At 57.3% G+C, this 56,293-nt stretch carries 58 protein-coding genes and 1 tRNA gene (2 of these 59 only partly in view); 23 read left to right on the top strand and 36 right to left on the bottom strand.

Annotated elements, in window-relative coordinates:
- The 10 genes from VWZ87_RS04300 to VWZ87_RS04255 form a co-directional block, all read left to right on the top strand.
- On the top strand, positions 1-30 hold the 3' end of the coding sequence (locus tag VWZ87_RS04300) for a UPF0262 family protein (RefSeq protein ID WP_340546470.1). The gene continues 450 nt to the left of window position 1, outside the view; the window shows 30 of its 480 coding nt (coding positions 451-480); its start codon lies off the left edge, out of view; it ends in the stop codon at positions 28-30.
- A gap of 3 nt (positions 31-33) precedes the next feature.
- Entirely contained in the window at positions 34-492 is a 459-nt protein-coding gene (locus VWZ87_RS04295; RefSeq protein ID WP_340546471.1) for a low molecular weight phosphatase family protein, read from the top strand.
- Entirely contained in the window at positions 489-884 is a 396-nt protein-coding gene (locus VWZ87_RS04290; protein WP_340546472.1) for a ketosteroid isomerase-related protein, read from the top strand. Before VWZ87_RS04295 ends, VWZ87_RS04290 begins: the two co-directional genes overlap by 4 nt.
- Positions 884-1,474: a GNAT family N-acetyltransferase gene (locus VWZ87_RS04285; RefSeq protein ID WP_416534526.1), complete on the top strand. Its 591-nt coding sequence runs from the start codon at positions 884-886 to the stop codon at positions 1,472-1,474. Before VWZ87_RS04290 ends, VWZ87_RS04285 begins: the two co-directional genes overlap by 1 nt.
- An 89-nt stretch (positions 1,475-1,563) precedes the next feature.
- Positions 1,564-2,442, top strand: a complete 879-nt coding sequence (locus VWZ87_RS04280; RefSeq protein WP_416534525.1) for a carbon-nitrogen hydrolase family protein — start codon at positions 1,564-1,566, stop codon at positions 2,440-2,442.
- 84 nt (positions 2,443-2,526) lie between these two features.
- Entirely contained in the window at positions 2,527-2,745 is a 219-nt protein-coding gene (gene infA, locus VWZ87_RS04275; protein WP_005978431.1) for a translation initiation factor IF-1, read from the top strand.
- A 175-nt stretch (positions 2,746-2,920) separates the two neighbouring features.
- Positions 2,921-3,502, top strand: coding sequence for a Maf family protein (locus VWZ87_RS04270; protein WP_340546475.1), 582 nt, complete (start codon positions 2,921-2,923; stop codon positions 3,500-3,502).
- Positions 3,499-4,521 carry a ribonuclease E/G gene (locus VWZ87_RS04265; RefSeq protein ID WP_416534524.1) on the top strand — a complete coding sequence of 341 codons (1,023 nt, stop codon included), beginning with the start codon at positions 3,499-3,501 and terminating at the stop codon, positions 4,519-4,521. The genes VWZ87_RS04270 and VWZ87_RS04265 overlap by 4 nt, the downstream gene beginning before the upstream one ends.
- Positions 4,518-4,700 carry a DNA gyrase inhibitor YacG gene (locus tag VWZ87_RS04260; RefSeq protein WP_340546477.1) on the top strand — a complete coding sequence of 61 codons (183 nt, stop codon included), beginning with the start codon at positions 4,518-4,520 and terminating at the stop codon, positions 4,698-4,700. Before VWZ87_RS04265 ends, VWZ87_RS04260 begins: the two co-directional genes overlap by 4 nt.
- Positions 4,701-4,781: 81 nt before the next feature.
- Positions 4,782-4,856: transfer RNA gene (locus tag VWZ87_RS04255), tRNA-Phe, on the top strand.
- A 150-nt stretch (positions 4,857-5,006) separates the two neighbouring features.
- Here VWZ87_RS04255 and VWZ87_RS04250 read toward each other — a convergent pair.
- The 4 genes from VWZ87_RS04250 to VWZ87_RS04235 form a co-directional block, all read right to left on the bottom strand.
- On the bottom strand, positions 5,007-7,064 hold the full coding sequence (locus VWZ87_RS04250) for an AAA family ATPase (RefSeq protein WP_416534523.1): 2,058 nt from the start codon (positions 7,062-7,064) through the stop codon (positions 5,007-5,009).
- Positions 7,061-7,546, bottom strand: a complete 486-nt coding sequence (locus VWZ87_RS04245) for a hypothetical protein (RefSeq protein WP_416534522.1) — start codon at positions 7,544-7,546, stop codon at positions 7,061-7,063. Before VWZ87_RS04245 ends, VWZ87_RS04250 begins: the two co-directional genes overlap by 4 nt.
- Complete coding sequence (locus VWZ87_RS04240) at positions 7,543-8,460, bottom strand: hypothetical protein (protein WP_416534521.1); 918 nt, start codon at positions 8,458-8,460, stop codon at positions 7,543-7,545. The genes VWZ87_RS04245 and VWZ87_RS04240 overlap by 4 nt, the downstream gene beginning before the upstream one ends.
- A 91-nt stretch (positions 8,461-8,551) precedes the next feature.
- Positions 8,552-8,767 carry a hypothetical protein gene (locus VWZ87_RS04235; protein WP_416534520.1) on the bottom strand — a complete coding sequence of 72 codons (216 nt, stop codon included), beginning with the start codon at positions 8,765-8,767 and terminating at the stop codon, positions 8,552-8,554.
- Between the two features lie 313 nt (positions 8,768-9,080).
- Here VWZ87_RS04235 and VWZ87_RS04230 point away from each other — a divergent pair, with 313 nt between their 5' ends.
- Together VWZ87_RS04230 and VWZ87_RS04225 are read left to right on the top strand one after the other, a co-directional pair.
- A complete protein-coding gene (locus VWZ87_RS04230) occupies positions 9,081-9,461 on the top strand; it encodes a hypothetical protein (RefSeq protein ID WP_416534519.1) in 381 nt (126 codons plus the stop codon).
- 267 nt (positions 9,462-9,728) lie between these two features.
- Complete coding sequence (locus VWZ87_RS04225; protein ID WP_416534518.1) at positions 9,729-9,959, top strand: hypothetical protein; 231 nt, start codon at positions 9,729-9,731, stop codon at positions 9,957-9,959.
- Positions 9,960-10,473: 514 nt separating this feature from the next.
- On the opposite strand, the gene VWZ87_RS04220 is transcribed toward VWZ87_RS04225, so the two are convergent.
- The 5 genes from VWZ87_RS04220 to VWZ87_RS04200 all read right to left on the bottom strand — a co-directional run bounded on the left by VWZ87_RS04220 (position 10,474) and on the right by VWZ87_RS04200 (position 14,616).
- Entirely contained in the window at positions 10,474-11,448 is a 975-nt protein-coding gene (locus VWZ87_RS04220) for an AAA family ATPase (protein ID WP_416534517.1), read from the bottom strand.
- Positions 11,445-12,401: a DNA-primase RepB domain-containing protein gene (locus VWZ87_RS04215; protein WP_416534516.1), complete on the bottom strand. Its 957-nt coding sequence runs from the start codon at positions 12,399-12,401 to the stop codon at positions 11,445-11,447. The genes VWZ87_RS04220 and VWZ87_RS04215 overlap by 4 nt, the downstream gene beginning before the upstream one ends.
- 90 nt (positions 12,402-12,491) lie before the next feature.
- Positions 12,492-12,716: a helix-turn-helix transcriptional regulator gene (locus VWZ87_RS04210; RefSeq protein WP_293712254.1), complete on the bottom strand. Its 225-nt coding sequence runs from the start codon at positions 12,714-12,716 to the stop codon at positions 12,492-12,494.
- A gap of 125 nt (positions 12,717-12,841) precedes the next feature.
- Complete coding sequence (locus VWZ87_RS04205; protein ID WP_416534515.1) at positions 12,842-13,492, bottom strand: hypothetical protein; 651 nt, start codon at positions 13,490-13,492, stop codon at positions 12,842-12,844.
- The gene (locus VWZ87_RS04200) at positions 13,423-14,616 is read right to left on the bottom strand and encodes a tyrosine-type recombinase/integrase (protein ID WP_416534514.1); all 1,194 of its coding nucleotides are present in this window, start codon (positions 14,614-14,616) and stop codon (positions 13,423-13,425) included. Before VWZ87_RS04200 ends, VWZ87_RS04205 begins: the two co-directional genes overlap by 70 nt.
- A 124-nt stretch (positions 14,617-14,740) precedes the next feature.
- On the opposite strand from VWZ87_RS04200, the gene VWZ87_RS04195 reads away from it, so the two are divergent.
- Together VWZ87_RS04195 and VWZ87_RS04190 are read left to right on the top strand one after the other, a co-directional pair.
- Positions 14,741-16,018 (top strand): RES domain-containing protein, encoded by a 1,278-nt coding sequence (locus VWZ87_RS04195; RefSeq protein ID WP_416534513.1) that lies wholly within the window; start codon positions 14,741-14,743, stop codon positions 16,016-16,018.
- A gap of 118 nt (positions 16,019-16,136) precedes the next feature.
- The gene (locus VWZ87_RS04190) at positions 16,137-19,817 is read left to right on the top strand and encodes a hypothetical protein (RefSeq protein WP_416536871.1); all 3,681 of its coding nucleotides are present in this window, start codon (positions 16,137-16,139) and stop codon (positions 19,815-19,817) included.
- Positions 19,818-20,473: 656 nt separating this feature from the next.
- Here VWZ87_RS04190 and VWZ87_RS04185 read toward each other — a convergent pair.
- The 13 genes from VWZ87_RS04185 to hmgA form a co-directional block, all read right to left on the bottom strand.
- On the bottom strand, positions 20,474-23,857 hold the full coding sequence (locus VWZ87_RS04185; RefSeq protein WP_416534681.1) for an error-prone DNA polymerase: 3,384 nt from the start codon (positions 23,855-23,857) through the stop codon (positions 20,474-20,476).
- Entirely contained in the window at positions 23,854-25,332 is a 1,479-nt protein-coding gene (locus tag VWZ87_RS04180; RefSeq protein WP_416534680.1) for a Y-family DNA polymerase, read from the bottom strand. Before VWZ87_RS04180 ends, VWZ87_RS04185 begins: the two co-directional genes overlap by 4 nt.
- Positions 25,274-25,828, bottom strand: coding sequence for an ImuA family protein (locus VWZ87_RS04175; RefSeq protein ID WP_416534679.1), 555 nt, complete (start codon positions 25,826-25,828; stop codon positions 25,274-25,276). The genes VWZ87_RS04180 and VWZ87_RS04175 overlap by 59 nt, the downstream gene beginning before the upstream one ends.
- 172 nt (positions 25,829-26,000) lie before the next feature.
- Positions 26,001-27,551 carry a cryptochrome/photolyase family protein gene (locus VWZ87_RS04170; RefSeq protein ID WP_416534678.1) on the bottom strand — a complete coding sequence of 517 codons (1,551 nt, stop codon included), beginning with the start codon at positions 27,549-27,551 and terminating at the stop codon, positions 26,001-26,003.
- A 146-nt stretch (positions 27,552-27,697) separates the two neighbouring features.
- Positions 27,698-29,053, bottom strand: a complete 1,356-nt coding sequence (hemN, locus tag VWZ87_RS04165) for an oxygen-independent coproporphyrinogen III oxidase (protein ID WP_416534677.1) — start codon at positions 29,051-29,053, stop codon at positions 27,698-27,700.
- Positions 29,054-29,105: 52 nt separating this feature from the next.
- On the bottom strand, positions 29,106-29,801 hold the full coding sequence (locus VWZ87_RS04160) for an NnrU family protein (protein ID WP_416534676.1): 696 nt from the start codon (positions 29,799-29,801) through the stop codon (positions 29,106-29,108).
- Positions 29,802-29,845: 44 nt separating this feature from the next.
- Positions 29,846-30,532, bottom strand: coding sequence for a maleylacetoacetate isomerase (gene maiA / locus VWZ87_RS04155; protein WP_416534675.1), 687 nt, complete (start codon positions 30,530-30,532; stop codon positions 29,846-29,848).
- Positions 30,533-30,587: 55 nt separating this feature from the next.
- Positions 30,588-31,133 (bottom strand): VOC family protein, encoded by a 546-nt coding sequence (locus VWZ87_RS04150; protein ID WP_416534674.1) that lies wholly within the window; start codon positions 31,131-31,133, stop codon positions 30,588-30,590.
- Entirely contained in the window at positions 31,130-31,345 is a 216-nt protein-coding gene (locus VWZ87_RS04145; protein WP_271907643.1) for a DUF2783 domain-containing protein, read from the bottom strand. The genes VWZ87_RS04150 and VWZ87_RS04145 overlap by 4 nt, the downstream gene beginning before the upstream one ends.
- A 5-nt stretch (positions 31,346-31,350) precedes the next feature.
- The gene (locus VWZ87_RS04140; RefSeq protein ID WP_416534673.1) at positions 31,351-32,961 is read right to left on the bottom strand and encodes an FAD-dependent oxidoreductase; all 1,611 of its coding nucleotides are present in this window, start codon (positions 32,959-32,961) and stop codon (positions 31,351-31,353) included.
- A gap of 150 nt (positions 32,962-33,111) precedes the next feature.
- Positions 33,112-34,062: an MBL fold metallo-hydrolase gene (locus VWZ87_RS04135; RefSeq protein WP_416534672.1), complete on the bottom strand. Its 951-nt coding sequence runs from the start codon at positions 34,060-34,062 to the stop codon at positions 33,112-33,114.
- 11 nt (positions 34,063-34,073) lie between these two features.
- On the bottom strand, positions 34,074-35,330 hold the full coding sequence (gene fahA, locus VWZ87_RS04130; protein ID WP_416534671.1) for a fumarylacetoacetase: 1,257 nt from the start codon (positions 35,328-35,330) through the stop codon (positions 34,074-34,076).
- 106 nt (positions 35,331-35,436) lie between these two features.
- Positions 35,437-36,792: a homogentisate 1,2-dioxygenase gene (hmgA, locus tag VWZ87_RS04125; protein ID WP_416534670.1), complete on the bottom strand. Its 1,356-nt coding sequence runs from the start codon at positions 36,790-36,792 to the stop codon at positions 35,437-35,439.
- A gap of 73 nt (positions 36,793-36,865) precedes the next feature.
- Between hmgA and VWZ87_RS04120 the strand changes: the two genes are divergently transcribed.
- From VWZ87_RS04120 to VWZ87_RS04110, 3 genes are all read left to right on the top strand, one after another.
- On the top strand, positions 36,866-37,306 hold the full coding sequence (locus tag VWZ87_RS04120; RefSeq protein ID WP_340546491.1) for a MarR family winged helix-turn-helix transcriptional regulator: 441 nt from the start codon (positions 36,866-36,868) through the stop codon (positions 37,304-37,306).
- Between the two features lie 57 nt (positions 37,307-37,363).
- A complete protein-coding gene (locus tag VWZ87_RS04115; protein ID WP_416536869.1) occupies positions 37,364-38,623 on the top strand; it encodes an adenylate/guanylate cyclase domain-containing protein in 1,260 nt (419 codons plus the stop codon).
- A gap of 139 nt (positions 38,624-38,762) precedes the next feature.
- Positions 38,763-39,056: a VPEID-CTERM sorting domain-containing protein gene (locus VWZ87_RS04110; protein WP_340546493.1), complete on the top strand. Its 294-nt coding sequence runs from the start codon at positions 38,763-38,765 to the stop codon at positions 39,054-39,056.
- Between the two features lie 44 nt (positions 39,057-39,100).
- On the opposite strand, the gene xrtE is transcribed toward VWZ87_RS04110, so the two are convergent.
- The 5 genes from xrtE to trmD all read right to left on the bottom strand — a co-directional run bounded on the left by xrtE (position 39,101) and on the right by trmD (position 43,456).
- On the bottom strand, positions 39,101-40,732 hold the full coding sequence (xrtE, locus tag VWZ87_RS04105) for an exosortase E/protease, VPEID-CTERM system (RefSeq protein ID WP_416536868.1): 1,632 nt from the start codon (positions 40,730-40,732) through the stop codon (positions 39,101-39,103).
- On the bottom strand, positions 40,719-41,528 hold the full coding sequence (locus tag VWZ87_RS04100; RefSeq protein ID WP_340546495.1) for a division plane positioning ATPase MipZ: 810 nt from the start codon (positions 41,526-41,528) through the stop codon (positions 40,719-40,721). Before VWZ87_RS04100 ends, xrtE begins: the two co-directional genes overlap by 14 nt.
- A gap of 224 nt (positions 41,529-41,752) precedes the next feature.
- On the bottom strand, positions 41,753-41,974 hold the full coding sequence (gene rpmE, locus VWZ87_RS04095) for a 50S ribosomal protein L31 (RefSeq protein WP_340546496.1): 222 nt from the start codon (positions 41,972-41,974) through the stop codon (positions 41,753-41,755).
- 11 nt (positions 41,975-41,985) lie between these two features.
- Positions 41,986-42,357: a 50S ribosomal protein L19 gene (gene rplS / locus VWZ87_RS04090; protein ID WP_014876109.1), complete on the bottom strand. Its 372-nt coding sequence runs from the start codon at positions 42,355-42,357 to the stop codon at positions 41,986-41,988.
- A gap of 298 nt (positions 42,358-42,655) precedes the next feature.
- On the bottom strand, positions 42,656-43,456 hold the full coding sequence (gene trmD, locus VWZ87_RS04085) for a tRNA (guanosine(37)-N1)-methyltransferase TrmD (RefSeq protein WP_416534667.1): 801 nt from the start codon (positions 43,454-43,456) through the stop codon (positions 42,656-42,658).
- Between trmD and VWZ87_RS04080 the strand changes: the two genes are divergently transcribed.
- Complete coding sequence (locus VWZ87_RS04080) at positions 43,440-44,552, top strand: phosphotransferase (protein WP_416534666.1); 1,113 nt, start codon at positions 43,440-43,442, stop codon at positions 44,550-44,552. The genes trmD and VWZ87_RS04080 overlap by 17 nt on opposite strands.
- A gap of 5 nt (positions 44,553-44,557) precedes the next feature.
- Here the strand turns inward: VWZ87_RS04080 and rimM are convergent, their stop codons facing one another.
- The 8 genes from rimM to ffh form a co-directional block, all read right to left on the bottom strand.
- Complete coding sequence (rimM, locus tag VWZ87_RS04075; RefSeq protein ID WP_416534665.1) at positions 44,558-45,061, bottom strand: ribosome maturation factor RimM; 504 nt, start codon at positions 45,059-45,061, stop codon at positions 44,558-44,560.
- Positions 45,062-45,211: 150 nt separating this feature from the next.
- Positions 45,212-45,853: a 5,6-dimethylbenzimidazole synthase gene (bluB, locus tag VWZ87_RS04070; protein WP_416534664.1), complete on the bottom strand. Its 642-nt coding sequence runs from the start codon at positions 45,851-45,853 to the stop codon at positions 45,212-45,214.
- 4 nt (positions 45,854-45,857) lie between these two features.
- Complete coding sequence (gene rpsP / locus VWZ87_RS04065) at positions 45,858-46,217, bottom strand: 30S ribosomal protein S16 (RefSeq protein ID WP_340546501.1); 360 nt, start codon at positions 46,215-46,217, stop codon at positions 45,858-45,860.
- A 41-nt stretch (positions 46,218-46,258) separates the two neighbouring features.
- Positions 46,259-46,567: a chorismate mutase gene (locus VWZ87_RS04060; protein WP_416534663.1), complete on the bottom strand. Its 309-nt coding sequence runs from the start codon at positions 46,565-46,567 to the stop codon at positions 46,259-46,261.
- A gap of 57 nt (positions 46,568-46,624) precedes the next feature.
- A complete protein-coding gene (locus VWZ87_RS04055; protein ID WP_340546503.1) occupies positions 46,625-47,227 on the bottom strand; it encodes a GNAT family N-acetyltransferase in 603 nt (200 codons plus the stop codon).
- A gap of 37 nt (positions 47,228-47,264) precedes the next feature.
- Complete coding sequence (locus VWZ87_RS04050) at positions 47,265-48,011, bottom strand: GNAT family N-acetyltransferase (protein ID WP_340546504.1); 747 nt, start codon at positions 48,009-48,011, stop codon at positions 47,265-47,267.
- 67 nt (positions 48,012-48,078) lie between these two features.
- A complete protein-coding gene (locus VWZ87_RS04045) occupies positions 48,079-48,594 on the bottom strand; it encodes a GNAT family N-acetyltransferase (RefSeq protein WP_340546505.1) in 516 nt (171 codons plus the stop codon).
- 5 nt (positions 48,595-48,599) lie between these two features.
- Entirely contained in the window at positions 48,600-50,129 is a 1,530-nt protein-coding gene (gene ffh / locus VWZ87_RS04040) for a signal recognition particle protein (protein WP_416534662.1), read from the bottom strand.
- 464 nt (positions 50,130-50,593) lie between these two features.
- Here ffh and VWZ87_RS04035 point away from each other — a divergent pair, with 464 nt between their 5' ends.
- The 4 genes from VWZ87_RS04035 (at position 50,594) to VWZ87_RS04020 (ending at position 55,136) form a co-directional block, all read left to right on the top strand.
- Entirely contained in the window at positions 50,594-52,564 is a 1,971-nt protein-coding gene (locus VWZ87_RS04035) for an elongation factor G (RefSeq protein WP_340546507.1), read from the top strand.
- A 135-nt stretch (positions 52,565-52,699) separates the two neighbouring features.
- Positions 52,700-53,227 (top strand): prolyl-tRNA synthetase associated domain-containing protein, encoded by a 528-nt coding sequence (locus tag VWZ87_RS04030; RefSeq protein ID WP_416534661.1) that lies wholly within the window; start codon positions 52,700-52,702, stop codon positions 53,225-53,227.
- 107 nt (positions 53,228-53,334) lie between these two features.
- Positions 53,335-54,213, top strand: a complete 879-nt coding sequence (locus tag VWZ87_RS04025; protein ID WP_340546509.1) for a LysR family transcriptional regulator — start codon at positions 53,335-53,337, stop codon at positions 54,211-54,213.
- A complete protein-coding gene (locus VWZ87_RS04020; RefSeq protein WP_416534660.1) occupies positions 54,210-55,136 on the top strand; it encodes a DMT family transporter in 927 nt (308 codons plus the stop codon). The genes VWZ87_RS04025 and VWZ87_RS04020 overlap by 4 nt, the downstream gene beginning before the upstream one ends.
- Here VWZ87_RS04020 and VWZ87_RS04015 read toward each other — a convergent pair.
- Positions 55,125-55,472 carry an ArsR/SmtB family transcription factor gene (locus VWZ87_RS04015; RefSeq protein WP_340546511.1) on the bottom strand — a complete coding sequence of 116 codons (348 nt, stop codon included), beginning with the start codon at positions 55,470-55,472 and terminating at the stop codon, positions 55,125-55,127. The genes VWZ87_RS04020 and VWZ87_RS04015 overlap by 12 nt on opposite strands.
- Positions 55,473-55,568: 96 nt before the next feature.
- Between VWZ87_RS04015 and VWZ87_RS04010 the strand changes: the two genes are divergently transcribed.
- On the top strand, positions 55,569-56,293 hold the 5' portion of the coding sequence (locus VWZ87_RS04010) for a DMT family transporter (RefSeq protein ID WP_340546512.1). Its footprint extends 169 nt past the window's final position; 725 of the gene's 894 nt are visible here — the first part of the coding sequence; it begins with the start codon at positions 55,569-55,571; its stop codon lies beyond the right edge, outside the window.

Genomic DNA, 56,293 nt, shown 5'->3' with positions numbered 1-56,293 from the left:
CTGATTTGCGTTCTGCATTTTGGGGGCTGAAGCGTGAGCGAGTTGCCACAGTCGATTTTGTTCTGCTGTGACCACAACGCGGTCCGTTCCCCTATGGCCGAGGGGATCATGAAGCAATTTTATGGCTCTGGCACCTATGTGCAGTCGGTCGGTGTCAAGAATGATATGGAAATCGACGGTTTCTGCATCGCGGTCTGCCAGGAGATCGGCGTTGAATTGTCGCGTCATCGCTCGCGGTCGTTTGACGAAATGGAGCAATGGGGCGACGACCTGTCGTCTTTTGATCTAGTCGTGGCTTTGTCGCCTGCCAGCCAGAGACGGGCCCTGGAACTCACCCGGTTTTTTCACCTCGATGTCGAATATTGGCCAATTATGGACCCAACTGGACTGGGGGAAACCCGGGATGCCAAGCTAGACAGCTACAGGCAAACCCGATCCCAGATCATCCAGCGCCTGACTGAGCGCTGGGGCAACCCGTTGGAGACAAAATGAACCGCACCGTCACCCGATATTTTGAAGCATTCAACGCCAAAGATACCGAAGCCATGCTGTCGTGTCTTTCCGATGACGTGGCCCACCACGTGAACGAAGGCAAAATCCGCACCGGTAAGGCGTTGTTTGCCGAGTTTTGCGCCCATATGAGCCGCTGCTACGACGAAAACCTCACCGATATGGTGATTTTCGATAATGAAGACGGTACCCGGGCGGCTGCCGAATACATCGTGAACGGCGTCTACCTCGAAACCGATGCAGGTCTGCCCGAAGCGCATCGGCAAAGCTACCGCCTTCCCGCCGGGTCGTTCTTCGATCTGAAGGACGGCAAGATCATCCGCGTGACGACATATTACAACCTGGCGGATTGGACGGCGCAGGTCTCTGGCTGATGGACCTTCAATTGGAGGTTTTGCGTGGCGCGGCCTTGGCTGAAGCGATTGATGACATCGCCCGCCTTCGCATAGCTGTCTTTCGCGATTGGCCTTATCTCTATGATGGCGATTTGGCCTACGAACGCAGTTATCTGCAAAGCTATCTGGACAGCGACCGGTCTATCGTAATTGGGGCATGGGATGGCGAGGCGCTTGTTGGTGCTTCGACCGGCGCACCTCTCGCGGATCACGCCGAGGATTTTGCCGCTGCGTTCGACGGAACCGGCTTGGCGCTGACGGATGTTTTCTACTGCGCCGAATCCGTGCTGTTGCCACAGTATCGCGGGCGCGGGCTTGGGCACAGTTTCTTTGATGTGCGGGAGGCCCATGCCCGAAATCTCGGCTTTTGCGTATCCGCGTTTTGCAGCGTTCAACGTCCGGGCGACCATCCCGCCAGGCCCGAGATGTACAATGATCTACACAGTTTCTGGCACAAACGGGGTTACTCCCCCATGCCGGGTGTGATGGCTCGTTTTTCGTGGCGTGACGTGGGAGATGTGGAGGAAACCCGAAAACCGCTTCAATTCTGGTCACGCAGCTTGACCTGAGCGGTCTCGTGCAGCTCAGCTCTTCTCAGCTCTTCTCAGCTCTTCTCAGCTCTTCTCAGCCGTTCGATGTCAAACGACAGGAAAATCTCATGAAAATCGCCACTGCTGCCTATCCGCTCGATTGGTTTGATGACTGGTCCGAATATGATGCCAAAATCACCCATTGGGTAAAAGAAGCGGCTGAACAGGGAGCAGAGCTGCTGGTGTTTCCCGAATATGGCGCGATGGAGCTGTCCACGCTCGATGGTGCCGAGGTTGCCGGAAATCTGGAACAATCCCTACATGCGGTTTCCAGCCGGATGCCTGAAGTCGATGCCTTGCACCTGCGTCTCGCCGCGCAATTCGGAGTGCATATTCTTGGGGCATCGGCGCCCGTATTTGATGGCCGGGATCGTCCGGTTAATCGTGCGACCCTATATGCCCCGAACGGCAGGAAGGGCGTTCAAGACAAGCAGATCATGACCATGTTTGAGCGTGATCCATGGGAGGTGGTCGGTGGCGGCCCACTCAAAGTGTTTGACACCGAACTGGGCAAGATCGGCATCCTCATCTGCTACGATAGTGAATTTCCGCTTTTGGGACGGGCGCTTGCAGATGTGGATCTATTGTTGGTGCCGTCCTGCACGGAGGCACTGGCGGGCTATTGGCGAGTCCGCATCGGGGCCATGGCCCGCGCTCTCGAAAATCAGTGCGTCTCGGTGATGTCGTCTATCGTAGGCCCTGCGGAATGGTCAGAGGCCGTGGATCAGAATACCGGAACGGGTGGCATATTTGGACCGCCTGATACCGGCTTCCCCGCGACTGGTGTCTTGGCCGAGGGGATATTGAACAAGCCGGGCTGGACCTATGCCGACATTGATCTTGAGGCGATTGCCCATGTGCGCCGCGATGGCGTTGTACGCAACCGCACGCATTGGGACGAAAGGGCCGAACCTGAGAAATCGGTCACAATATGTCAGCTGCGGTGATTGCGCCCTTGAAAATCTGGGAAAAAGCGCTCATTTAAGCGCACGTCCCGCAGACTCGCGGGAAACCGCAATTATGGAGATAACATGGCCAAGGAAGATACGCTCGAATTTCCCGGTGTCGTGAAGGAACTCCTGCCCAATGCGACGTTTCGGGTCGAGCTGGAAAACGGCCATGAGATCATCGCACATACGGCAGGCAAGATGCGCAAGAACCGCATCCGTGTTCTGGCTGGCGACAAGGTACAGGTTGAAATGACCCCATACGACCTGACCAAGGGACGGATCAACTACCGCTTCAAGTAAGCGTGGCGATCCCTCATATGAACAAAGCCCGGCCTTCGAGCCGGGCTTTTGTTTTGGGTGCAGCTCGCAGCGTGCTGGGTTGGGCTTTCCCCGGTCCGGCAGAGCCAGTAAGACAAGTCTGAAATGCCTGGCGGCTTTCGCCCGCGGGTGACAAACACGAACAAGAGGTCCGGACATGGCATTCATTCTGGGATCAGGCAGCCCGCGTCGATTGGAACTGCTGGCTCAGCTGGGAATCACCCCGGATGCGGTCTGCCCACCCGATATTGATGAGACTCCCAAGAAGGGAGAATTGCCGCGTCTTTATTGCGCGCGTATTGCCCGGCAGAAAGCCGAGGCGATCGTTGCCAATCCAGAGGATGTGGTTCTCTGTGCGGACACCACAGTAGCGTTGGGGCGCAGGATCATGGGAAAACCGTCCGACGCCGGGGAAGCTGCGGAATTTCTTCTGGCGCTTTCTGGACGCCGTCATCAGGTGATTACCTCGGTTGCGGTGCGCCGCGGCGATCGCATTTGGGCGCGTGATGTTGTCAGTGCCGTGAAGATGAAACGCCTCTCGGATGAGGATCTGAATGCCTATCTTGCGACCGGTGATTGGCAGGGCAAGGCGGGCGCCTATGCAATTCAAGGCCCAGCAGGAGCGTTGATCCCTTGGATCAACGGATCCTTCACTGGAATCGTCGGTCTGCCATTGGCCGAAACCGCCGCCCTGTTGCGCGGCGCAGGCTGGACACAGAGTAAGGAGACAGCAGCATGAAGGGACGGACAATTGTGCTCGACCATATCGATGGTCGCGAGGCCGCGGCGCTCATGGTGGATGGCCAGCTTGAGGATCTGCTGATTGACAGCGACGCACCGACACCGGGCACGATTTACCGGGCCCGAGCAGATCGCCCCGTCAAGGGGCAGGGCGGAATGTTCCTGACCACACCGGACGGGCCTGCTTTTTTGCGTCAGGTCAAGGGGTTGGCGCCCGGTCAGGAGTTGCTGGTGCAGCTGACAGGATACGCCGAAGCTGGCAAGGCCTTGCCAGTCTCCCAAAAGCTCCTGTTCAAGAGCCGCTACGCGATCGTCACGCCTGAGGCTCCTGGCCTTAATATTTCCCGCTCGATCCGCGACGAGGATGAGCGGGACCGCCTTTTGGAAATCGCCCACGATGCAATGGGGGATCACGGCTATGGCCTGATCCTGCGTTCCGCCTGTCATGGCGCTGACGGGGAGGAGATTGAAGAAGATGTCCTCGCCATGGTGGCGCTGGCCTCCCAGGTCATGGAGGATTCCGGTAGCGGACCAGAAGTATTGGCGGAGGGGGACACCCCGCATCTTCTTGCATGGCGTGACTGGACCGATCCGGCAGATATCGAGCGCGATCCCGGTGGATTTGAACGTCTTGGCGTATTGGATGCACTGGAAACGGTTCAGGGCATTCGCGAACCTCTCAGCGGGGGTGCCTTTCTTTTTATCGAACAGACCCGCGCGCTAATCGCTGTCGACGTAAACACTGGCAGCGACACATCGCTTGCAGCTGGCGTGAAAGCCAATATGGCCTGCGCAAAATCCCTGGCCCGGGCGCTGCGGTTGCGCGGTCTCGGCGGGCAGATCGTTATTGATCCGGCTCCTATGCCCAAGAAAGATCGTCGCGCTTTTGAAACCGCGTTGCGGGCCAGTTTTCGCAATGACAGCGAAGACACCGTTCTGGTTGGCTGGACCACGCTTGGCCACTTTGAACTGCAACGTAAGCGAGGCCGTATTCCGCTGGCGGAGGTGCTTGCATGAGCTGTCCGATCTGTGACGGAGAAACCTCCAGCGATTATCGTCCCTTCTGTTCACGCCGCTGCGCGGATATTGACCTTGCGAAGTGGTTCAACGGCGCCTATGCGACCCCCAGCGCGGACCCGGAAGATATTGAAAACGCTTTGGAAGAAGTCGAAAAACACCGAGAAACCAAACATTAGCGATTTTCTTTGAAAAAGCCTCTGGACACGGTCACGCCCACGTCATAGAAGGCCCACACCCAAGGCGATAAGCCTTCCCGTGCCCGGGTAGCTCAGGGGTAGAGCAGTGGATTGAAAATCCTCGTGTCGGTGGTTCGATTCCGCCCCCGGGCACCATTCAAATACCTGAAAAGAAATGTAAATTCCTGTTATCAACACAGGGCGCGATGGGGCGTATCTTTGCTTGGGTGCCGATTGGGTGCTGACGAGCCACTTGGCGTCCCAATGACTCGACAACAGAAGCTAAAGCGGCTCGGCTAGTCTGGATCAGTTCAGCGGTTTCAAGATGTAGCCGTTAAACGAGATAAGATTGTATGGACGATCGCCAAGTCCCGCTTTGATGGCGTGTTCCTTTTCCGAGGTTGCGATCAAGATCTGATGTCGATCCGGTCTGCCCTTGGCTGACACTTGAAACAAGCTTGTTAGGTTTACTGGGTCGGCAGCTTGTTGCCCGGGTTCATCGAACACCACCAGCCCAGCGTGGTTGGTGGTGTAGTTTTCATCCAACTCTAGAAGAGAAAGATAGTACGACCACTTCAGGCGAATGCCATCGCTGGCAGACGCTTCAAAGCCGATGTCTTTTTCAATTTCCCCACCAGAATCCTTATCAAACACCAACACCTGTGGTCTGAAGTTGTCCCTAGCCAAGGAGATTTCAGAGGGTGGGAAGGAATGGAAATCAAAAGTTTTCAGATGCCCCTGTACGAGGGACTGAAGGCGAGAAATCTTGTTCTTGTCCTCCAAGGAAAAGTCGTCTCCGGTTCGCAATTCCTTGAGCCGGGATGAAAGTCGAGCCCATACTTTTGCGACTACGACCAGCTCGTCAACGAGGCTGTCCGCGCGCTCTTGCATTACCTCCCACTGCGCCAAGCGTGCCTGCAACCGAACCGATTTTTCAATTGTCGTCCTGTTGACGCTCGACGCCGGGCGCACGAGCGCACGTTTCAAGCTACGCAACTCACTTTGCGCTTCTTTATAGTCCTGTTCTATGGACCGGCCCCGCAGACGAAGCTCTCCAAGCCTCTCTTCGGTGGATGCCAACGCCGACTTGTACATGAGTTGCTGCGATTTTATGAAAGCTATGTTTTCCTCAAGGGCCATCGCCCCTGAGGAACTTGGTGGTAGCAACTCTTGAGACAAATGTTGATGGCAGGTCGGGCAACTTTCAAATGCCACGGCATCAGTAACCTCCGAACCAAGCGCCATTAGTTTTTTGGTGTCCTGATGACGCTTGAGATCAATATCAAGCACGTCTAGGCGTTTCCGTAATGCCCTGTTTTCTTCGAGAACCGAACGAAATTCAGTTCTCGCGACTTCAAACATTGCTCCGAGTTCATCATAGCGCAACTGAGCCGCTTCAAGGGCTTTTTGTGTACTCGCCTCGGCCTCTTCCGTAGAAACAAGTTCAATGCTGTTTAGATCTTCGATTTCTTCGTGAAGCTCCTTGGCGGCGACTTCTAAAGGCAGCCACTCGCCGTCCATGAAAACTTCCAGCGAAATATTTGCTTGATGTGAGAATTCGGCGGTAGGTGCCTTGGGTACGCCAATAAACCGGATGAGGTCGACACTACCTCGCTCCAGCGCACGTCGTTTTTCGGCCCACTCACTTTCAAGGAAACTTATGCGCTTGTTTAGCTCAGCCCTTTCCCGACGCACCTTTCCGGCGTCGAGGTTTAGAACGAATTCAAGAACACGTCTGTTGATGTCCTGTATCCGGAAATGCGTCGGCAACGGTCCTTGAACTGTGGACCAACCACGCTTCTGTTCCACAAAGAACATGGGGAATAGGGTTTCGACGTACAGCGGACACTCAGTCCCATCGAACCTAGGAACAAGCGGCAACTCCCATCCCAAGAAATCAGCTAGGAAGTGATGGAATCCACTTTCTCTTGTGGCCGATCCCGGATCATGAACAAAGAAGTCTCGCTGTCTTTCCCTGACCTGATCAGTCTTCTCGGCTTCCGGTGTCGACCATGTGGAGATGAGTTTTGGATCTGCATCCCCAACTATGCTTCGCCGGATGCGAAGCGTCTCACCTTTGTGGTTGCAAACTTCAATTTCGACATAGGACTGAAGCACCTCCTCATATGGGTCATCCTTGGATTCATGAATTCGTTCCCTCATTGCGAATGGCAATGGGACCGACAAATTTGCACTCAAGGAACGCTCCAAACCCAGAACGTAGATAATGGCTTGCAGGCAGGTTGACTTGCCAGACGTGTTGTCTGCTTGGACAATGTTAAGACCGGAAGTGAAATCAAGATCGACCCCATACACAGTTCTTGCTGTGATCGATCTCAGCTTCAGAGAACAAACTTGGATCATGACGGGGCCTTATTGGCTAGCAAGATTTGGGTCACAAAGCCTTCTGTGATCTTGCTCGAGAACTCCCTGAGAAACGCCTTTTCAGTCACAAAACTCTCTTCGTCGTCGTCAAGCTTCTTTGCAATTTTCTTCCCCTTGTCAGTAAGACAAATCGCCGCTTTGCCGTTTGCCACCATCCATTCGGCCAGTTGCCCGCCCGTTAGCAGGTCTACATTTCGAGAAAACGCAGGTTCAACACGCATTCGCCACTCTATGAGAGCTGTTTCACCACTTATGATTTGGCCCAATTTCTTCCGCGACCGTTCTGAACGCAGCGCGTCGTTTAATAGATTTAACTTCGCTAGGGACGCTTTCTTCCCGCGTGAATAGTTCAGCATCAAAAGTGTCAGCGGGATACGCCAGCCGATACGAAGATCGCCTGGTACAGGCGAAGGCTTGCGTTCGAAGGAAAATTTTCGGTCCGTGTGAATTTCAAAGTTCATTTTCCGTTCGGCTCCTGAAAATCCAATGGGCATTCAATGAGCCAAGTTCCTACTTGACCTTGCGAAATTGAGGCAATCTGCTTCTCGGAAAGCCCCGGCACCTGGCTTCTCAGGGAATTCGCGACGCGATCTATCGAAGAATTTATCTGCTGGGAAGCGGTATCCCCTTCGGCTCCAGCCATCTCAAGACGGCGCTCTTCGGAGTCGATGCACTCAGTTGATGCTTCCCAAAAATCGGGAAACTCGTCTCGCAAGTCTGAAAGAATATTCTCCCGCTCAACGTGGGCATAAACGTAGGTTTTCTTTTTCTTCTCGGTTCTCCCATCATCATCAAGAGGAAACGCACGCTTGAGCTTATCCTCGACGCGCTTATCGAGTTTACTGTGCACAGCTTCAAGCTGACCCGGGCTAGGCTTCTTGATGGATAAGGGTGCCCCCACAGCCTTTGTGCGAAGTTGTTGATACTCAGTCTCGAAATCCTCTTGGCTTTGCACAAGAGCGCAAAAATCAGGTGCCAAGAAATCCAATCCGGCTTCCTTCACTTCCTTGGCGACCGCTTGGACATGAGAAATAACATCTTTGTTGTCCAGAAAGGGGCAAAGCAAAATCCAATTAGATATTTTGCGATCCCCAAGTATTTTGGAAATGACGCCTTTGTTCTTCACCAGTTTTCGAAGATCACGGGCACCTTTTGCTTTCATTGCACTGGCGGCTTTTGCAACGTCCGACGTTTCTTCAGGCGCATAGCTCTGGTAGCAGCATCCATCGGTGGTGATGAATTCGAGACCTGCGTCACCCTGAACCCTATCAGGAATGTCTTGCACATTTTGGGGAAGGTGCCGCACTTGCACAAGCTGCTTGGAATAGCGCTGCCATTCCTTGCCATCCCAATCTCTTCTATACTTAAATGCCAATAGCCTATCCCAACTCACTTTAGAGTTGAGGTAGACTCGGAACAATTCCCCAGTAAGTCAAGCGTCTAGCTGAGGGCTTTCGCCCGCCGGATCATGTTGACGCGGTTGAGGACGAAAGAACCTTGCGAGCTTCCTTTTCGGCAACCGAACCCTTCACCCATTGCCATGGGCTGCGCGGCTTCCGGGCCTTGGACAGCTCCGGGTTCGCCTTGGCATCACTGGCGGCTGCGCGCAGGCGTTCTCGGGCCTCGCGCGGGTCGAGCTTGAGTTCGTCGCAGAGCGTTTTCAGAGTGATGATGTCAGCCATATTCGATCTCCTAGGTTGCTGATGCAGATCGATAAGACGCGCGCCCTGTGTGTGTCAGGGATAACCCCAGAACATCTTTAGCTTTTCCCGATTTGCTGCTACCACTGATCTCGACATGGCAGACGCGGCCATGTTGGGGCGTGGAAACCCCTCTCTGACTAGGCCGTGAAACCGGCTGAACACCTTTGACCTATGGTCGGGGTGCCTGTGTTATACAACAGGCTCCGGCTAAAGGCACAGGGTCCGTGTCAGAGCGGATTTCCAACACCCCGATCACCAGTCAACCGCGAGGGCGCTCGCAGATCGGGGTGGGATGGGACTGACGCTCACCGAGCCAATTGAATGGGAAGAACGCGCAAGTCTGCCAGACTGTGCGGGCGTGTATGTGATTGCACGCAGTGAGCCGACCAACACCGTCTACATCGGCCGAACGTGGGGCGCGAAGGGCGTCAGAAACCGGATACGCCAGTTTCACAGATCGGCCTCGACTGGGATGAAGGGCCACGCGGGCGGCGTCACCTTCCATGGTATGTTTGATGGCGACATGACCGATCTTTGGGTCTCGACACATCTCCCCGAGGGCATCCCTTTATCTCCCGAAATTTTGCATCCCTACATAGCCTACGCAGAAAGGCGCTTGATCTGGGAGCATGTTGAAGCAAACGGGTGCTTGCCGGTTTGCAACTCCGAGTGACCCGAAACCAAGCCCCAGCAGCCGGAGACAAACGCGCGCGCGGCGGCGTTGCATTGAGCCAGGAGCGCCAGTTTGCCGTTTTCGTGCACATGACCTCCGGCAGGTACGCAACGGCGCTGAGCGGGCCGCTCAGAGCCTTGTCGCGTTTCGACTCGCGCAGCAGTTCCTACGCCCACTGCATGAACAACGGGGTTACGCCTGACGGACGGCCCCAATTTTCTTATCGCATTTGCACCAATCACCTTTGACCACAGGAGACATATGGACATGGCAATCGAAGCAACTTGGAACTTCAACGGGGAAAAGAAGGTAATCCTTGGGAGGCTGCACAGGTTATGGTGCTTCCTGTTCGGCCCGTTCTACTACCTGTTCAAGGGCATGTTCCTGTGGGCGATCCTGTCGGTGATCACTGCAAACGGCCTGTGGATCGGCCTCCCCCTTTTCAATCGCGCCATCGTGCTGCGCCATTTCCACCGCAAGGGCTGGGTGCAAGAATGATGCGCCGGATGCCCCAGCCCATGAGTAAAGCCACCCACACAGCACCCAAATCAGCGCCTGCTAGTGGCCCTGTTTGCGGACCAATTGAAAAGACTCAGATATCTGGCTCCGTCTCACCTCTAACAGCCTGATCAATAGTCCGCGTGTCGGTCTCGGGCGCATCTGACCGCACCTACGGAGGCGAAGACAACAGGTGACCACATGGGGATGGGGGGTGGCGTTTTTTAACGGTGCACGCCTTGCGGGCAGACAAGGGGTCATACCCGCTGCCGAGGTTTTCGGTCCCTAGCCGCTGTCCCTGCTTGTCGCCTAATGACACCGATGCCTGGTCCACAATTCTGGGGCTGAGCATCAGTCGTGGCAAATTTGTGACCCACCGCCAGCATGCCTTCTCGAGTTCGCGAACTTGGTCAGTGTGCCAGATTGCCACTATGTCATGACGCGCGGTGGCAATCTGCCAGAACGCCAGTGTCGGTATGAGATATACTGGCATTCTGGCACGCTGACATCTTCGTCACGCTTCGGGCAGAGACCACACCCAGCCTGACTTCTTCTGGGCTGATTTCACGCCGATGCGCGACCGCGCACGGTCTAGTGTCCGCTTGCTGATGCCCTGCTCGGTTGCGAGCGCCTCCATCTCCTTTGCCTTTCGTGGACCTTTGCGAAGTTCGCGTTTGAGGAACTCCTCGGCGGCATCCTTCGGGCGCGGCCTGTCGGCACCGGAGTTCAGGTCCTCGACTGAAACGTCGTCCGTTCCGACGAACCGAAGGCGCGGGATGTCATCCTCAGTCTCGCCTAGCGCCAGCTCATAGACCCAAGTCGGCCCTCGCGGCCCGACATTGTGTTTGAGGTGCACCATCACCCTGTGGTCGTCCCGCTCCGGGTGCCTTCCGATACGCAACGCCGAGCGCGCGGCTGCGATCATGTCGATGGTCCCACCTCCCTGATAGAGCGCGTTGTCGTGCTTCATCTTGGTCAGGTGCCGGATCAAGATGATGGCGCAACCATAGTCCTTGGCGACGGACTCGACCTTGTCGAGTAGCGAACGAACCGCTGGCGAGTCCTTGATCGGTGTGTCTGTAGGTACGAAAGAAACCCAAGGGTCAATGATGATGACCTCTGGCTCATACTCGTCCAATTCCGCCCGAAGGGTATCGAGGCCGTCTTCGTCAAGCGCAATGCGCCCGTTCAAGACCCTTATCCGCTCCGAGTCGCCGCCCAAGGCATCAATGCGTGGACCGGTCGTATATGACGGGTCATCCTCTGCGCTGATGTAGAGAACGTTCCCTTGGGTGACCTCCTGCCCATCCGGTAACCTGCCGCCGGTCGAAATGGTGGCGGCGAGATACATGGAGAGGAACGACTTGCCCAGACCGGGGTCGCCTTCGAGGATAGTCAGCATGCCGAAAGGGATGTAGGGACGCCAGAGCCACTGGACCTTCCGGCGCTTCACGGTCGAGAGGGTAACGAACGTTTCTTTGCTCCTCATTGCCCCGCCTCCAGCTTTGCGATGATACGAGATACCTCGGTCTCAAGTGCGTTCAGGTCTTCGCCGTATTTGTCGAGAAAGTACGGACTCGTCCAAACCACTCCAGCGATTTCAGCGACGGATGCACCCACCTCATGAAGACCCGCCACGATCAAGAAAATGCTGCGGGAACGGTCGGGGGCTACAGCATGGTCGTGCCTGAGAAGCTGGCCTGTCGGCACCTTCAGCTTGGCGCGATATTTGCGCCATACGGAAAGACGATCATGGCCTCCCGGGTGGATTTTCGTTGCTTGCGACCGGGCAGCATTGCTCCGACCTTGATCGGGCAATAGCTGCGGTCTCTTGAAGATCAGTCGTGTGTCATAGTGCCGGAGAGGGATGAAGGGCTTCGCATATGCTGGCTTGTGGTTGAACGAACCGGGTACACGCAGCAGCTTATTTGGCGCACTTCCACCCTTGTCGCCCCCATGACGATAGGTCAGCGCCTTTGAAAAGGCCGAAGCCCGTTTCGGTGTGTGGGGACGGTCCCAGAACCACAAAGCCTGAGTATTGCCCGGAGACGTTTCCCAGACGACCGAAGGCAGAGGGTCGAAGCTGCTGGGGTTGCCCTTGTCGATGTCACACCAGCCCAGACGGCACAGGTGAACACAGTTCACGAGCCGCTTGGGGCGCGTGTACACATTGGGGCTGAAAAATTGATCCCATTTATGGCGGTCGTACTTGCGAAGTAGACGCCCGATTTTCACGTCTTCGTTCAGCCATTCGAATTCTTGCACCATCTTGGTTGACCCGCGACGTTTGAAGCAGAACGCGCCAAAAAGGTCCTGAGACACGCGGTTTTGCGGTTCCCAGAGGGTGGTGAGAAAATCGATCTGATCTCGGATGACGGCGCGGTCTGACGCGCCATGTTCCCACAGTGACGGGAACTCGGAGGTCTTGATGATCGGATACATGGTGTTGCCTTTCAGCTAGGCGCAACTTCTCCGTTCGCGCGAATGTGCGCGTTGCAGGAGGTGTGCGATTTTTCGGGAAAGGTGCCGGACTTAGAAGTCGGCGTAGTGGTGACGGGACCGTTCTTCAGCGCGCTCAGAGAGCCACTGTTCGATCTCGTGTAGGAACCAAGTCACACTGGTTCCTGCGAGGCGCGCTCGCCTTGGGAAACGCCCACGGGCCTCCCAGCGCAAAAGCGTGCTGTTGCTCACCGTGATGCCCAGACGCCGCAAGTCAGCGCGTGTGGCAAGGACCTTTTGTCCGTTCGAGATATCCATCTTGTCTTTCCTTCTGCATGGTTAGGTTTGCGAAGGAGCGCTCCGACAAGACAGAAGATGGATCAGGTTGGATCGCATTGCGAGCGAAGGCCCTGAAAGCGTCAACTCGGTTCGAGTTGGCATTTTCAAATGGCTTGCATGTTTCTTTGGATAGGGCCGTCGAGCTGTTCATGATTGCCCGTGGTCTCCAAGAAAACTCGCCTGACGAATTCAGGGATCGGACCAATGGCAACCTTTAGTTTTTTGTCCCAGTTTCCTCTAGACAGCTTGAGGTCAGGGTAACACTCGCGCAATTCCGACAAACAGACATAGACCACGTAGTGCCTGATTTCATTGGTGTGGGATATCTTGCCTGCAACCTCGCCGGAAATCTCGTCCTCGAAGTCAGCCTGAAGCAGGGCAGCTTCTTTTTTCAGCTCTGCCAAAGCAGCAAGGAACGGTTCTCGGGATGGGGTCTGGATGTCACCATAATGCTCCCAATGCACAAAATGTGGAGTGTTCTCTGGCGCCAGCGCCGCCTCAAGTGTTTCAATTGGATTGATGATCTGGCGCTGCAGCCAAGTTATCCGCTGCGTGAGCGACCTGTCGAAAGGCGCCAGCCGAAAGCCGTTGGGTGATGTCTCAATGCCTCTGCGCACCTTTAGGCACTCGTCGCGTAGCCTCTCCCAGAAATTGGCAAAGCCTTCATCATCGGGCAGACCAAGGATTACGCGGATTTCCTCTCGGCACTCGCCTCCGAACGCACCGTCGTGATTTTCGTCAGTTCGCTCGCCCACAGTTCTAGCGCCTCACGCTTTTCATTGAAATACGTGTAGCGATTGTAGGTTGCGCCGACGCCTGAGACGACCCCAGATTTGTGATTGGTCACGGCGTCGATCACATGGGGCATCACGCCGAGCTTCGCCATGCCTGTCGAGGCTGTGCGCCGGAAGTCGTGGAAGCGCCAGTCAGGCGTTCCCTCCCGCAGAGCGGTATCGACGCGTTCCTTCAGGCGTCCGAACCCAGATATCGCAGAACGCCCAGTCGTCGTGAACACGAAGTCGCTGTCGAGGAACCTGTGCAGTCCACGGAGGATGTCCACGGCCTGATCGGGCAACGGTACTATGTGTAGGCGAGCGTTTTTCACACGATTGGCTGGGAGTTCACAGATACCCTCATCAAGGTTGAGTTCGGACCACCGCATCCCCGCGACTTCGCTCCGGCGCTGCCCGGTTATCAGTAGGAGCTTGAGGAAGGGGCCGAACGGGTAGTCCTCGGCATCGCTGTGCTGCCAGATCGCGCGAATTTCATCATCGCTCAGCACACGATCACGAGGAACCTCACGCGTAGGCGGCCTGAGGAGAGCCACAGGCGACGTTTCGATGTCGCCGCGCATGACGCACCAGTTCATGAGCTTTTTGATGGCTGAGAGCGCCCGATTTGCCCGTGTCGGCGTGCCGTTGGCGATGATGCCGTCCAGCACTTTGCTGACATCCTGCCGTTTGATCTGGTCGATAGGCCGATCCTTCAAACCATCGAACTTGTGCAGAACACTTTCGGTGCGCTTCCAGTCCTTGGTGTTGGGCTTGGCATGAAGCTCGATGAACTTGGGGATCATCTCACCCAGTGTTTCGGTCGATACCTCTGAAACCTCAGGGGCGTTTTCGAACTCGCCCAACTCGACATCACGGGCGATTTCCATCGCGCGGCGTCTGGCGTCGGCTAGGGAGACCACAGGATAAGGGCCGATTTTGATGCGCCTACGAGAGCCGTTCGGTCGGACCAACGTGTAGAACACCTTGGCACCTGTGGTCGACACACGCACATGCAGGCCGTTTACCTTCTGGTCGCGGACCTCGTACCGTTTGGTGGTCGCCGGAGGCATCGCGTCGAGTGATTTGGTTGTCAGCATCTGTTTCATGCAGACATCGTAAGACACCCAGAATCCGCGTGTCAGGGTATGATCTGACGAGTAAAGCTCTGATCTTGCAGGGTTTGTGTTGGTTTGGGGCGGATTGGGTGCTATCCAAGAAATCAACTAATAGATGAGTTGGACAGAGTTCATGACCTTGGTGTGCCCAGACTGTTTCGGAAATAGTGGCCTGCAACGAAGAATAGTCGAAATTCGTCCAAATTTCGATGAGGGGAACTGTGATTTTCACCCGAGTAAGAAGGGAGTCCCGATCGCCGATGTGGCTGCAATAGTCGATGAGGTTTTTCGCAATCGATACACGTTCTCGTCAATTGACCCACGTACAGGCGAGTACAACGGTTACGACCTCGAAGGAACTTTGTGGGAGCTAACTGAAGCGGAAGACGATGACGTTATCCGTGCTCTATCTGACAAGTTGATTGAGTTGGACGATTATTGGCCGCCCGATGGTGGAGAACCTTTCTACTCTGACGAGGTGGGATATGAAGTAAACGATTTCGGGTACGAGGAGCATAGCAATACTTGGCAGTTCTTTCGTCGTGAAATCCTGCATGAGCAACGGTTTTTCAACGTTAAAGCTCTCGAAAAGCTCAAGGAGATATTTGATGGTTTGCACCTGCTACGCGACGACGCAAACCTTCCCGCAGTTTATGAGATAAAACCCAGCGATCCTGAAGCGCGGATATTTCGTGCGCGCATTAGCAACGGTATGGATGGCAGACAAAGGATTGCTGAAAATCCTTCCCAAGAACTAGGGCCGCCCCCTGAAAACCTACGGCGCGCCGGGAGAATGAACTCCTCCGGGATTCTTGCGTTCTACGGGGCGTTTGATTTCAATACCTGCGTTGCCGAGCTGCGTCCGGCTGTGGGCGAAACAGTAGTATCGGCTGAGTTCGGGTTAGTTCGGCCCATACTTGTCTTGGATACAACAAGATTCTCAGGAAGACCCAAGGACATCAATATCTTTGCGAAAACGCACATGAAAAGAATCAGGCTATGGAAATTCATGTCAACATTCATGAATGAAATAGCTCAGCCTTGTCTGCCAAATGACGAGCACTTGGATTATGTCCCGACACAAGTCGTCTCAGAGTACCTTCGACATCTTCACAAATTCAAACGCGGCGATGGAGACCAGACCATAGACGCTATCATATATCGGTCGGCACAGAACGGCGTTGGAAAGAATATCGCGATCTTCGGGGATGCCGGGTCAGTTGAAGGAGGCTCAAACACATCAGGGTGGGCTTGGAACAAAATCCAACATGGGTTGCAATTCATAGAAGGCACAGTGGAAACACATTTGGTCAACGGCGTTTCCCACAATACTGTAGAAGCATTTACGCCTGTCCGTGGCTCCAGACGCTCAAGTCACGAAGAAAGCTTTTGAAGCGTTATCCCAACCCGAAACATTGGGCCAATTTTTGTGAGCATTTCCTATGAGCACACCACCTAAACATCTTAGGACCGGTTCTGACGCTGGACGAGGATTTCGATATCAGGACGCCGTGGCTGCATTGGTGGCGGTCCAACTCTGGGCGCGAAGTGAAGTTGGCACCATCATCCCGGAAGGCAGTGATGATATAGAGCGGCGTACTGGTCCTCAAAGCGACTTGATATCTGTCAAAAGCCGTCGGCACGAGCGAGGTCCATTCCGTCCATCGGATATTCGTGAGCATGTCACGCAGTTGGAGCGCCGCGCACGTGACGGTGATGCCCGTTCACTTGAACTTGTGCTTGAACAGGATGTCACGGAGGATGCGCGCCAAGCTGTCACCTCCCCGATATCACTTGCGATAATTCCATCTCCACGAGAGGACGCAGCTGCAATCGTCGAAGAGCGAATGGGATGCTGGGCGGTTGCGGCAGAAATCGCTGTTGCCAAACTACAGGACATCCTTGGCGATCTGGCAGACCGTAATGGGCCACTCCCAGTTGGCGAGAGAATTGGCCTAGGTGCTGCAGAGGTGGAAAGGATTCTCTCGGATGCGCTAGCGTCGATCCAACATGAAGCACTTGAAGAAGCGATACTAGGCGGACTCGTTGAGGCCGTCGATTTCAACACGCCGACAGACGAACCGTCCTTCTATTCTGGCGTGGATGTTGAGCCTGGCCATTTGGCGGCTGGGCTTGTTGTGACTCGGCCAGAAGATGGTCATGCAGTTGAAGAGGCCCTAGGAGCGCGCAATCGAGCTATCATTTGTGGTCCGTCCGGTGCCGGAAAGTCTGCGGTGATGTGGCAAGTCGCGAAGGCTACCAAACACACGATCCGTTGGTATCGCCTACTACGTCTTGAAAACGAGGATATCGGTATTCTCAATCGGTTTATGGGAGGATTGCGTATTTCCCCCAGTAGGCCGGTTGGGATTGTGCTGGATGATGCAGGGAGACGCTTGCCTGAGGCTTGGGGACGTGTCCTTGGGATCGCTCAACTGAAGCCGGGCCTTGTTCTACTTGCCTCGTGCCGAGAAGAAGATCTCGTAAGGCTGCGGACCGCTGATACACCTCTTCTTCGTTTGACCGCTAACGAAAACTTAGCAAAAGCACTTTGGGAGAAGCTTCACCAAGAAGGAAAAACAGGCTGGGCAGGCTGGCGAGAGCCTTGGGCGTCGGCAGAGGGTCTCCTTATGGAGTATGCCCACATGTTGTCTACGGACACTCGCCTTCAGGAGGTTTTGAAGGAACAATTTGATGACCGACTTTCTGATCCAGAGCGTGATCTAGAAACTGATGCCGTAAGGATCGTCTCTTGTGCGCACGCGAGTGGTGCAAGGATCGATGTCAAAAGACTCGCAGAAGTCCTAGGCGCTACGGCACCAGAGATGTCCAGAGCGTTCACAAGGTTGGCGCGTGAGCACCTTGTTCGAGCAGCGCAAGAAGGGCTTGTAGCACCTCTTCACCAGCTAAGGTCGAGTGTGCTTATGGCGGAGGCACACGCCTCAGGAGCCGTGGCGCTCAGCGACACCCTTGGCGCGGCCATCGCAGGCACCCATTCCCAAGATCTATCTATATTGCTTGCCGACATTGACGTTGAGAAGGTCGAGTTGGTTGACCCTGCGGTTTCTGCTCTGGCCTCGAGGATAAATGCAAGCCAAGACCCCACCACTCTTTTACATGGCTTGAAAGGTCTTGCGTTTCTCGAAGCCAAAAGCATTGCTGTCGGCTGGCTCAAAACCGAAGCCGCCAAGGCGCTCCCATTTGGTCAAAGGCAAACAGCAGCGGCACTTAGCTTGAGCGATGCCGACCTGTCAGGTGACATTTGGCCTGATGCTCTTACCAACGCAGTCAGAGAATTTGGTCGGCAGATGCATGGAGCAAAAGCTACACTACGCACCACTCTAATCAGCAAGTGTGACCCCGATCTAATTGGGCGCATCTTTCAATCGTGCTCTGCCAATGAAGTCCAAGGTATTCTTGCAGCATTGATTGGTATTGAAGCGCTGCCCGCCTCAGTCAGATCTGCGATTTTGGATCACGGCCCCAATCCGATGGAACTGCCCTTTGACGAAGCAGTCAGCCTGCTCGAAACCATCATTGACCTCGACCGAGAAGTAGCAGTGCTTTGGACTGACAAAATTGCTCCAGATGGTCTGGTTGGGAGGGTGGCTCGTGAAGTGCCGTGGGCGACAGTCCCTGAGATTGGACATGACGGGGATTTGGTCGTCGCGTCCTGCTCACACGTACATATTGCGGATGAAATCGTTCCCGATGCTCATGAGGCGGTTGTTTCGCTATGCCGGTATCTTTTCGCACTAGCGCCACAGGTAGACCGTGCAGACGTAGACGCAATCGACGCCAGTGGCGTTAGATTGGCGATAGGAGACTTTGAAGTTGCTGCCAAAACGATGCCGCGAAGTGCATCACCACCGGTCTCACGCACGGGCTGGAACCGCACGATAATAAGTGCTGTCACAACGAGTTCGGAGCTAGAGACACGCACGGCGTTTCTTGCTGAGGCTCTTAGAATTTCCGGACAGATCGCACCAACTCTTGAACGAGTTTTAGACCGTGTCGTGAGAGGCAAGATACCTCCCGAGCGGGACCTTGAAGTGCTTGGAGGCAGCCACAATGCAGCACGGGCTCTGACATCGCCAATAGGCCAATTTGGTGATCGAGCCAAAGGTGAAGTTGACGCATTCGCTGAAGTTCAGGATGCATTGTTTTTTACTAGCGCGGACTTGGTTCGCCGCTACGCAGGTCTACCGGAGGGAGCCAACGCACTCGCGGCATATTGCGGCGAAAAAGCACAAAAACTTCGTGAAGCGCTTAGTGACCCAATGTGGTCTCTACTCGATGGCGTTGATTTTGGCCCGCTAATAAGAATCGTAAGCATCCTTGAGGATGTCAGATTGATTGCGTGGGACCATGGAAAGCGGTTAGCGCGTGCAAGTGCTCCCCGTGAGCAAGTCAGAAAAGCCGCGAAGCGAAACGCGTTGCGTACAGCTTCCAGACTGGCCTGTAGAGATATCAGCCGAACGGGCGAGCGTTTGTTGCAAGAGCTTGAAGCCGAAATGACCAATGAAGGTTTGACAGCCCGAGTCTTCCTCTTACCCGAAAAGACAGACAGTGTTCCCGGAGTGGCCTCAAGCGTTTTGGTACTCGTTGAGGTGGTGGATTTGGACGAGACGCTTGTCGCCGCGCCGGTCGTTTTTGAATTGCTCCGTTCCCTCGTTCCACAGTTCGTTGGATTGACTGTAGTTCCAATTCATGCCGATGGGCATTTGCTCCGTTTCGGGATAGGAGGTTTTGAGAACCCATTCCCGATGGTCGAAGGCGAGTCCTCGGAACGCGTTGAGGAGGTTTTCCGCGATCACAACATTCCACCCGCTCAATTACCTTTGCATGACCTTTACAACGAAATGATTTCGACAGCTTTAGCTATTGGAAACATCCTAGCCGCTGATCGGGCAGGCGAAGACCAGCCCCAAAGCGAGCGCGCCACTCTGATCGGCTTGGAAGACAGGCTAGGCACCCAATCCGAAAAACTCAAAACCAAATTGGGCGGCGAGTTTGCCGATCTCGTGGATTCCGCTCTGGACGAGGCGCAGAGGTTTGGTTTGGGTTCGCGAGATCTTCATTCGATAGCTGCTGGTGGCGAAGACTTAGAGGATAGAATGCGCCAGAGGAAAAGGCTCGCCATTGCCGCTCTAGCGGTGGATTTGGGCCTCCTTGATGAAGGAGAGACTTAGTGCATTCTATCTCCGCCTCTTTGTGAAGTCGCCCGTTGGTTCTTATGTGCGTAGGGCTGGGTGTCACATGGGGGCCGGAATGCTTGAGCTTGATTGCCATGAAATGACGGAGAGCGAAACAGTTTGGAATGCCCAAGTATTTGACTGCAAACCCCATTCGACACGGATTGCATGGGAACGTGATGGTTTGGCCGAAGCCTGAGGAAAATTGAAAATCCTCGTGTCGGTGGTTCGATTCCGCCCCCGGGCACCATTGTATAACTATAAATCAATGATTTAAGTTGAGATGCGCTACGCTCCTACCAATCTGCTGGCTAGCTGGGTGCCAACTGCCGCTCCTGCATCTTCTTGATCGTCGTTAGTCGTGCGCACGCCTCGCAAGCAAACTCAATCCGAGTCACTCTCCTTCTTGAATAGCTTCTCTAGCGCTTGGATGTCATCGTCACTGAACTCCGTGAAAAGCGACAAAGACATCGCGCTCGTTACTTTCGCTTGCACGGCGTCCCAATCGTCAGATGGGTCATGCTCGATGTACTTCGAGATACCTTTTGTACTTCGATGCGCACTGACGTCGATAACTCTCGGCTGGTCGCAAAGTGATAGGGTGTTGGAAAGCCGAAACGCATGAGTTGTGGTAGAAAAGGCGATACTGCGGTTCAATGAAAGTCCCGGCTTGGAAAGAGCCTCTTGGCTTGATCCCTTGGGTGCATTGCGCGGGCTGGATAGCGGGTGCGTTTCGGGGTGTCGTCCGCACGTGGCCCCTCGGATTGAATTGCACTGTCTAGCGGGTGGCCTAGCTCCGATAGCCTCGCAGATTCGTCCTCGATATTCTGGGCGATGACATGCACCACAGCACCTTCTCGTTGAAGGTAGCCTGTTACGCGCAACAATCTCCCCCCCATGACAGTGCGGCGAAAACGTTCGTATATCCTGTTCCAAACCACCACATTGCAAACGCCGGTCTCATCCTCAAGGGTCAGAAATATCACGCCTGAAGCGGTGCCCGGTCGTTGCCTCGTAATGACCAGGCCGCATACGCAGACTGGCTGTAATGGCGCGGTTATCAGCTGGTCGTGGCAGATCAGGCCGGGTAGAGCCGGACGCAGAAGTTCCATCGGATGCGCGCGTAAGCTCAGGCGCATTGAGACATAGTCTTCGACGACTTCTTCCCCCAGATGCATCCGCGGCAGCATGACGTCCGGCTCGGTGATGGCTTCTCCGTCGAACTGATCGTTGAACAGCGGAAGCTGTGCAGGAGTTCGGATTGATTTTACTTGCCAGAGCGCCTCTCGGCGCGGGACACCCATAGACGAGAAGGCATCCGCCTCAGCCAGACGCTCCAGGGCTGCAGGGGCAAGCCCCGCGCGCAGCCAGAGGTGCTCAGGATCTATATACCCGTTTCCGCGCGCAGCAATGATCCAGCCTGCGTCGTCTTCCTTGAAACCTTTGATCTGACGAAACCCTAGACGCAGGGCCAATGTTCCATCCGGGCGGCGTTCAAGCGTGTTGTCCCATTCGGAGCAGTTTACACAGATCGGCCGGACTTCGATACCATGATCACGTAGATCCCGGATGATCTGTGCTGGAGCATAAAAGCCCATCGGCTGAGAATTGAGCAAGGCACAGGCAAAAATTGCCGGGTGGTGACATTTCAGCCAAGCTGAGACATAGGCCAGCATGGCAAAGGCTGCAGCGTGGCTTTCGGGAAATCCATAGTCCGCAAAGCCTTCTATCTGTCCGAAGCACCTTTCGGCAATGTCTTGGCTATAGCCGTTCCTCAGCATTCCAGCGATGAATTTGTCGCGATACTTTCCAATTGTTCCCATGCGCCTAAAGGAGGCAAGAGAACGGCGCAGGTGGTCAGCTTCTTCTGCAGAAAAACCCGCACCGACAACAGCGATCTGCAAAGCCTGCTCCTGAAACAGAGGCACGCCCATTGTGCGCTTGGTTACCTGTTCCAGAGCAGGTCCGAAGGGATCCGGGTTTTCCAAACCGTTTCGCCTGCGAATATAAGGTTTCACCATATCTCCCTGTATCGGACCCGGGCGGACGATCGCGACTTCGATAACCAGATCGTAGAATTTGCGGGGCCGCATCCGGGGCAGGAAATTCATCTGTGCCCGGCTTTCTACCTGAAAGACCCCCACCGCATCTGCGGCACAGAGCATATCGTAGGTCGCCTCATCTTTTTGGGGGACGGTTGCGATGCTGTGCGTTATGTTCTCGTGTTGCTGCATCAAGGCAAAGGCTTTTTTAATGCAGGTGAGCATACCCAATCCCAGCACATCTACTTTCAGAATGCGCAGGGCATCAATATCATCCTTGTCCCAGCAGATGACGGTACGATCTTCCATTGCGGCATTCTCAATCGGGGCAAGTTCGTCCAGCCGTCCACTGGTGATGACAAACCCGCCCACATGTTGAGAAAGATGACGTGGAAAGCCGATGATCTCGCCGATCCGTTGTATCGTCTGCATCAGGCGGCGGTCTTCTAGATTGAGCCCAAGTTCACGAATGCGATCCAGATCCACATTGCCATTGCTCATGCCCCATATCTGTCCGGACAGGCCTGCAGTTACATCCTGGCTGAGGCCCATAACCTTGCCGACCTCGCGAATGGCAGCGCGCGTGCGAAAGTGGATGACGGTTGCGCAAAGCCCAGCACGATGGCGACCGTATTTCTGATAAATCCACTGGATGATTTCTTCACGCCGTTCGTGTTCGAAATCAACGTCGATATCCGGTGGCTCTCCCCGATGCTTTGACACGAAACGCTCAAAAACCATCGCAATCATATCGGGGCTGACATCCGTAATGCCCAAGAGATAGCAAAGGATTGAATTGGCGGCAGACCCGCGTCCCTGGCAGAGGATCCCCTTGGATTTGGCAAATTGCACGATGTCATGAACGGTCAGAAAATAGGCTGAAAACTCCAGTTCGTTGACAACAGAAAGCTCTTTCTCCATCAGCTGAATTGCCCTGTCCGGAGGACCATCTGGGTAGCGACGTTTCAAGCCTTCCTGAACCAGGCGTTCCAAACGGGCCTGTGCTGTTTCACCGTCCGCCTCTTCATGTGGGTATTCATAGGAGAGTTCACCCAGATCAAAATTACATCTATTGGCAATCTCCAACGTGCGGCGGAGCGCTGCAGGGTGATCACGAAATATACGTGCCATATCGGCGCCCGCTTTGAGCCGACGTTCTCCATTTGGCAAGGCGCGGGTGCCGATCTCATCGATGGTGATATTCTCGCGCATGCAGGTTAAAACATCAGCAAGCTGCCTGCGATTGGCACGGTGCATCAGGACATCTCCGATCGCCACCATTGGAGCGCATGTTTTTTGCGCTGTCTGGGCGCAGGCCGCGAGATAAGCCTGATCGCTTCCATCATAGCGCGGCGCGGCCCCCAAGAAGACATGATGCGGAAACTGCCGCCCCATTCGTTGAATATCCAGGACAGCATCGTTCAATGATCCCTTTGGCAAGGCGATCAGGATCATGGCCTGGCAGGCATTGATGACGTCTTCAGTGTAGAGAATACATTTACCTTTTTCCGCACGCCGTTTCCCGAGGGTGAGCAATCTTGCCAACTTACTATAGGCGGTTCGGTTGCATGGTAGGGCCAGCCAATCCACTGCGCTGTCCTGCAAGATGAGACGGCATCCGACAATCAACTTGGGAAGGACCGGTGCTATCGGCTTGGGAATGGCAGATGCGTGGCCTATCTCTTGCCGAGAGGAGGAATCGATCCGCTGGTGGGACCGGATTTTCAAGGCATCCTGTGTTTCCCGTGTCAGCTCCTTTAGCGCACTCCAGGCCCGGACAACCCCCGCAAGCGAGTTGTGATCTGTTATTGCCAGCGCTGACAGTCCCAATTCGGCAGCTCGCGCAACCAGTTCTTCGGGATGGGAGGCCCCGGTCAGAAAGGTGAAATTTGTGGTGGCACACAGTTCGGCATAATCTTGCTTTTGCAGTCGTCGATCCGGCAGATCTTTCTGAAACACCTCAACCTGCCGATGCCTGTGGTTGACCTCAATCATGCGAATTCCCCCTGCACGTACCAGCCGGGGTTCTGAGGCGTATAAAACAGCCAGAGCCGTCGCCCCTGCGTGGTTTCCACCCGCCAATAATCACGCAAGCCAGACCGCCAGTTGTCGTCATCAAACCACCATTCGGGGGTGATGCGCTCCGGTCCGGTGGCCCTGCCTGTGGTCAATGACATGCGTCGCCAGCGGAAATGGGTCGGCGGATAAGATCCGCCCCCTGCAATCGGTTCTGGGTGAAACAGGCAGAGTGGGCGTGGGTTCCTGCAAACCCAACCGCTGGCGGCGGTTGAATAGGCCGCAGGTGATGTAATGAAGCTACGTTCCGGAATATGGCTGTCGGCGGGAAGAAAACGCTGAATGTTTTCAAGACCGATCCGTGTCCCGAGCCGCGTAATCAGATCGTCCAGCCGGTCGTCGCTGTCAGTGGCAACGTGAGTCATCTGCTGCGCGGGCAGAGCCTCGGTCTGTGTCGCTTCGAGACGCAGCTGATCTATGCCAAAGCCAGCGTCAATTTCAGACAGTCCCTTTTCGAACAGGGGGAGAATCCGGAGTGGATCGCGCAAGGGGCGGGCCAGACGCAATTCCACTTCTTGGTGTCCCTGATCCACTCGCCGCAGTGTTACGACAAACACACGGGCGCCCATCTCATGGGTTTTCAAGGTTGCACAGAGTCGTGTCAGCAGTCTTTTCGTGCCAGCCATGACATCATCTATCAGGCCGATAGGCTCTGGCAATGTCATGCGGACACCGTAATGGGGCGGCGCGGCCAAAGGTGTGATTTCTTCAACTTGCTGCCCTAAGGCCTGATCCAGCCTCATCACTACGTTTGGTCCAAAACGGCGTGTCAGCGGGGCACGGGGCGTTGTCGCAAGATCCCCGATTTTGCGCAGCCCCAATCTGATCAGAGCGGTTGTTGTCTTCTCATCCAGCCGCAGAGCGGCAACGGGAAGGTCCTTAAGAGCTGGCAACATAGCCCCTGGTGCAGCCTGTCCCTCGCCGAAATGTGCCAGCGCCCAGGCTGCTCCGCGTGTGTCGGCCAGTCCGATCTGTGCCGATAGGCCCGCCCGTGTCAGACCTGTGCGGATATCACTCAACATATTGTCCTCTCCTCCAAAAAGGTGAGAAGAGCCACTGATATCAAGAACCAGGCCGTCCCGGCCTTCTAACCCTACCCAAGGGCAATACCGGGTGGCCCATCGGCGCAGGGTCAGCAAGAATTGCTGATCCCGGTAGAGATCCGCAGGGGCTGTTTGTAGTTTTGGACAAAATGCGCGGGCGTCTGAGTGGGGCATACCCTGGTGCAAGCCTTGCTGCGCGGCTTCAGTATTGAGGCAATACAGCCGATTTGCATTGCTGTGTTTGATGGTCAGCGCAAAAGGGCCGGACAGCGGGTACTGCCGAAGAAACCGGTCACTCGCTAACCGGTGAAACCATATCGACACGACGCGACGTGCGATTCCATCGAACATGCCAAGATCCAACTGTTCCCGATTTGTTCTTAATAAGACTCCAGTGAAAATGAGTCGAGTCCTGTGCATGAAATAGAGGTCGACAGCGCCAGCGGCTTTCGGCGGCATTGCTGCCCATCCCTTCAGGGATAAGGCAAAGCCCGGTGCTGTTTCCTGTCTTCGCCGCGAGTTGCAGACGCCGCCCGGCAGTAAGGCTGAGAGGTTTGCTGATGTCGATCGCGACCAATGCGACAGCGCGCTCCCGCAACGCCTCCTCGGCACTGGCAAGCCCATCGGTCTGATGCGTCACATTTGCAACCAGCATCTGAGAGGGATCTGCAAATTCACCTAGCCCCAGAGGGTTGATATATTCTGGACGGTGGCTTTCACGTATCCAAAGCGTGGGTCCGCAGGTCTGGGCCATCAAAGCTGCAAGAAACCCAAAACTGCCAGGACCGCAGACTTCATGTACGCGTCCGCGCTTGAGTGGAAAATATGGGAGCGTTGAAGTGGTCATGATCAATTTATACCGTGTCACATCGCCCTGCAAAAGTGGCTGCCCTGACAACAGCACAGACCGCACAACAAACCAGTCGAGGGCAAAGGGCCAATTCTGACGGACATGTTTGGTGAAAGGAGCGTGATCCTGAATCGGGTTAATATTCGGCCAAATCCCCGAAAATGCCTATTTAGAGACTGTTCAGCACCTTTCTTGCACTGCTGGGATAGGCCTCCTGTTTGTCTGACGACATTCTGTCCCAGGTCCGATAGGGCTGCATCAAACGCGGGTTTCTTGACAGTTTTTCACGGTTTCGGATCAGAAAATCCCAGTACAGCGGTGTAAACGGGCAAGCCTTGGACCCTGTTTTTTGTTTCACGTCATAGGCGCAATTCGCACAGTAATCCGACATTTTGTTGATGTAATTTCCACTGGCGGCATAGGGCTTGGACCCTAGGAAACCGCCATCTGCAAACTGGCTCATGCCGATGACATTTGGCGCTTCAACCCATTCATAGGCATCTGCGTAGACCGCCAGATACCATTCGTGGACCTGGTGCGGGTCCACTCCAGCCAGCATGGCGAAATTGCCGGTGACCATCAGCCGCTGAATATGATGTGCATAGGCCTCGTCACGGGTCTGACTGATGGCTGCGGCCATACAGGCCATGTCGGTTCGGCCACTCCAGTAGAACTCTGGCAGGTCCCGTGTTGCCCCCAGGAAATTCATTGAGGTGTAGCCCGGCATGTTCAGCCAGTAGATACCGCGCATATACTCGCGCCAGCCGATAATCTGACGAATAAACCCTTCGACCGCATTGAGAGGAGCGCGCCCCTCATAATAGGCACGTTCGGCGCGGAGGCAGACTTCTAAAGGGCCAAGCAGGCCAATATTGATGTATTGCGCCAGAACGGAGTGGTAGAGAAACGGCTCTCCTGTCAGCATGGCATCCTGATAATCGCCAAATAGTGGCAGCGCCTCATCTACAAAATGATCTAGCGCCGCCAGGGCTTCCTTGCGGGTGACTGCGAACCAGAAGGGGGTTAGCTGTCCGAAATTGCTGGAAAACCGCTGCTCCACCAGCGCGAGTACGCCTTGCGTGATTTTGTCCGGATCGGTGTGAACAGGCTTGGGCATGAACATGTCGTTCTGGGCCGGTTTGCGGTTCTCAGAATCATAGTTCCATTTGCCACCCTCAGGGTCATCACCCTGCATCAATAAGCCGGTTTTGCGACGCATTTCGCGATAGAAATACTCCATGCGGAGTTGTTTGCGCCCCTCCACCCAGTTGCGGAACATCTCATGACTGGCGAGAAAGCGGCTGTCCTCAAGCATGGTCAGCTTTGCCGGTCCAGACCAGTTGGTCAGCGCCTCTTTGAGGCGATATTCTCCCGGCTCGGTGATGAGAACCTCTGTTGCCGGGGTCTGCTCCAACGCACGCTCCAGCTCGCCAATCAAGCTGCCTGAATTGTCGGGGTCCTCAAGTCGTATGTACCGCAGGGCCCAACCGTCGGCGGACAGCTCATCCGCGAAGTGCCGCATGGCGGAAAAGACAAAGGCGAGTTTCTTTTTGTGGTGCGGGACATAACTGGCTTCCTCCGTAACTTCAGCCATCAGGAGGCGGTCTTTCTGTCGGTCACCCTGCTGCAGAGACGAAAGATCATGCGACAGCTGATCACCCAGGATCAGAATAATCCTGCCGCGGTCATTGCTGTCCTGAGGTGTCACACTATTGGTCATGTCCCGGTACTCCGCTGGTCTGGCAGCAGATAGCGTGACCGTGAAAGCTGGCAACGGGGAAAGCTGGCAACGGCAGGGTGGTCCCGCGCAGAAAGGCGCGACAGATAAGCCAATATTCGAGACTGATCTATGTCATTTTCAAAGCGTCAAGAGGCCTGGCTGTAGCGGACACCCTCCGGTTTATGCGCGTCGAATGCGCTGGCGATGATCCGGGTCAGCGCGCGCCCTTCGGGTTTGACACGGAGGGCGTCGTCCGCCCAGGTCACCAGTTCACCGTAGGTCGCGGTGACCTCCTCCAGATCCGCAGTCAGCTGCTGGCATATGGGCCCGTACCGCTGGCGCAGTTCCGTGAGATCCAGCAGGAAATCACACATCAGCATTTCAATCGCCCGAGCCCGCACCTTGTCGATCTGGGTAAGTTGATGGCCGCGTGCGCCGGCAAGCTCGCCGGCTTCAATCCTCTGAACATAGGCGGCCGTAGCAGCTGCATTCTGCACATAGCCGCCTTCAAAGCGCGAGATCGAAGAAGCGCCGACACCGATCAGCGTCGGGCAGCGGTCATCCGTATAACCCTGGAAGTTTCGCCGCAAGCCGCCATTTTCGCTGGCCAGGTTCAAACGGTCCTGAGGGCGCGCAAAATGATCTATGCCGATGTTGGCAAATCCGGCAGATCGAAATGCCTCTGCGGCCAGCTCAGCCAGATGGTAGCGGGCTTCATCGCCTGGCAGCGCGGTATCATCAATCAGCTTCTGCCGTTTTGCCACCCATGGGACATGGGCATAACCAAACAGGGCGACACGATCTGGCGCCAGTGTCAGCACCTTGTCTACCGTATCCGCGATGCGTGTCGCGTCCTGATGGGGCAATCCATAGACGAGATCGGTATTCAGAGATCGAATGCCAGCCGCGCGCAGCTCAGCGACACAGGCGGCAGTGACGTCATAGGGCTGGATACGGCCGATTGCTGCCTGCACCTCGGGATCAAAATCCTGAATGCCGATGCTGGCGCGGTTCATGCCTTCCTCTGCCAGAGCCGCAATCTTGTCGCCGTCTACCATTGTCGGGTCGATCTCGACTGAAAACTCGCAATCATCTGTCGGCGGTATGGCAGATTTCACCGCTTGCGCCAGCCGGTGTATCAGCGCTGGCGGCAGAATGGTCGGAGTGCCGCCTCCCCAATGCAGGCGGCCCATCTGCAACCCTTTGGGAAGTCGCTCGGCGAGAAGGGACAGTTCTTTTTCGACGGTGGCGATATAGCTTTCGACCGGGCTGAGTGTCTGAGTGCCCTGGGTTCGGCACGCACAAAACCAGCACAAGCGTTCGCAGAAGGGCACGTGTATATAGACTGACACAGGTTCCGCCGGGTCCAGCGCCGACAGTGCATGGCTCTGGAAAGCGCTATCGACGGCTGCGCTGAATACCGGCGCTGTGGGGTAGGAAGTATAGCGGGGAACGCGGCTGTCAAAAAGTCCCAGCTCGCGAAGGCGATCAATCTGTTTCATATTGCCAGATATGACCGATTTCTGAATGCAGGACTTTGCGCGAAATCAAATTTTAGACTGGCAAGGGTGAAACGCCGATCACGCGCTCATGCAAATGTAACGCGGCCGCCCAGAGCAACAGGCCAAGCGCAGCCCGTATGGCCAGATCCCGCAGGTGCTGTTGCCGCCAGCCTGAGTTGCGGATCGGGCGTAGCGAGAACACGGCGGTAGTTGCGAAATAAGCCGCTGCGTCCGCAACAAGCGTTGCGCGTGCCTTAAGGTCAAAGAGCAGGATTGCAGCACCGGCCAGGAGAAAGGATCCGCCAAACACAATGGCATGAGCCAAATCGCCGTTGGCCAGCAGATGTGATAGCGACCAGAGTGCCAGCGCCAAGAGGATCGGATGGCGGCTGAACGCGGCGCGCCCGGGATCATCCCGCGTCGGATCGGAACTGCGCCGTCCTCCAAGCGTAAAGGGGGTTTCCACGCCCAAACCGCAGCTTGTCAGCACAAAGACCAAGGGCATTGTCAGCATCGGGGCCCATCGCAACCAATCAGATGGCGGCCAGAGTTCGACATAAGGCGCATCAGCCGCGGCTACGATGACCCAGCCGAACACTCCGAGTGACAAAAGCCCGTAGGCCGAGAAATAGGCGCGGCGACCAAGGGTTGCGATCAGTCGCCCGCGCAGATCTGCGAGGCGTGGCAGGAAATGGCTGACGATAAACACTGTCATGGCAAGGGTGAAACCCGTCCAATCGGTTGACATCAATGATCCCCTCGTCTGGCAGGAGCCGTACCGCTGGATGCGGACTATCCTATCTGTTTGTCCGTTGTAGTGGCGGAATGAACTGCATCCGGATGCGCCATCGCGAAGGCCTGATTGCTTGCACATGTGGCTTCAATCTCACCAAGACGGGGCAGGTCGTTGAAATCCACCCCCCAGCGTCGGGCGTTGTAGAGTTGTGGCATCAGGCAGAGATCTGCGAGCCCCGGACGGTCTCCGGTGCAATATGGCGCAGGGGGATATCTTTCCAGAAGCGCATGAAAAGCAATGAGACCCGGACGAATGAAGTGGCGCATCCAGCCTGCGGGCATGTCGAGAGAGTGTTCAGCATCTTGCGGCTGTGCCTCTGCACAAAGGCTGGTGGCGTAGCGGGCGACCTTCAGATTGCAGACAGGGTGCAGATCAACCGCGATGGAGTGGGCAAGGGCCTGAACCCCCGCACGCTCTGAGGGGGTGCCAGGCAGCAGGCCAAGGTTTCGGGTCTGGTCCAGGTAGTCGAGGATTGCCAGCGATTGCGTCAGGCGCAGCCCGTCGATTTCCAGCACCGGCACGAACCCTTGCGGGTTGCGGGCCAGATGCTCGGGGCCGGTTTGCTCGCCGTTGACCAGATCCACGGTTTGGCTCCGGTAGGCGATACCCGCGAGATTGAGGGCAATGCGAACACGATAGCTGGCCGATGATCGCCAGTAGTCGTAGAGTATGACATCAGACATTCCGGTCTCCCTGCATGGCCTGAATGATCGGTGGAAACACCGCCCCGTGGTCCGATCAGTAAAGCTCGCTCAATTCCTTGGCGTGCAGCCATTCGGCATGTTTGGGCGCCTTCTTGGTCTTGGACCATTCTTCCAGCATTTCCCATTTCACGGAGTCCAGCTTTTGCAGCAGTGCCTGTTCCTCCGGGTCGGGGCAGGCCAGCTCCACCCGGTGGCCGTTCGGATCGAAGAAATAGATCGAGTGGAAGATCGAATGATCGGTGACGCCCAGCACCTCAACGCCGTTGGCCTCCAGATGCTCCTTGAACTGGATCAGGGTCGCGCGGTCCTTCACCTTGAAGGCGATGTGCTGCACCCAGACCGGCGTGTTGCGGTCGCGGTCCATTTCCGGCTTGGTCGGCAGCTCAAAAAAGGCCAGGACGTTGCCGTTGCCTGCATCCATGAAGATATGCATGTACGGGTCGGGTTCATGCGTCGACGGCACATGGTCCTCGGCAATGGCCAAAACAAAATCCATGTTCAGCATTTTGTTGTACCACAGGACTGTCTCCTTTGCGTCCTTGCAGCGGTAGGCGACGTGGTGGATTTGTTCGATTTTCAAGCGGAGTCCTCCCCGGTTTTCAGCGCGGCAGCAGCCAGCGCCTGTTTCAGGATCGCGCGTTTCCCGATGTGATTTGCCAGCACCAGCACCAGCCGTGCATTCAGCGCATCGCTTTCGGCCTTGCTCAAATCCTCATGTGCGGCCAGCAGATCGGCATAGAAATCGTCGGCGCGTTCGAGGTTGGCGGCCAGGATCAGTTGGTCTTCGGTCATGGTGATCACTCCTTGCCGATGGCCCGGCGGATCGCATGCCGGAACAGGTTGTCGTCATAGCTGGGGCGGCGGGCGGCGACATGCTGGTCTGGGCGGATCAGGTAGACACCGCTTTCATGCTTGCCCAGGTAGCGGTCCTTCAGCGCCAGTGTCTTGTCGTCCTTGCTGGAGAGCGCCAATCGGGTGACCGTGATGCCGGATTCCTCAATCTCATCAGGCGCGTCGGCGTCGATGGTCAGCAGGGTGAATTTGTCGCCCAGCTTGCCAAGCAGAAACCCGTCGACCAGCGGCACATCGGGGCAGGGTGAGCCGGGCCGGGTGCGTTCCGGCCCGTTGAGCGCGTCTGCCGAATTCAGCGGTGATCCCTCATAGGTGCAGGGCACCGACAGCCGACCGGAGTTCACCAAAGGACGCGCGAATTCATACTGCTCGGACAGGTCCAGAACCGCGTCGCGCAGGACCCGGCTCATCTCAGACTTGGGGGTGATGAAATCAGTGGAGCGCGAGGAGTTCCGGATGTTCTCGTCAGCGCCGTGGACGCGTTCAATGTCATAGCTGTCCAGCAGGCTTTCCGGCGCTTTGCCGTCCATCACCAGCTTGAGTTTCCAGCACAGATTGTCGGTATCTTGCAGGCCGGAGTTGGCACCGCGGGCTCCGAACGGCGACACCTGATGTGCGGCGTCGCCGGCGAAGATCACCCGGCCATGGCGGAACTTCTCCATGCGGCGGCACTGGAAGGTGTAGATCGAGACCCACTCAAGTTCGAACTTCACATCTTCGCCCAGCATCGCCTTGAGTCGCGGGATCACGTTTTCGGGGCGCTTCTCACGCTCCTTGTCGATGTCCCAGCCCAGCTGAAGGTCAATGCGCCAGACCCCATCGGGCTGCTTGTGCAGCAGTGCCGACTGCCCCTTGTTGAAGGGAGGGTCGAACCAGAACCAGCGTTCCGTCGGGAAATCCGCGTCCATGATCACATCAGCAATCAGGAAGTTGTCTTCGAACACCCGTCCGACGAAATCCAGCCCCAGCATCTGCCGGGTGGGGGAGCCGGCACCGTCGCAGGCAATCAGCCAGTCGGCTTCCAGGTTGTAGGAACCTTCTGGCGTGTCAATTTCCAGCACGGCATGGCTGGGGTGGGTGCCGATGGCAGAGACCTTGTTGCGGCCGCGGATTTCGATCGGCGCGCCTTGCTCCTGCAGCTCTCGGACCCGGTTCACCAGGTATTCCTCGAAATAATATTGCTGCAGATTGATAAATGCGGGCCGCTTGTGGCCCTCCTCAGGAAGAAGATTGAAATCGTACACCTTGCGGTCGTCGAAGAAGACTTTGCCGAGGTTCCATTGAACGCCTTTGGCGACCATCGGATCCCCAAGGCCAAGCCGATCGGCGATTTCCAGTGTCCGTTTCGAGAAGCAGATGGCGCGAGAGCCAAAACTGACCTTGTCGTTGTCGTCCAGCACGACCACGCCAATGCCCTGCTGGGCCAGGTCAATTGCGGCAGCAAGACCAACCGGCCCCGCACCGATCACGACGACTGGATGACGCACCGGCGAGGGCGCATCCTGATCGTCACTGCGTTGATAAGAATACAAGGGAACTTCAAAGATCTTGTTCATCTGGCCTCCTCCCAAATCCGGGTGCCGTCAGGCACGGCTCGACTAGCCCCCGGTCGCGGCTACGCCGAGGTTCTGGTCAAACATTTCATAGGTACTGCTGGGGCGATACGATCTGGATCAAACCGCCCCGAGTATAAATTTGCCTGGGCCTCACCCCTGCAGGGCTTCCCACATCTCCAGATCGCGCTGAGCGGTCCAGATCCGGGGGGTGTCGATGCCGCGTGCCTCGTCATAGGCACGGGCCACGTTGAAGGGCAGGCAATGCTCATAGATGGCATAATCTGCAAACTTCGGATCGCATTCTGCGCGCACCGCGTCCCAGGCTTCTTTCAGCGTGCCGTTGCGGGCTGCAACTTTCGCTGCCGGGCGGTAGGTGCTTTCAACGAAATCGCGGGTGCTCTCGACGGCGCGTTCCACCGCGTCCTTGCCCACCAGCGCGTCTCCACGACCGGGGGCAATGGCGTCGACATCATAAGCTTTGATATTGTCCAGCGTCCTGCCCCAGTCACCGAAATGCCCGTCGCCGCAGTAGCAGGCTGAGTGGTCTTCGACGATATCGCCGGTGAACATCACGTTCTGATCCGGCACGTGGATCACCGCGTCACCCGCGGTATGGGCGCGACCCAGATGCTTGATGTCGATCCGGCGATTGCCGAGGTAAACGGTCATCGAATCGCTGAAGGTGGTGGAGGGCCAGGTCAGTCCGGGGATGCTCTCATGGCCTTCGAAAAGGCGCGGGAAGCGCTGGAATTCGCTGTCCCAGTCCTCCTGCCCGCGTTCGACCACCATCGAACGGGCCTTGTCCGACATGATGATGTTCTGCGCGCCAAATGCGGAAGCACCCAGTACGCGAACAGCGTGGTAATGTGTTAGCACCACATGGGTGATCGGCTTGTCGGTGACAGAGCGAACGCAGTCGATCACCTTGTTCGCAAGCCGTGGGGTCGCCTGCGCTTCGACGATCATCACAGAGTCATCGCCGATGATCACGCCGGAGTTCGGGTCGCCCTCGGCGGTAAAAGCATAAAGCCCCTCGCCGATCTCATCAAAGGTGATCTTCTTTTCAGTCATGTCCCCTTGGGACGCAAAAGCCTTGGCCATGGTGGTCTTCCTTATCTTGCGTAGGGGTTTTCAAGCGCGGGCAGCACGGTACCGGTGCAGTCGCCGAAACCGATGGTGTAGCCGTCGCCTTTGGCCGCGCCTTTCAGGGTCAGCGTGTCACCGTCGGCGATGAAGGAGCGCTCCTCGCCAGTGTCCAGCGTCAGCGGCTCCTTACCACCCCAGCTGAGTTCCAGGAGTGAGCCGCGGCTTTCCTTGGTGGTGCCGGAGATGGTGCCGGAGCCCAGAAGATCGCCCGCGTTCATCGGGCAGCCCGAGGTGGTGTGATGCGCCAGCTGCTGTGCGGCGGAGTAATACATTTCCTTGTAGTTGGTCCGCGCGATGGTTGTGGCCTCTTTGCCTTCCGGCGCCATGGTGACCTCAAGGTCGATATCATAGAGCATCGGGCCGCAATCCTTCAGGTGGTCCAGCAGTTCCACCTCACGCCCCGGCGTGTCGCAGCGGAACGGCTCCAGCGCCGTTTTGGTCACGATCCAAGGAGAGATCGTGTTGGCAGTAGCCTTGGCCTGGAACGGTCCCAAGGGCTGGTATTCCCAGGCCTGGATATCGCGCGCGGACCAGTCGTTCAGCAGTACATAGCCAAAGATATGGTCATCCGCTTCCTGCACGGTGATCGGGCCATCGGAGGGGGTGCCGACAATGGCGCCCATCTCCAGCTCGATATCGAAGCGCGCGCAGGGCGCCCACCGCGGCGTCTCGTCATTTGGACCTTTCAGCTGACCCCAGGGTCGGCGCACGTCGGTACCCGACACCACAACGGAGGAGGCCCGCCCGTTATAGCCGATCGGGATATGCAGCCAGTTCGGCGGCAGCGCATTTTCCGGACCGCGGAACATGGTGCCGACGTTGAAGGCGTGGTTCTTGCCCGCATAGAAGTCGGTGTATTCGCTGACGGCAAAGGGCATGTGCAGCTCGGCGTCCGTAGCCGGAACCAGCAAAGGTTCGACCTTACCCTGCTCGGCAGAGCCTTCGGACAGCAGCGCTGTCAAACGGTTGCGAAGCGCAGTCCAAACGGCCGGACCTTCTTCCATAAGGTCGTTCCAATACGGAACGTCGAACAGTGGCGCATCGCTCAACTGGACCAAGCCGGTTTCCTCGGCGGCCTGCATATCGAGGATCATGTCCCCGATGGCCACGCCGCAGCGCGGATCGTCGCCATCAACAGAAAACACGCCATAAGGCAGGTTATTCAGTGGGAACGGATGGGTCGCGCTGTTGGCGGAGGTGACCCAGGATTTTGTCAAAGGCATACGTGGTCCTTTTCGTTTGAGAGCAGCTGCTCTCGTCATCTTTCCCGAAATACTCCGGGGGTGAATGCGGCCTTCAGGCCGCAGAGGGGGCAGCGCCCCCGTTGGATTACTTCTTGCCTGGTGTGCCGTCGAATTTCTTCTCGATATCGGCCCAGCAGTCGATGTAGTCATCCTGCAGCGGTGCTTCGTTCGCGGCAAAGCCTGTCAGATGCTGCGGGAAACGGGTCTCGAACATGAAGGACATTGTGTTCTCGAGCTTCTCGGGGCCGAGGTTGGAGTTCGACGCACCCTCGAACGCATTCTTGTCCGGCCCGTGCGGCAGCATCATGTTGTGCAAGGACATGCCACCCGGCACGAACCCTTGCGGTTTGGCATCATACTGGCCGTAGATATTGCCCATTAGCTCCGACATGATGTTCTTGTGATACCACGGCGGGCGGAAGGTGTTCTCGGCCACCATCCAGCGTTCGCGGAACAGCACAAAGTCGATGTTGGCGGTGCCCGGTACACCGGACGGCGCGGTCAGCACGGTAAAGATCGACGGGTCCGGGTGGTCGAACAGGATCGCGCCGACCGGGCAATAGGTGGTCAGGTCGTATTTATAGGGCGCGTAGTTGCCGTGCCAGGCGACCACATCCAGCGGCGAGTGGCCGATCCTGGTCTCATGGAATTGACCGCACCATTTGATGGTCACGGTGGACGGCGTCTCGCGATCCTCGAACGCCGCCACCGGCGCCTTGAAGTCGCGCGGGTTGGCCATGCAGTTGGCGCCGATGGGCCCGCGGCCGGGCAACTCGAATTTCTGACCGTAGTTCTCGCAGACAAAGCCGCGGCAGGGGCCTTCCAGCACCTCCACCCGGTACACCAGACCGCGCGGGATGATGGCGATTTCCTGCGGTGCGAGGTCGATGATACCCAGCTCAGTGGCAAAGCGCAGGCGTCCTTCCTGTGGCACCACCAAGAGTTCAGAATCGGCGGAGAAGAAGTAGCTGTCCACCATCGACTCGGTGACCAAATAGATGTGGCTGGCCATGCCGACCTGGGTGTTCACATCGCCTGCGGTGGTCATCGTGCGCATGCCGGTGAGCCAAGTCAGGCCTTCATCCGAATGCGGCACCGGATCCCAGCGGTACTGGCCCAGCGAGATCACGTCCGGATCGACGCAGGGGGCAGACTTCCAATGCGGCAGGTCGATCTTCTGATAGCGGTGCGAATGCTTGACGGACGGGCGGATGCGGTAGCACCAGGTCCGCTCCGGCACATCGGCGGTAAAAGCGGTGCCGCTCAGCTGTTCGCCGTAAAGACCATAGTTGCACTTTTGCGGGCTGTTCATGCCTTGCGGCAGCGCACCGGGCAGCGCCTCGGTTTCAAAATCATTGGCAAAGCCCGGCATATAGCCCTCGTGTGGCCCGGTAAGGGACGGGGCCTGGATCATTTCGTGGGCATCGACTTTGTGATTCATGGCGCGCTCCTTTTCTTAACTCTCTGTTTCGGTAATAGTTGATTTTGTAACTAACAAGGCATAGGTCACCCTCATGACCGAAAAAGATGACTTCGCGCTGCAGGATTTCTTACCCTATCTCCTCAATCGCGCCGCAGAAGAGAGCTCGCTTGAGTTTCAACAACACTACAAGAATCGCTACGGGATGCTCCGTACCGAATGGCGGGTCCTGTTCCATCTGGGCAGCTACGGGCGCATGACCGCAAAGGAAATTGGCCAGCGCGCCAAAATCCATAAGACCAAGATCAGCCGTGCCGTTGCGAAGCTCGCCGAGCGTCGGTTTGTATTGCGTCACCGGGATGAACGAGACCGACGATCAGAGCATCTGGAACTGACCCCGCAGGGGCAGGCCGCCTATCGCGATCTTCGGGAGCAGGCCGCCATCTATGATGGGCAGCTTGCATCCCGACTCAGCGAAGGTGAAAGCGAGGCGCTGCGCCACATGCTGCGCAAACTGGCCGGAATTGAACCATAGACATCCGTTGGTTGAGGCTTCAGATTGGGCCGGAACCACAATGTGAGGCCGTGCACAATGACGGATGCTGCTCTGCGCGCCACGCCGATAATCGACTGGCTGACTGCTGAAGGACTAAGAGGGGCAAGCCGTCAGGAGATGCTGCAAGGCTTTTGCCAGAGGCTTGCTGACGACGGCGTGCCGCTCCTGCGGTTCCATCTGGCGCAGCGTGCCTATCACCCAAAATACGGTGGTATCGGCTTTAGCTGGACCCGCGCGGACGGCTTGTCGCATGAATTCTATGAACACAGCGATACACCGCGGGATGAGTGGCTCTACAGCACCTTCTATTATATGTTGGAACGCCAGGTGCCTGAGTTTCGCACCAAACTGACCGGGCATGTGCTGGAGCGGTTTCCTGCACTAGCGCAGTTCAAACAGCGCGGGGCCACGGATTACTTTGCGCTGGCAATGCGCTTTGGTGATTTTGCCGATGCCCCTTTTGATCCTAAGCGGCCGGGAGAGGGCATCCTGTCATCCTGGTCAACCGATCATCTCGATGGTTTCTCAGAGGCGGATCTCACGTTGATCCGTTTTATCTACCCGCATCTGGCGCTGGCGCTGCGGGCGGCCTCTGCCCAGCAGATGGCCAAGGATCTGCTTCAGGTCTATCTCGGTCGCGATGCTGGTCAGCGGGTTCTGTCAGGAGAAATACAGCGGGGCTCGTCACGCCAGATTGATGCGGTGATCTGCTATTTCGATCTAAAAGGCTTTACCCAACTGGCTGAGCAAATTCCGGGCGCCGAATTGATCGACATGATTAACGACTACTTTGGTCTGGCGGTCGAGACCATTCAGACCCATGGAGGGAATATCCTCAAATTCATGGGTGATGGCATATTGGCGATGTTTGACCTTGGCAGTATCGGCGAAGATGCAACAGCAGCGCTCGCGGCGGCCAGTGGCTTGCAGAGCAAGATACGCAATCGCAATGTCGAGCGTGCGCAGCAGGGTAACCCGGTTGCTGATTTCACGCTGGCCCTGCATGCCGGCGAAATCCTCTATGGTAATATAGGATCTGAGAACCGGTTGGATTTCACGGTGATCGGACCAACCGTCAACCTGACGGCACGGCTGTCAGGTATGCACGCCTCTGTTGGTCGCAGCATCATTGTCTCGGAACAGGTTCAACGGGCAGCCCAGCCGACCAGTCACGATCTGGTGTCGCTGGGTCGCTATATGCTGCGCGGTGTTGCCGAGCCGGTTGAGCTCTTCACGATTTACGAAGGCAGCGGAGCGGGCCTTTCTGATCGGGTGTCAGAACAACGTTCAGCCTGAACAAAGGTAAAAATTGCCATAATTTACGCATTTTTTCCGCGTAGAGCAGAGCTGGGACAGATTATGGCCAACGAGATTCGTGCAAGAAATCTTGAACTGCCATGCCTGACTTTATTGAGAGAGCAGCGAGGAAAGTGTGATGAAACTGGCAGTGCGCATACATGACCTGATAACCGTTGCGGCCGTTTTGTGTGCAACTGCCCCCATGGCATTTGCGGCTGGTGAATGGCCTGACGCGGGCGGACCGGGCAATGGGAACGGCAATGGCAATGGTTGGGGCAATGGTTGGGGCAACGGCGGGGGCAATGGGAACGGCAACGGCAATGGCCAGACCGTGCCTGAGATCGACGTCAGCGCAGGTATGCTCGCCGTGGCTGCGGTCGCCGCTGCTTTGCTTCTGAGCTGGGAGTTGCGCCGGCGCCGGTCTGTTTAGAACCAATGGCTGCCAGGGCGTCGCTTGAGTCAACCATTCTGGACCTAGATAAGTGTCCAGTTCCCGGTCGCAAAGGCAACATAGGCGATCAGGGCATTTGCCACCATATGGGCCAATATGGCGGCCGGTAACCCGCCCCCACGCAGATATAGGGCGCCAAAGATTGCGCCAGCGGCCACACCAAGCGCGAAGCGGTCATGCATCAGACCGAACAGAAGGCTGCTGACAATCAAGGCGATAACCGCCCGTAGAACCTGACCCTGCCCGGCCATGCGGCGCAGCAGATACCCGCGAAAGAACAGCTCTTCGATGATGGGCACCAGAATTATGGTCCCGAGCAGGCGTGTCGCAATCCATAGGATATCCCGGTGCTCTGTAATGTTGCCACGGCTGATGTCGGGTGTGGCCATCACGATCCAGACGGCTGCAATTGCGGCCCCGGCGGTGATATCCATAGGGCGTGGCCTGTAGGCCAGCGCCCTAAGGGCAGGCCAGAACAACAGCAATGCGGCTGCCATCATTGCGGTACGCAGCGGATATCCGTCTGCAGGTTCTGCCCAGATTGCAGAAACCAATACGCCGCTCAGCATCATCACGACAAAAGGCACTATGCTCGCGATCAGCATATCGGCGCGCAGCGGTGGCAGGTCGGCGGTTGCGGCGGCCACCCTAGCGGGGTTGCTCTGCAACCAGCGAGAGCGATGGGCAATCGCCAGGATCAGCAGCGCAAGACAGGTGAACATCAGCCAGCCGGCATAGCTGTGAAATCCGTTGACCGCATGCTCCGGTGCAATCCAGGCGCCGATCAGGATCAGTATAGCGATACGCGCGACATTGAAGCCCCAGCTGAGCAGCAGAGCGGCGGGAAACAGGAACAGCCAATATCGTGTCTGCCTGAGGTCGCGGCCCATCAACAGCGCATAAAGCCCCATAAAGGTCGTGACGAGGGCAAACCCTTCGACGCCTGAGCAGGGTTCGCCGATCTCCACCAGAAAACCGTCGACACGGATCAGATGCAATGCCGGATCGGACCAGACTGTGGCACCTGAGCTTTCCAGAACCCATGTCACGAGGAGGAACGTCACCGACGTCAGCGCTTCTATGTTCCAGATCGGTTCCGTCATGCGAGTGATATCGGGCATGACCAGTGCCACAAGGAGCGCCAGGATCAGAGGCAGGCCGCAGCCGTGCAGCCAGACAACCCAATCTCGAAGTGGCATCAGGGCCAGCAGACCGCCTAGCCCGGCGATGCCGCCGCCTAGGCAGACCAGAATAAGTGTCGGCGAAATCCATGCGTTGATGCCGCTGGGTCCAAACAGGGCCAGCGGGACCAGCGCGATCAGAAGACCGACGAGGTTCAGGATAACTGCCGATGGGCGTTGCGAGGCGCTCCCGACAAATGCGGCCAGCGCAGTATAGGCGCTGCGCACCAGCACAAGATAAAGGCTGAGCACGGTCAACAACGCCAGCAAACGCCCGGCGAGTGATCGCACGGTGGTACAGGCCAGATCCGCGCCGGTGAATTTGCAATGCACATCGGCCAGCAGCTGGTAGGCGACCATGACAAGCAACAGCTCGGCAATCGCCAACCCGAGGATCAGGAATAACCGTCGGCTGCCGTTGCCCAACACCTGGTCGATAGGGCGCGACGACTGTGGCTGATCAGATATCGACATCCACGCCTGGCAGATTCAGCGATTTCATCATGTCGCGCAGTTCCTGCCGTGCCGCGATGTTGGAGATATTCAGCTGTTTGACGCCAATATCCTTGAGGTCCAGCAGGGTCAGCCCGCGCGGAAACAACTCCCGGAACACCACCCGTTCTGAAAATCCGGGGGCAACGCGAAATCCGATCCGTTTCGACAGCATGGAAATCGCGCGTTCCATCTTTTCCTTGTTCACCATGCGCTGAGTGCCAACTCGATTTCGGATCACAATCCAGTCAATTGGTTTCAGGCCAGCCTGCGCGCGCAACTGTCGCGCGTTCCAGACCATTTCGGAATAAACGGACGGCCCGGTGATCTTTTCACCCTTTTGGTCAGTATGCGCCAGGAGGTCGAAATCGACAAAACTGTCGTTCAGTGGCGTGATCAGCGTGTCGGCCAGGGAATGGGCGACCTGACTGAGCCGGGTGTGCGAACCCGGGCAGTCGATCAGGATAAAGTCGTTGTTGGGTTCCAGCTCGGAGACCGCCGCAGACAGCCGGTGGTCATAGATGTTCTCGCCGGGTTGCAGGCTTTCGGGATCGATTTCGGGCAGCTCATGCAGCTCCACCAGCGGCAGGTCCAGCGCGGCCTTTTCCATGAACGCCTTGCGGTTTTCCAGATAGCGCCCCAGTGAACGTTGACGCAAGTCGAGGTCCAGGGCGGCAATCTTGTATCCCAATCGGGCCAGGGTGGTTGCCACATGCATGGAAACGGTGGATTTGCCCGCGCCCCCTTTTTCGTTGCCGACGACAATAATATGCGCCACGTTCGCTTCCCCCAATCACTGCGCAAAATACCGCGCATTTTGGGATGAGTATACTGCCCGCGCGAATCGATGGAAAGCGGGATATCCGCACGTTAGGCCCTGTTTTAGGGTCTAGGGTTCATCCCGCGTTAACCGGAGAGGGCGCTGCGCAGGCAGGCGTGGCACCAATAAAAAACGCCGCCCAAAATGAGCGGCGTTTTCCGAAAGAACAAGACCGGATCGGCTTAGAAGCCCAGGCCTTCGTATTTTTTCTTGAACTTCGATACGCGACCACCGGCGTCCATCAGGCGGGTCGAACCACCGGTCCATGCGGGGTGCACGGTGGGGTCGATGTCCAGCGAGAGAGTGTCACCCTCTTTGCCCCAGGTGGAGCGCATCTTGAGGATGGTGCCATCGGTCATTTTGACGTCGATGAAGTGGTATTCGGGATGGGTGTCGGCTTTCATGATACCACTCCTTACGCTTTGGCTTTGTAGTTTGTATCTTCTGCAATCCGTGCGGATTTACCGCGACGGGCGCGCAGATAGTACAGTTTCGCACGGCGAACACGGCCGCGGCGCACAACAGTGATGCTGTCGATGTTGGTCGAGTGCAGCGGGAAAACACGCTCCACACCTTCGCCAAACGAAATCTTGCGAACGGTGAACGAACCGGCGATGCCGGAGCCATTCTTGCGGCTGATGCAGACACCTTCGTAGTTCTGCACGCGCGAGCGGCTGCCTTCGGTCACTTTGTAGCCAACGCGGATGGTGTCACCGGCTTTGAAATCAGGGATCTCTTTCCCCAGGGCGGCAACTTGTTCCGCCTCCAACTGTGCGATCAGATCCATCGCAGGTCTCCTATGGTTGCTCGTGGTTTTGTCCACGAAGTTTTGCGCGGTTGCGAGAGCTCTTGGTCTTCATCGGGTCCCGCCATTTGCAGCCCGCCAGAGATCGTCCCGTTCTTTCCTGAGAGTGGGCTGACATCCCCCCAGATTGCCGAAGAAGGCGGGTCGGGGGTTTCATGATGCAACAGCACACCGGTCCATAGACGCAAAAGCGAATCCAGACAGGGCCTTCTATGCCTGTTTTGCTGGCGGATCAAGAGCCCAGGTTCAGTCTGGGACCGGCCTGTCCACTTGCGGGCGCTCACTCGGCCTTTTTGCGGTTCAGAAAGGCCTGCCAAAGGTCAGGGCGCCGCGCCTGCGTGATCTCTTCGCTCATTTTCTGGCGCCATTCAGCAATCTTGCCGTGATGGCCGGACATCAGAACATCAGGTATGGGGTGACCCTTCCAGTCTGCCGGACGGGTGTATTGCGGGTGCTCGAGCAAGCCTGAGGAGAAGCTCTCTTCCTCGGCAGAGGCTTGGTTGCCCAAGACGCCTGGGATCAGCCGAACGGTGGCATCAATCATGGCTTGGGCGGCAATCTCGCCGCCGGTCATCACAAAATCTCCCAGGGAGACTTCCTGAATGCCATAGTGCTGCAAGACGCGCTCGTCGACACCCTCGAATCTCCCGCAGAGCAAGGTGACCCCGTCGCAGCGTGCGAGGCTCTGCATCAACGCCTGATCCATCCGGCGACCGCGCGGAGACAGATAGATCAGGGGCCAGTTACCGGAGGTGCCTGCCATGGTGTGTTCAATAGCGTTGCCAAGAACGTCGGCCCGCAGGACCATGCCGGCGCCGCCACCTGCCGGAGTGTCATCGACATTGCGATGCTTACCGATGCCGAATTGGCGCAGGTCAATGGTTTCCAGCTGCCATAATCCTTCCTGCAACGCCTTTCCGGTCAGGCTTTCGCCAAGTATGCCGGGGAAGGCATTCGGGAACAGCGTCATGATCTTGGCCTTCCAGACGCCGACCAGATCCGGCGTCGGCGTCATCAGCTCGCGCGGTTTAAATGAGGGGCGAATGGCTTTGCGGCCATGAGATTTGTTTTGTGCACTCATGTGGTGCTGTTTAATCCAGTTAGAAAGACACGCAATAAAAAGCTTTGGTGTTTGGATGAATTCGGAAATGGCCCTTATTGTTACCGACCGCGAGTATCAGGCCGCAATCGACGATGTGCAGGCGCGCGCAAGAGCGTTCTGGCCACGTATTGCGTCGGATCTAGGTCTGCTGCCCGATGGGGTCAGTTTTCGCAGACTACAGGTGCATAGTCGGCGCCAACACTGTCGCAGTGTGCTCGAGGTCAAAACGGCCAGTGGGCAAAGCTATGTCTTGAGGGCGGTTTTTGACGAAGCCAACGCCGCGCGGCAGATCAGGTTTCTTGACCGGCATCAGCAAGCGGCGCTTGGCCTGCAATCGGTCTGCGGTGTGTCATCGCCTGACGTGCTGTGGCGAGATCAAGATAGTGCTGTAGTTTTGATGGACTTTGTCCAAGGGGATACCGCCTACCGCGAGCTGGCTATGACCGAATACGGGTTCGGTGACCGGGCAGAGGTTCTTCGACGGATTGGACATGCGGTCGCTGAATTGCACAGGGTTTCGGATGCCGGAGATATGCAATTCTGGCCAAAACCGTTTCTGAAACAGGTCTCAGCGCGGGCGGAGGCGGTACGTGCCGGGGAGTTCCAGGTCTTGAAGCCCAAGAGGTATCTGGGCCTCTGCGCGCTGCTTCACCGGGAGGCACGGCGCGCCCGTGCACTGACATTTCGTGGTGCATTGGAGCATGGAGATCTTCATCTACGCAATATCTTGATGTGCGATGGTGAGGTGTCATTTATTGACTATTCAAACCACGACGGAACATTCCCGCAGCGCGATATTGCCGATATCTGGTTGTCCAACTGCCCCGACCACCTGGCTGCAGAAGGGCGCGCGCCTGGTTTCGGAGGTGTTGCCAAAGCCGATTGGGCAGCATTTGAGGACGGCTATGGTGCAGAACTGACGACGGATCCGATCTTTAGGTTCTTCTTTACTTGGCGCCTGTTCAAGCTGTGGTCAGCGCTGGGCGACAAACTATCGGAGCCGCGACAGAGAACAAAGGATCTCGGGGTCGCTGTTGAACATGTGCTGGAGCAGCTGTTGGCAGCTGAAGGCTGACGGGCTCAGAACACGCCGTCCGGCGGGTCTGCGATGATGCGTCCGCTGGCAAGATCGACCGTCGGCACCGCAGCCAGTGTAAAGGGCAGCAATACTGTTTTGCTGTCTGCCGGGAGGGCGACTTCCAGAAGATCACTGGCGCCGTGGTTCTGCACAGATTTCACGGTCCCCAGCAGGGTCCCGCCGGTGTCGTACACCTCCAGCCCCATCAGATCGGTGTGGTAGTATTCATCATCCGGCAGGCTCGGCAGACGGTTACGCGGTGCAAACAGGCGGACCCCCTTTAGAGCATCGGCCTGCTCCTTGGTCTCGATTCCGCCGATACGGGCGGTAAACCCGTTCTTGATGGCGCGGACCAAGGTGATCGTATAGGTCTGGCTGCCGTCTTCGGTGCTGAGCGGGGAATAGTCTTCGATATCCTCGGGCATCGCACAAAAGCTCTTCAGCCGCACTTCGCCCCGCACTCCGTACGAGCCGGAAATGGCACCAACGCAAATCTGCTCAGTCATTCAGTCCATCCTTTGCAGAACCGCGCAGCAGTCCAGGTGCCGCCCGCGAGTCCGCAGCGTTCTGTTTGGTAATTGCGTTCATATAGAACGCCTGCGGTAAAGGCGATCAGAACAAAAACCGCAAGCCGTATCAATCGCCACATGGGCGGATTACCGAGTTTCGATCGGCAATGCGTTGCGCCGGGTTTCCCAACCCAGTTGTTCCAGTTCGGGCGTCTTGGACATCCGCTCCGGGTGACCAACACAGAAATAGCCGATCAGCTGCCAGTCCGCTGGCACATCCAGATCCCTGTTCAACCGTTGTGGGTCAAGGATGGATACCCAGCCCAGCCCCAGCCCTTCGGCGCGCAAGGCCAGCCAGAACAGAGTCACGGCGGTGACCACCGAATAGCGACGCATCTCCGGCATGGTGCCAGCGCCCAACTTGTGACCTTTTGTGGTGGAATCGTCGCAGTAGATCGCCAACTGAACCGGTGCTTCGCGCATGCCGGAAAGCTTCAGTTTGGCGTAGCGTTCGGCCTTGGCTTCGGAGAAACCCGCTAGCGCTTCGGCGTTTGCGCTTTCAAAATTGGCAAGTGCGGCGGCCCGGGCTGCGTCACTTTCGACGCGAATGACCCGCCATGGTTCGCTGAGACCCACGGAGGGAGCCAGCTGAATGGTGTCGAGACAGCGCGCAAGCACTGTCTCGTCCACCGGATCAGAGCGGAACCGGCGCACATCGCGCCGGACACGCATCAACAGATCAAGTTGCATGCGGAAGTCTTCAGAGAATGAATTGTCCCGCATGTTCATCAACTTACTCCGCTTCTGCAGTGGCTTCAGCAGCTTTGGCTGCTTTCTCTTCAGCACGTTCCTGGGCTTTCTTGCCCGGGGTGCCTTTCTTAGGGTTGTTGCGTTCAACCTTAGCGCGTACGCCGGCGGATTCCAACATGCGAGCGATACGATCTGTGGGCTGGGCGCCCTGGTCCAGCCAATGCTGCACACGCTCCATGTCCATTTTCACGCGCTCTTCGCTGTCTTTCGGCAGCAGCGGGTTGTAGGTGCCCAGCTTTTCGATGAAGCGACCATCGCGCGGCATGCGGCTGTCGGCAGCCACGATGCGGTAGAAGGGACGCTTTTTCGAGCCGCCGCGGGCCAGACGAATTTTCATTGCCATGGGTTCAGTCTCCTTTAATGGCGTTTGCAGGGAAGTCCCTGTTATTCCTGGTGTTTCTTGTGGTGTCGGATGACTTCCTGAATAATGAAATTCAGGAAAGCCTTGGCGAAATCGGGGTCCAGGTCGGCCTGTTTCGCCAGGTCTTCGAGCCGTGCGATCTGCGCTGTCTCACGCGTCGGATCGGACGGGGGAAGGTCGTGTTCTGCCTTGAGTCGGCCCACCGCCTGGGTGTGCTTGAACCGCTCGCCCAACGTGTAGACGAGGATCGCATCGAGGCGATCAATACTCTCGCGGTGGCCTTTCAGCAACGCCGCTGCGCGGGCGACGGGATCTTGAGGCTCTGTCGTCATTTCTGGCTCCACAAGGCAATGAAGGCATATCGCATCAGGCAGCGTTGGGTGAATAGATCAGTCAAGCGCCCAACCCTCCGGTTTGAACATGGGATCTGCGTAGTGGCTTATCTCCATCTCGATCCCATGGGACAACTGGCTGTTCTTGAGTGCTTCTGGTGCGGGATGCCTGTAGACGGCGTCGTTGCCATCAATGGTTGCGGCGTCCTGGTCCTTCTTGGCACCCAGCCGTTCGGCAAGACGGATCGAATCCAGGTTCTTGGGGTCAATATAGCTGACCGCCCCATCCCAGCCGAGCGTATTGTAATAGTAGTTCCGTGCCGCGTGGGTTGCTTCCAGCGCATAGCCTTTACCTGCGGCATCGGGCCAGATGATCCAGGCGATCTCACGCTCGGGCCAGCCAGCAGGCATCCAGCCACCCGCCATGCCGTAAGTTTCCTCGGTGGTCTTATCGTGGATCATCCACATGCCAAAGCCACGCACCTGCCAGTGGCCGATTTCGGCGGCATAGAGCATCCAGGCCTCATAGGGGTTCAGTGGACCGCCCATGAAACGCGCACGATAGGAACTGAACGTGGCTTTGAAGTCGGGATAATCCACGGCTTCCGGGCCACGCAGAATCAGGCGCTTGGTTTCGATTACGGGGATGGACGATGGCATCAGATGCCCCCCGCGCTGAAGTCGCAGTGGCAATAGATCATTGAAGGCGCCCTGTGATTGCAGGCCGGTCCAGCAGATGTTTGCGGGGCTGATGGCGCCAGGTGCGCATATTGTGTGCAGGTGCGAGGCGGAACGATACTAATTTTTCTGGGCGGGCGCCGATTCGCTGCGCCAGGGCAATGGAGGCTGCGTTGTCCTCGGGAATGAAGGAGGCGATACTGCTCCAGTTTTTCTCGCGGAACAGCCAGTCGAGAACGACCTCTGCGGCCTCGCTTGCGTAGCCTTTACCACGGGCATCCTCGGTCAGGTGCCACGAAAGCTCCGGCTCTGGCCAGCCCTTCGGGAACCAGGGGCCAATCATGCCGACCGGGCGCCCGGTATTGCGCTCGATGAGGGCGAACAATCCGTAACCACGCAGGTGCCAGTGGCCGATGATCGTCGCTATCGACCACCACAGCGCATCAGGATCGTCGACCGCGTCGATGAAGCGCGGCGCACCAATGCGCAGGAAGGCATCATGCGCGTCAAAACCGGCCTCCGCAGGGGAGACCAACAATAGCCTCTTCGTCATGAGGCTAGGGAAACGATTGTCTGTGTCTGGCATACCCACACTCGTTTCGGCCCCTGCCGCGCGCGCACCAGTGACCTGTTTCGGCATCAATGACGGCTCGATCATGCCAGATGCCGGGAAACAAGGGGTTAAGGCGCTGTTGCGCTGTGGCAAGGCGGCCACAGCGGAGCGGATGTGGGTAAAGACGCGTGTGGGAAGGTGGGTGGCCATCATGCGTAGGCCTCCGGTCCGCGCAGGACCAAGTGTTCGGTTTCAAGCTTAAGGATAGCCGGGATCTGCATCATGCCAGCCCCCGCAGATCATGCACGATCACCACGTCGTCGGCGCATTCGCCCTCTGCGTCGGGGTCGATAACACCGCCGAGACGCTGGCCCAGGGCGATTGATCGGTGGTTGTTCGGGTCGATAATATTGATCAGACTGTCCCAGCCGAAATTCTGTCGCGCCCAGGTCATGACAGCTTGCGCGGCCTCGGCAGCGATTCCCTTGCCTTCAGCTTCGGGGACGACGAACCAGCCCAGTTCCGGGCCGGGATAGCCGTCCGGTTGGTAAATCCCGACCTCGCCCGCATAGGCGCCGGTTTCTCGGATTTCGACACCGAAGGGGCCGTACCCACGAAGTGTCCAAAGTGCCACATCCCCGGCCCACACTCTCCACGCTTCGCCGCGCGGCAGGATGCCACGCTCGTAGCGGGCGCGTTCGGACGCAAAGAACGCGGCCCAATGCTCAAAATCCTCAAGCTTGGGGGCGCGCAGCGTCAGGCGCTCGGTCTGAAGGGTAGGGATGGAGGCGATCATGCGGCTTATTTCTTCTTGCCGAAACCGGAGAGGCCGCCGGGCAGCCCCATGCCACCCCCGAGACCACCAAGCCCGCCGAGACCGCCGGGCAAACCGCCCTTGCCGCCCATCGCCTTGGCCGCCGCTTCTAGCGCTTTTGGGTCCATCTGGCTCGGATCCATGCCGGCCATTTCGGGCATGCCACCTTTGACGAACATGCCTTTCATAGCCTGCTTCAGCATCTTGCCTTTGCCCATCTTACCCATTTTCTTCATGACGTCGGCCATCTGGCGATGCATTTTCATGAGCTTGTTGAGGTCAGAGACCTGCATGCCGGATCCTGCTGCAATCCGTTTCTTGCGAGACGCCTGGAGCAGGGCAGGATTGGCGCGTTCTTTCTTGGTCATCGACTGGATCATGGCAATCTGCTGACGCAGAACCTTGTCGTCGAACCCCGAATCCTCAACCTGCTTGGCCATCTTCGCCATGCCAGGCATCATCTGCATCATGCCCTGCATGCCGCCCATCTGGATCATCTGCTCAAGCTGCATCTTCAGGTCATTCATATTGAATTGACCCTTCATCATGCGCTTCATCATGCGCTCAGCCTGTTCGGCCTCGATGGTTTCTTGGGCCTTTTCGACCAGCGCAACGATGTCGCCCATGCCGAGGATCCGGCCCGCGATTCGATCCGGCTCGAAGGTTTCGATGGCGTCCATTTTCTCGCCGAGACCAACAAAGCGGATCGGCTTGCCGGTGACAGCGCGCATCGAAAGCGCCGCACCGCCACGGCCGTCGCCATCCATCCGGGTCAGGACCACACCGGAGATGCCAATTTTGGCATCGAATTCTTCGGCCACCTCAACGGCGACCTGACCTGTCAGCCCGTCAACAACAAGCAGGGTTTCGCGGGGAGAGACGACATCACGGACGTCTTCGACCTCCTGCATCAACACTTCGTCGATCTGCAACCGGCCCGCCGTGTCGAGCATATAGACGTCGTAACCACCAAGCGCCGCCTGCTGTTTGGCGCGTTTGGCGATATCGACGGGTTTCTGGCCCGGAACGATGGGCAGTGTGTCGACACCGATCTGTGTGCCCAGCACAGCCAGCTGGTCCATCGCGGCAGGGCGATAGACGTCAAGCGACGCCATCAGGACGCGCTTGCCTTCTTTATCTTTTAGACGCTTGGCAAGCTTGCCGGTGGTCGTGGTCTTACCTGACCCCTGCAAACCGACCATCAGGATCGGCGCGGGAGGATTGTCGACCTTCAGCTGTCCGGGATCTTCGTCGCCGCGCAGCACGTCAACCAGTGCGTCATGGACGATCTTTACAACCTGCTGGCCCGGGGTGACCGATTTGGTCACGGCTTGGCCCGTTGCCTGCTCCTGTACGCGCTTCACAAAATCGCGGGCGACCGGCAGGGAGACATCTGCCTCGAGCAGCGCGACACGGACTTCGCGCAGGGCGGTCTTTACATCTTCTTCAGAGAGCGCGCCCTGTTTGGTCAACCGGTCGAAGACACCGGATAGGCGTTCGGATAGATTTTCAAACATGCCTGCGGCCTCCTATGCCGGTTTCGAAGTGGACGCCCCACATGTAGGGAGCAAATGATCCATGCACAATCGCCCCCACGGGCGTAACACGCTGGTGGGGGGCGATCCCTGACACGGGCAGGGACCGGAAGACTCATCATGGCTCCCGGATTTGCAGCATGCGTTACGCCTTTGTCCGGAGTGAGTCAACCCGGCGCGCCCAGACAGAGCGAGGGGGAGGCTGCCATGCGCTGGGTGCAACGGTTGACGCGAGCCACCTCCCTGAGGGAATATCGCAGGGAGACGGCACCTCGGCGACCACCTTCACAGGCGCTTATTCCGGGTGTTCCCCCATATGACGAAACTACGGTGTCGAGTAAGCGGCACCACGCGAGAGGCAGTTATTCTCAAGGCATCTGTTGCGGCAATCTAATGCCGCATTCCTTCATCGGGCGGCTTTGCAGCCATCAGAAGGATCATGACAGATGCGTGTATTTTCGATCATCGGCCCCTCCCAATCCGGTAAAACGGAGTTGGCAACGGCACTGGCGACACTTCAGGAGCCTGGGCAAAAACCACAGCACGCCACGGGCGTTGCAGATCTGCGAGCCTTTCAGTTCATGGAGGAAAACTGGGGGGTGATTGATATCGCCGGCGGGGTTGAAAACCTGGCCATTGCCGGGCCCGCTTTGGCCGCCAGTGATGCAACGGTGGTCTGCGTGCCTGCTGATCCCGCCGCCGGGGTCTTGGCCGCGCCCTATCTGCGTATGGTCGAAGAGGCGGGTGTTCCCGCCTTTCTTTTTATCAACCGTATGGATCAGGCCGCAGGGCGGGTGGCGGATATTGTTGCTGCGCTACAAACCTATTGTCGGCACAATATCGTACTGCGTCAGATCCCTATGCGGGCGGGTGGTGAGGTGATCGGGGCAGTAGACCTGATCTCAGAGCGGGCGTGGAAGTATCAGGAGGGGCAGCCCTCGGCCCTTGTGGCCTTCCCTGACAGCATCCATGCACGCGAGCGTCAGGCGCGCGGAGAGATGCTGGAGGCGCTGGCGGACTACGACGACGATCTGCTGGAGCAATTGATCGAGGATCGCAAGCCGCTGACCGAAGCGGTCTATGATGTCGCCACGCGGGTATTGCAGCACAATGATCTGATCCCTGCGTTGCTGGGGTCGGCGCTGCATCGCAACGGGATTGTGCGGCTTATGAAATCCCTTCGGCATGAGGCCCCGGCAGTTGATGTTGCTGCGCAGCGGTTGGCGGGGGACGGAACGCCCCTTGCAGTGGGCTGCATCGGTGACCTCGTCAAACATCTTGGCAAGACAGTTGTGGTCCGCGCGCTCAGCGAACCTGTCGGGATCGGCGCACAGGTCGGTGGCGGCAACCTGGGGGCGATGACCCAACTGAACGGTGATGGCGGGCTTGCAAAGAACGGGGCAGGCGTCCAGACGCCTTCACGATCTGCGGGGAATGGCAGCAATGGTGCCTCATCTGATGCCGGTGAGTTGGCGCCAGGCGATATCGCGCAGGTGGTCAAGTCTGATCATCTCAGTCTTGGATATACCTATCTTAAAGACCACGCTGCGGAACTGCCGGACTGGGCGCAGCCACGCCCGGCAAGTTATCAACGGATCCTCACCCCTTTACATGATCGCGATGATGTCCGCCTTACCTCTGCACTGGAAAGAATTGCTGAGGTAGATCCGGGGCTGCGAGTTGATCAGGATGAAATGAGCGGTCATGCGCTGCTCCACCTCCAGGGGCCGTTGCACCTGCGCCGGATTCTGTCGCTGCTAAAAGGGTCGTTTGGCATTGAGGTCAGTGACGAACCGGTGCCACCCGCCCTTCGGGAGACGATCACCCGTCCTGCCACAATCCATCATCGCCACCGCAAGCAGTCCGGGGGGGCGGGCCAGTTTGCGGATGTCGTGCTGAGCATCGCCCCCGCAGCGCGCGGATCAGGGTTTCAGTTTACAGATGAGGTCAAGGGTGGTGCCGTACCCAAAGGGTATATTCCTTCAGTCGAAGCCGGCGCGCGAGAGGCTCTGCAAGCGGGTGTCAACGGTCACCCTGTGGTCGACGTGAAGGTAACCCTGCTGGATGGCAAACACCACTCCGTCGACAGTTCCGATTTTGCTTTCCGCACCGCTGGCAAATCTGCGGTGCGTGAGGCATTGGCGCAGGCCGGGTCTGTGGTGCTGCAACCGATTATGCGCGTGGAAATTCACGTACCCTCCGTCTTTACCGGCGGGCTGGTCCCCGTGGTGAGCGGAATGCAGGGGCAGATCCTGGGCTTTGCCGCCCATCCAGATGCCGCCGGGTGGGATGTGTTTGAAACCCTACTGCCTGTCGCCGCGCAGGAGCAGCTGTGCAACAGCCTGGCCAGTGCGACCCGCGGTACGGCGTGGTTCTCAAGCGGTTTCGATCATTATGAGGAGGCACGGCGGGTGTAGCCGGTCTATGGCAGACTGACCAACCAACAGTGAAACGCCGGCGAAACTATGATGTTACCCCTTGCGTCCTTGTGGGTTTCTTATTGATCTGCTGACATCACGTGATCTGCAGAACGATAACAGCATGAGGCCGCAATGGATGCATCAACCGAGCTACAGGACAGCCTACCGGTTTCCTGCGATAAACTGCTGGCGCAGCTGGATGTCTGGGGCATCGGCTACCGGTTGCACCGCCATCCACCGCTGCGCACGGTTGAGGAGGCAAAAGCGGTCGAAGCGGAGTTCGTAGAGCCGGGGAAGACCGCATTGCGGTTGAAGAACCTCTATTTGCGGGACAAGAAGAAACGCAACCACCTGATCAGTTTGGAACAGGACCGCGACGTCGATCTGAAGCGTCTCGCCGCTGAGCTGGGGCTGGGGACGCTGTCGTTCGGCTCGGCAGAGCGGCTGTTTCAGACCCTCGGTGTGCGCCCAGGATCGGTGACGCCGCTTGCGATGATCAATGGTGTCGAAAGAGATGTGCATTTCTACATGGACAAGGCTGCCCAGCAGGTCGACCTGATCTACATGCACCCGCTGGTTAATGATCGGACGGTCGCGCTGAGCCGTCCGGCCTTTCTCGATGTTATGCAGCGTTTGGGTGTGGCGATCACCTGGGTCTGAACTGCTCAAACTCTGGCTGACCTTTGCGCAATTGCGAACCTTTCTCTGGCCGTCCTTGGTGGAATGTGCATGTTTGCAGTAAGTGGGTCGCAAGTTGAGAGATAGCCATGGAGAACTGGGACGAGGTACGCACTGCCTATCAGGTCGCGCGCATGGGGACGGTCAGCGGCGCCGCCGAAGTTTTGGGGGTTCACCATGCCACGGTCATCCGCCACGTCGATGCTATTGAGGCGCGGTTGGGCGTGAAGCTGTTCCAACGCCATGCCCGTGGCTACACACCGACAGAGGCCGGGCAGGATCTGCTGCGCGTGGCACAGGCCACAGATGATCAGTTTGGTCAGCTTGTCGGTCGGCTCAAGGGGCACGGCGATGCTGTCTCGGGCGAACTGGTCGTGACATCGCTGTCATCGATGTCGGCGCTTCTGGTTCCTGCACTGACCGAGTTTCAGCGTCAGCATCCGGAGCTGGTGATCCGGTTCCTGACCGGCAGCCGCCTGTTTCGCCTGGAATACGGTGAGGCGCATGTGGCGATTCGTGCCGGATCTCCGCCTGAGCAGCCTGACAACGTGGTTCAGCCGTTTATGCGTCAGCAACATGGGCTTTACGCCAGCAGGTCCTATCTGGAGCGGTTCGGCCCCCTGAACGGGCTTGAGGATATGCCCAATCATCGCTTCATTTGTAACGATGATATCGACAGCCGCGCGCCTTACTCCCGCTGGCTGCGAGCGCATGCCCCCGAGAGCGCGCTGTCGTTCCGCTGCGTCAATGGGGCGTCGATACAGGACGCGCTCTTGGCCGGGGCGGGGATCGGTTTTCTGACCAAATGGGAAGCTGCGCGGCATCCCGAGCTGACACAGATCATGGAGCCGCTGCCCGAGTGGAGTGGCGATCTGTGGCTGGTCACCCATGTGGATCTGCACCGCACCACCAAGGTTCAGAGCTTCCTCAGCTTTCTGAAAGCAGAAGCCAAGGCCTGGGCCGAATGACACCGGCTCATCGTGGCCATCTGGCTATGCTGCTCTTCTCGGCGTTGGTGGCCGGATCGTTTTCGCTTGGCTCCATGGTCGCCAACGACATCGCTCCGATGGCCCTGAACGCGGCGCGGTTCATAATTGCTGCGGTTGTGATTGGCATTGCCGCCCAGGTGACTCATGGCCTGCGGCGACGGAATTTTCAGGCGCCCTGGCGCTTCATCCTTCTGGGCGGCTTCTTTGCGGTCTATTTTGTTCTGATGTTCTATGGCCTGCAAACGGCAGCGCCGGTCAGTGCGGCCGCCGTCTTTACGCTGACACCGGTTCTGAGCGGCATTTTCGGCTGGCTGCTGTTGCGCCAGATTACGAGCTGGCGGATGGCGTTGGCTTTGGCGATCGGTGCGGCGGGTGCGATCTGGGTCATATTTCGTGGTGATCTGGCGGCGATCTGGGCGTTTGAGGTCGGTCGCGGAGAGGTGATCTATTTCTGGGGCTGCGTGGCTCATGCCGTCTATACGCCGATGGTGCGGCTGCTGAATCGCGGGGAACCTGCTGTGGTGTTTACCTTTGGTATGCTGGTTGCCGGGGCGATCATCCTGGTGGTGGTGGGTTGGGCTGACATCCGCGCGACGGATTGGGTCGGGCTGTCACCGCTTGTCTGGCTGGTTCTGCTTTATGTGGCGCTGATTGCCAGTGCCGCGACCTTTGTCTTGCTGCAATACGCGACGCTTCATCTGCCGTCCGCCAAGGTGATGGCCTATACCTATCTGACGCCGAGCTGGGTCATCCTGTGGGAAATCGCATTGGGTCGACCGGCTCCCGGCGGTATCGTGGCGCTGGGCGTGCTCTGCACGATCTGGGCGCTTTGGCTTCTGCTGCGGGAAGGTCGCCCACCGATGGCAGCGGCAGAGGCTGGCGGATCGGCGTCAATCCGATGACAGATCGTTCGCCGGGGTTCCGAGTTCGGTTTCCAGGAACCGCTCGAACGCATCCAGATTGACGGGTTCGTACTGACCAAACCCCTGCATCCAGACACTGGCGGACCGCATGGCATCCGGTTGTAGCTTGCACCATTTGACCCGGCCCCGTTTTTCCTGCGCGATCAAACCGGCGCGGCTCAGGATCGTCAGGTGTTTGGAAATTGCCGCCAGCGACATGTCAAAGGGATCCGCAACGTCTGTAACAGCCATATCATCCTCCAGCAGCATGGTCAGAATGCTGCGTCGTGTTGGATCCGCAAGCGCGGCAAAGACAATATCAAGGGGGTCGCTCATTCTGACACACCTAAACCGCAGAATGCGGGTCGACAATCCCAAGCTGTGAACCCCATAACTCCCGGGTCAGAGATTGCAGCACCGGAGAGACGTGACATGGCACTGAAATATTGGGCGGCGATCTTTGTGCTGGGCATCGGTTGGGGCATGTCCTTCATGTTCAACGCTGTGCTGCTGCGCGAATTGGGGCCGCTGTCGGTTTCGATGGGCCGTGTCGGCTTTGGGGCGCTTGGATGCTGGATCTATGTGTTGGCGGCGCGCAAACGGGTGCCGGAGCAACCGTCGCGCTGGTTGGCTTTGTTTGGCTTCGGCGTATTGAGCTACGCTGCGCCCTTCGCCTTTTACGCACTGGGTCAGCAGCATATTGCCAGCGGCGTGGCCGGGATTCTCAATGCCTTTACCCCGGCGCTAGCAGTTGTTGTGGCGCATTTCTGGCCGGGTGGAGAGCGGGCGACAGTGCTGAAATCAATGGGTGTGATGTTTGGGTTCCTCGGTATTCTGGTGCTGTCGTTGCCGCTTTTGCAAGGGGGGCGGCAGTCCGAGATATGGGCCGTGCTCGTGACGCTTTGTGCGCCGCTGTGCTACGCGTTCTCAGTCAATATTGCCCGGCAGTTTCGCGATATGGATCCGGTGGTCCTGGTTGCCATCGCCCTGACCGGAGCAACAGCCGCGATCGCGCCGCTTGCGATCTGGGCCGAAGGCGTGCCTGTCATCACACGGCTGGAGACCTGGGGTGCGCTGCTGGTGATTGGCTTCATTCTGACCTCCGCCGCCTTTATCCTGTTCTACTGGGTTCTGCCGCGGGTGGGGCCAACCAATAT

The sequence above is a fragment of the Phaeobacter sp. JH20_37 genome, assembly GCF_048056015.1.
In the GTDB taxonomy this organism is placed as follows: Bacteria; Pseudomonadota; Alphaproteobacteria; order Rhodobacterales; family Rhodobacteraceae; genus Phaeobacter; species Phaeobacter bryozoorum.
The sequence above is the reverse complement of the archived record's forward strand: the minus strand, read 5'-3'. Positions and strand labels throughout refer to the sequence as shown.

Coding starts and splice junctions, on each gene's coding strand:
- VWZ87_RS04290 (WP_340546472.1), top strand. CDS start 489: ATGAACCGCACCGTCACCCGATATTTTGAAGCATTCAACGCCAAAGAT.
- VWZ87_RS04285 (WP_416534526.1), top strand. CDS start 884: ATGGACCTTCAATTGGAGGTTTTGCGTGGCGCGGCCTTGGCTGAAGCG.
- VWZ87_RS04280 (WP_416534525.1), top strand. CDS start 1,564: ATGAAAATCGCCACTGCTGCCTATCCGCTCGATTGGTTTGATGACTGG.
- infA (WP_005978431.1), top strand. CDS start 2,527: ATGGCCAAGGAAGATACGCTCGAATTTCCCGGTGTCGTGAAGGAACTC.
- VWZ87_RS04270 (WP_340546475.1), top strand. CDS start 2,921: ATGGCATTCATTCTGGGATCAGGCAGCCCGCGTCGATTGGAACTGCTG.
- VWZ87_RS04265 (WP_416534524.1), top strand. CDS start 3,499: ATGAAGGGACGGACAATTGTGCTCGACCATATCGATGGTCGCGAGGCC.
- VWZ87_RS04260 (WP_340546477.1), top strand. CDS start 4,518: ATGAGCTGTCCGATCTGTGACGGAGAAACCTCCAGCGATTATCGTCCC.
- VWZ87_RS04250 (WP_416534523.1), bottom strand. CDS start 7,064: ATGATCCAAGTTTGTTCTCTGAAGCTGAGATCGATCACAGCAAGAACT.
- VWZ87_RS04245 (WP_416534522.1), bottom strand. CDS start 7,546: ATGAACTTTGAAATTCACACGGACCGAAAATTTTCCTTCGAACGCAAG.
- VWZ87_RS04235 (WP_416534520.1), bottom strand. CDS start 8,767: ATGGCTGACATCATCACTCTGAAAACGCTCTGCGACGAACTCAAGCTC.
- VWZ87_RS04230 (WP_416534519.1), top strand. CDS start 9,081: ATGGGACTGACGCTCACCGAGCCAATTGAATGGGAAGAACGCGCAAGT.
- VWZ87_RS04225 (WP_416534518.1), top strand. CDS start 9,729: ATGGCAATCGAAGCAACTTGGAACTTCAACGGGGAAAAGAAGGTAATC.
- VWZ87_RS04220 (WP_416534517.1), bottom strand. CDS start 11,448: ATGAGGAGCAAAGAAACGTTCGTTACCCTCTCGACCGTGAAGCGCCGG.
- VWZ87_RS04215 (WP_416534516.1), bottom strand. CDS start 12,401: ATGTATCCGATCATCAAGACCTCCGAGTTCCCGTCACTGTGGGAACAT.
- VWZ87_RS04210 (WP_293712254.1), bottom strand. CDS start 12,716: ATGGATATCTCGAACGGACAAAAGGTCCTTGCCACACGCGCTGACTTG.
- VWZ87_RS04200 (WP_416534514.1), bottom strand. CDS start 14,616: ATGAAACAGATGCTGACAACCAAATCACTCGACGCGATGCCTCCGGCG.
- VWZ87_RS04195 (WP_416534513.1), top strand. CDS start 14,741: ATGAGTTGGACAGAGTTCATGACCTTGGTGTGCCCAGACTGTTTCGGA.
- VWZ87_RS04185 (WP_416534681.1), bottom strand. CDS start 23,857: ATGATTGAGGTCAACCACAGGCATCGGCAGGTTGAGGTGTTTCAGAAA.
- VWZ87_RS04180 (WP_416534680.1), bottom strand. CDS start 25,332: ATGTTCGATGGAATCGCACGTCGCGTCGTGTCGATATGGTTTCACCGG.
- VWZ87_RS04175 (WP_416534679.1), bottom strand. CDS start 25,828: ATGACCACTTCAACGCTCCCATATTTTCCACTCAAGCGCGGACGCGTA.
- VWZ87_RS04170 (WP_416534678.1), bottom strand. CDS start 27,551: ATGACCAATAGTGTGACACCTCAGGACAGCAATGACCGCGGCAGGATT.
- hemN (WP_416534677.1), bottom strand. CDS start 29,053: ATGAAACAGATTGATCGCCTTCGCGAGCTGGGACTTTTTGACAGCCGC.
- VWZ87_RS04160 (WP_416534676.1), bottom strand. CDS start 29,801: ATGTCAACCGATTGGACGGGTTTCACCCTTGCCATGACAGTGTTTATC.
- maiA (WP_416534675.1), bottom strand. CDS start 30,532: ATGTCTGATGTCATACTCTACGACTACTGGCGATCATCGGCCAGCTAT.
- VWZ87_RS04145 (WP_271907643.1), bottom strand. CDS start 31,345: ATGACCGAAGACCAACTGATCCTGGCCGCCAACCTCGAACGCGCCGAC.
- VWZ87_RS04140 (WP_416534673.1), bottom strand. CDS start 32,961: ATGAACAAGATCTTTGAAGTTCCCTTGTATTCTTATCAACGCAGTGAC.
- VWZ87_RS04135 (WP_416534672.1), bottom strand. CDS start 34,062: ATGGCCAAGGCTTTTGCGTCCCAAGGGGACATGACTGAAAAGAAGATC.
- fahA (WP_416534671.1), bottom strand. CDS start 35,330: ATGCCTTTGACAAAATCCTGGGTCACCTCCGCCAACAGCGCGACCCAT.
- hmgA (WP_416534670.1), bottom strand. CDS start 36,792: ATGAATCACAAAGTCGATGCCCACGAAATGATCCAGGCCCCGTCCCTT.
- VWZ87_RS04120 (WP_340546491.1), top strand. CDS start 36,866: ATGACCGAAAAAGATGACTTCGCGCTGCAGGATTTCTTACCCTATCTC.
- VWZ87_RS04115 (WP_416536869.1), top strand. CDS start 37,364: ATGACGGATGCTGCTCTGCGCGCCACGCCGATAATCGACTGGCTGACT.
- VWZ87_RS04110 (WP_340546493.1), top strand. CDS start 38,763: ATGAAACTGGCAGTGCGCATACATGACCTGATAACCGTTGCGGCCGTT.
- xrtE (WP_416536868.1), bottom strand. CDS start 40,732: ATGTCGATATCTGATCAGCCACAGTCGTCGCGCCCTATCGACCAGGTG.
- rpmE (WP_340546496.1), bottom strand. CDS start 41,974: ATGAAAGCCGACACCCATCCCGAATACCACTTCATCGACGTCAAAATG.
- rplS (WP_014876109.1), bottom strand. CDS start 42,357: ATGGATCTGATCGCACAGTTGGAGGCGGAACAAGTTGCCGCCCTGGGG.
- trmD (WP_416534667.1), bottom strand. CDS start 43,456: ATGAGTGCACAAAACAAATCTCATGGCCGCAAAGCCATTCGCCCCTCA.
- rimM (WP_416534665.1), bottom strand. CDS start 45,061: ATGACTGAGCAGATTTGCGTTGGTGCCATTTCCGGCTCGTACGGAGTG.
- bluB (WP_416534664.1), bottom strand. CDS start 45,853: ATGAACATGCGGGACAATTCATTCTCTGAAGACTTCCGCATGCAACTT.
- rpsP (WP_340546501.1), bottom strand. CDS start 46,217: ATGGCAATGAAAATTCGTCTGGCCCGCGGCGGCTCGAAAAAGCGTCCC.
- VWZ87_RS04060 (WP_416534663.1), bottom strand. CDS start 46,567: ATGACGACAGAGCCTCAAGATCCCGTCGCCCGCGCAGCGGCGTTGCTG.
- VWZ87_RS04055 (WP_340546503.1), bottom strand. CDS start 47,227: ATGCCATCGTCCATCCCCGTAATCGAAACCAAGCGCCTGATTCTGCGT.
- VWZ87_RS04050 (WP_340546504.1), bottom strand. CDS start 48,011: ATGATGGCCACCCACCTTCCCACACGCGTCTTTACCCACATCCGCTCC.
- VWZ87_RS04045 (WP_340546505.1), bottom strand. CDS start 48,594: ATGATCGCCTCCATCCCTACCCTTCAGACCGAGCGCCTGACGCTGCGC.
- ffh (WP_416534662.1), bottom strand. CDS start 50,129: ATGTTTGAAAATCTATCCGAACGCCTATCCGGTGTCTTCGACCGGTTG.
- VWZ87_RS04035 (WP_340546507.1), top strand. CDS start 50,594: ATGCGTGTATTTTCGATCATCGGCCCCTCCCAATCCGGTAAAACGGAG.
- VWZ87_RS04030 (WP_416534661.1), top strand. CDS start 52,700: ATGGATGCATCAACCGAGCTACAGGACAGCCTACCGGTTTCCTGCGAT.
- VWZ87_RS04025 (WP_340546509.1), top strand. CDS start 53,335: ATGGAGAACTGGGACGAGGTACGCACTGCCTATCAGGTCGCGCGCATG.
- VWZ87_RS04020 (WP_416534660.1), top strand. CDS start 54,210: ATGACACCGGCTCATCGTGGCCATCTGGCTATGCTGCTCTTCTCGGCG.
- VWZ87_RS04015 (WP_340546511.1), bottom strand. CDS start 55,472: ATGAGCGACCCCCTTGATATTGTCTTTGCCGCGCTTGCGGATCCAACA.